This window comes from Bradyrhizobium liaoningense (assembly GCF_018130825.1).
GTDB classification, from domain to species: domain Bacteria; phylum Pseudomonadota; class Alphaproteobacteria; order Rhizobiales; family Xanthobacteraceae; genus Bradyrhizobium; species Bradyrhizobium liaoningense_B.
In genome coordinates this window covers 1,530,216-1,586,748 of sequence record NZ_JAFCJS010000001.1, presented here as the reverse complement: position 1 = coordinate 1,586,748, position 56,533 = coordinate 1,530,216, and the positions used below count along the sequence as shown (strand labels likewise).

Annotated in this window: 56 protein-coding genes (2 of these 56 only partly in view); 24 read left to right on the top strand and 32 right to left on the bottom strand. The window is 64.4% G+C overall.

Annotation, left to right across the window (positions count from 1 at the left end; translation table 11 throughout):
- On the top strand, window positions 1–550 hold the 3' portion of the coding sequence (locus tag JQ603_RS07785) for an ABC transporter substrate-binding protein (RefSeq protein WP_245003410.1). The gene continues 194 nt to the left of window position 1, outside the view; 550 of the gene's 744 nt are visible here — the last part of the coding sequence; its start codon lies off the left edge, out of view; it ends in the stop codon at window positions 548–550.
- Window positions 551–660: 110 nt separating this feature from the next.
- Here JQ603_RS07785 and JQ603_RS07780 read toward each other — a convergent pair whose 3' ends face one another.
- From JQ603_RS07780 to JQ603_RS07740, 9 genes are all read right to left on the bottom strand, one after another.
- Window positions 661–1,296 (bottom strand): response regulator, encoded by a 636-nt coding sequence (locus JQ603_RS07780; protein ID WP_212338259.1) that lies wholly within the window; start codon window positions 1,294–1,296, stop codon window positions 661–663.
- Between the two features lie 167 nt (window positions 1,297–1,463).
- The gene (locus JQ603_RS07775; protein WP_212337854.1) at window positions 1,464–2,093 is read right to left on the bottom strand and encodes a response regulator transcription factor; all 630 of its coding nucleotides are present in this window, start codon (window positions 2,091–2,093) and stop codon (window positions 1,464–1,466) included.
- Window positions 2,094–2,153: 60 nt separating this feature from the next.
- Entirely contained in the window at window positions 2,154–3,359 is a 1,206-nt protein-coding gene (locus tag JQ603_RS07770) for an ATP-binding protein (RefSeq protein WP_349630704.1), read from the bottom strand.
- Window positions 3,360–3,753: 394 nt separating this feature from the next.
- Window positions 3,754–3,984: a hypothetical protein gene (locus JQ603_RS07765; protein ID WP_212337853.1), complete on the bottom strand. Its 231-nt coding sequence runs from the start codon at window positions 3,982–3,984 to the stop codon at window positions 3,754–3,756.
- A 32-nt stretch (window positions 3,985–4,016) separates the two neighbouring features.
- The gene (locus tag JQ603_RS07760; protein WP_212338256.1) at window positions 4,017–4,856 is read right to left on the bottom strand and encodes an outer membrane beta-barrel protein; all 840 of its coding nucleotides are present in this window, start codon (window positions 4,854–4,856) and stop codon (window positions 4,017–4,019) included.
- 137 nt (window positions 4,857–4,993) lie between these two features.
- Window positions 4,994–6,259: an arginine deiminase gene (gene arcA / locus JQ603_RS07755; RefSeq protein WP_212337852.1), complete on the bottom strand. Its 1,266-nt coding sequence runs from the start codon at window positions 6,257–6,259 to the stop codon at window positions 4,994–4,996.
- 14 nt (window positions 6,260–6,273) lie between these two features.
- Window positions 6,274–7,707 carry a basic amino acid/polyamine antiporter gene (locus JQ603_RS07750; RefSeq protein WP_212337851.1) on the bottom strand — a complete coding sequence of 478 codons (1,434 nt, stop codon included), beginning with the start codon at window positions 7,705–7,707 and terminating at the stop codon, window positions 6,274–6,276.
- Window positions 7,708–7,852: 145 nt separating this feature from the next.
- Complete coding sequence (locus JQ603_RS07745) at window positions 7,853–10,918, bottom strand: efflux RND transporter permease subunit (protein ID WP_212337849.1); 3,066 nt, start codon at window positions 10,916–10,918, stop codon at window positions 7,853–7,855.
- Window positions 10,915–12,021, bottom strand: a complete 1,107-nt coding sequence (locus JQ603_RS07740) for an efflux RND transporter periplasmic adaptor subunit (RefSeq protein WP_212338255.1) — start codon at window positions 12,019–12,021, stop codon at window positions 10,915–10,917. Before JQ603_RS07740 ends, JQ603_RS07745 begins: the two co-directional genes overlap by 4 nt.
- Before the next feature lie 413 nt (window positions 12,022–12,434).
- Between JQ603_RS07740 and JQ603_RS07735 the strand changes: the two genes are divergently transcribed.
- The 7 genes from JQ603_RS07735 (at window position 12,435) to JQ603_RS07705 (ending at window position 17,267) form a co-directional block, all read left to right on the top strand.
- Window positions 12,435–12,911: a Na+/H+ antiporter subunit E gene (locus JQ603_RS07735; RefSeq protein WP_212337847.1), complete on the top strand. Its 477-nt coding sequence runs from the start codon at window positions 12,435–12,437 to the stop codon at window positions 12,909–12,911.
- Window positions 12,904–13,194: a monovalent cation/H+ antiporter complex subunit F gene (locus tag JQ603_RS07730; protein WP_212337845.1), complete on the top strand. Its 291-nt coding sequence runs from the start codon at window positions 12,904–12,906 to the stop codon at window positions 13,192–13,194. The genes JQ603_RS07735 and JQ603_RS07730 overlap by 8 nt, the downstream gene beginning before the upstream one ends.
- Window positions 13,191–13,484 (top strand): cation:proton antiporter, encoded by a 294-nt coding sequence (locus JQ603_RS07725; RefSeq protein WP_212337843.1) that lies wholly within the window; start codon window positions 13,191–13,193, stop codon window positions 13,482–13,484. The genes JQ603_RS07730 and JQ603_RS07725 overlap by 4 nt, the downstream gene beginning before the upstream one ends.
- On the top strand, window positions 13,481–14,425 hold the full coding sequence (locus tag JQ603_RS07720; protein ID WP_212337842.1) for an MnhB domain-containing protein: 945 nt from the start codon (window positions 13,481–13,483) through the stop codon (window positions 14,423–14,425). The genes JQ603_RS07725 and JQ603_RS07720 overlap by 4 nt, the downstream gene beginning before the upstream one ends.
- Window positions 14,422–14,763: an NADH-quinone oxidoreductase subunit K gene (locus JQ603_RS07715; protein ID WP_212337841.1), complete on the top strand. Its 342-nt coding sequence runs from the start codon at window positions 14,422–14,424 to the stop codon at window positions 14,761–14,763. Before JQ603_RS07720 ends, JQ603_RS07715 begins: the two co-directional genes overlap by 4 nt.
- On the top strand, window positions 14,763–16,532 hold the full coding sequence (locus JQ603_RS07710; protein WP_212337840.1) for a complex I subunit 5 family protein: 1,770 nt from the start codon (window positions 14,763–14,765) through the stop codon (window positions 16,530–16,532). The genes JQ603_RS07715 and JQ603_RS07710 overlap by 1 nt, the downstream gene beginning before the upstream one ends.
- A 231-nt stretch (window positions 16,533–16,763) precedes the next feature.
- Entirely contained in the window at window positions 16,764–17,267 is a 504-nt protein-coding gene (locus JQ603_RS07705; RefSeq protein WP_018642556.1) for a DUF1269 domain-containing protein, read from the top strand.
- A gap of 19 nt (window positions 17,268–17,286) precedes the next feature.
- On the opposite strand, the gene JQ603_RS07700 is transcribed toward JQ603_RS07705, so the two are convergent.
- Window positions 17,287–17,997: a Bax inhibitor-1/YccA family protein gene (locus JQ603_RS07700; protein ID WP_212337839.1), complete on the bottom strand. Its 711-nt coding sequence runs from the start codon at window positions 17,995–17,997 to the stop codon at window positions 17,287–17,289.
- 263 nt (window positions 17,998–18,260) lie between these two features.
- Here JQ603_RS07700 and JQ603_RS07695 point away from each other — a divergent pair, with 263 nt between their 5' ends.
- The 14 genes from JQ603_RS07695 to JQ603_RS07630 all read left to right on the top strand — a co-directional run bounded on the left by JQ603_RS07695 (window position 18,261) and on the right by JQ603_RS07630 (window position 33,355).
- Window positions 18,261–18,491: a DUF6894 family protein gene (locus tag JQ603_RS07695; RefSeq protein WP_212337838.1), complete on the top strand. Its 231-nt coding sequence runs from the start codon at window positions 18,261–18,263 to the stop codon at window positions 18,489–18,491.
- A 151-nt stretch (window positions 18,492–18,642) separates the two neighbouring features.
- Complete coding sequence (locus JQ603_RS07690) at window positions 18,643–20,076, top strand: basic amino acid/polyamine antiporter (RefSeq protein WP_212337837.1); 1,434 nt, start codon at window positions 18,643–18,645, stop codon at window positions 20,074–20,076.
- Between the two features lie 30 nt (window positions 20,077–20,106).
- A complete protein-coding gene (locus tag JQ603_RS07685; RefSeq protein ID WP_212337836.1) occupies window positions 20,107–20,346 on the top strand; it encodes a hypothetical protein in 240 nt (79 codons plus the stop codon).
- Window positions 20,347–20,375: 29 nt separating this feature from the next.
- Window positions 20,376–21,497 (top strand): AI-2E family transporter, encoded by a 1,122-nt coding sequence (locus JQ603_RS07680; RefSeq protein ID WP_212337834.1) that lies wholly within the window; start codon window positions 20,376–20,378, stop codon window positions 21,495–21,497.
- 6 nt (window positions 21,498–21,503) lie between these two features.
- Window positions 21,504–22,103, top strand: a complete 600-nt coding sequence (locus JQ603_RS07675; protein ID WP_212337832.1) for a hypothetical protein — start codon at window positions 21,504–21,506, stop codon at window positions 22,101–22,103.
- Complete coding sequence (locus JQ603_RS07670) at window positions 22,104–22,589, top strand: DUF992 domain-containing protein (protein WP_212337831.1); 486 nt, start codon at window positions 22,104–22,106, stop codon at window positions 22,587–22,589.
- Between the two features lie 40 nt (window positions 22,590–22,629).
- Window positions 22,630–23,700, top strand: coding sequence for an HlyD family secretion protein (locus tag JQ603_RS07665; protein WP_212337830.1), 1,071 nt, complete (start codon window positions 22,630–22,632; stop codon window positions 23,698–23,700).
- Window positions 23,697–26,474: a ribosome-associated ATPase/putative transporter RbbA gene (rbbA, locus tag JQ603_RS07660; protein ID WP_212337829.1), complete on the top strand. Its 2,778-nt coding sequence runs from the start codon at window positions 23,697–23,699 to the stop codon at window positions 26,472–26,474. The genes JQ603_RS07665 and rbbA overlap by 4 nt, the downstream gene beginning before the upstream one ends.
- Window positions 26,475–27,587 (top strand): ABC transporter permease, encoded by a 1,113-nt coding sequence (locus JQ603_RS07655; protein WP_212337828.1) that lies wholly within the window; start codon window positions 26,475–26,477, stop codon window positions 27,585–27,587.
- Window positions 27,588–27,747: 160 nt separating this feature from the next.
- Window positions 27,748–28,326 carry an HdeD family acid-resistance protein gene (locus tag JQ603_RS07650; RefSeq protein WP_212337827.1) on the top strand — a complete coding sequence of 193 codons (579 nt, stop codon included), beginning with the start codon at window positions 27,748–27,750 and terminating at the stop codon, window positions 28,324–28,326.
- Window positions 28,323–28,643 carry a twin-arginine translocation signal domain-containing protein gene (locus JQ603_RS07645; protein WP_212337826.1) on the top strand — a complete coding sequence of 107 codons (321 nt, stop codon included), beginning with the start codon at window positions 28,323–28,325 and terminating at the stop codon, window positions 28,641–28,643. Before JQ603_RS07650 ends, JQ603_RS07645 begins: the two co-directional genes overlap by 4 nt.
- A gap of 39 nt (window positions 28,644–28,682) precedes the next feature.
- Window positions 28,683–28,925: a hypothetical protein gene (locus JQ603_RS07640; RefSeq protein WP_271585116.1), complete on the top strand. Its 243-nt coding sequence runs from the start codon at window positions 28,683–28,685 to the stop codon at window positions 28,923–28,925.
- Between the two features lie 39 nt (window positions 28,926–28,964).
- A complete protein-coding gene (locus tag JQ603_RS07635) occupies window positions 28,965–30,206 on the top strand; it encodes an efflux RND transporter periplasmic adaptor subunit (RefSeq protein ID WP_212337823.1) in 1,242 nt (413 codons plus the stop codon).
- Window positions 30,203–33,355 carry an efflux RND transporter permease subunit gene (locus JQ603_RS07630; protein WP_212337821.1) on the top strand — a complete coding sequence of 1,051 codons (3,153 nt, stop codon included), beginning with the start codon at window positions 30,203–30,205 and terminating at the stop codon, window positions 33,353–33,355. The genes JQ603_RS07635 and JQ603_RS07630 overlap by 4 nt, the downstream gene beginning before the upstream one ends.
- A gap of 39 nt (window positions 33,356–33,394) precedes the next feature.
- Here the strand turns inward: JQ603_RS07630 and JQ603_RS07625 are convergent, their stop codons facing one another.
- From JQ603_RS07625 to JQ603_RS07585, 9 genes are all read right to left on the bottom strand, one after another.
- Window positions 33,395–34,333 carry an SMP-30/gluconolactonase/LRE family protein gene (locus JQ603_RS07625; RefSeq protein ID WP_212337819.1) on the bottom strand — a complete coding sequence of 313 codons (939 nt, stop codon included), beginning with the start codon at window positions 34,331–34,333 and terminating at the stop codon, window positions 33,395–33,397.
- A 17-nt stretch (window positions 34,334–34,350) separates the two neighbouring features.
- The gene (locus tag JQ603_RS07620) at window positions 34,351–35,088 is read right to left on the bottom strand and encodes an ABC transporter ATP-binding protein (RefSeq protein WP_212337817.1); all 738 of its coding nucleotides are present in this window, start codon (window positions 35,086–35,088) and stop codon (window positions 34,351–34,353) included.
- Window positions 35,081–35,863, bottom strand: coding sequence for an ABC transporter ATP-binding protein (locus tag JQ603_RS07615; protein WP_212337816.1), 783 nt, complete (start codon window positions 35,861–35,863; stop codon window positions 35,081–35,083). The genes JQ603_RS07620 and JQ603_RS07615 overlap by 8 nt, the downstream gene beginning before the upstream one ends.
- Window positions 35,860–36,834 carry a branched-chain amino acid ABC transporter permease gene (locus JQ603_RS07610; protein ID WP_349630703.1) on the bottom strand — a complete coding sequence of 325 codons (975 nt, stop codon included), beginning with the start codon at window positions 36,832–36,834 and terminating at the stop codon, window positions 35,860–35,862. Before JQ603_RS07610 ends, JQ603_RS07615 begins: the two co-directional genes overlap by 4 nt.
- Window positions 36,827–37,717, bottom strand: a complete 891-nt coding sequence (locus tag JQ603_RS07605; protein ID WP_271585121.1) for a branched-chain amino acid ABC transporter permease — start codon at window positions 37,715–37,717, stop codon at window positions 36,827–36,829. Before JQ603_RS07605 ends, JQ603_RS07610 begins: the two co-directional genes overlap by 8 nt.
- Before the next feature lie 2 nt (window positions 37,718–37,719).
- A complete protein-coding gene (locus JQ603_RS07600; protein WP_212337813.1) occupies window positions 37,720–38,619 on the bottom strand; it encodes an NAD(P)-dependent oxidoreductase in 900 nt (299 codons plus the stop codon).
- 4 nt (window positions 38,620–38,623) lie between these two features.
- Window positions 38,624–39,373, bottom strand: a complete 750-nt coding sequence (locus JQ603_RS07595) for an SDR family NAD(P)-dependent oxidoreductase (RefSeq protein ID WP_212337812.1) — start codon at window positions 39,371–39,373, stop codon at window positions 38,624–38,626.
- 97 nt (window positions 39,374–39,470) lie between these two features.
- Complete coding sequence (locus JQ603_RS07590) at window positions 39,471–40,676, bottom strand: ABC transporter substrate-binding protein (protein ID WP_212337811.1); 1,206 nt, start codon at window positions 40,674–40,676, stop codon at window positions 39,471–39,473.
- 80 nt (window positions 40,677–40,756) lie between these two features.
- Window positions 40,757–41,569, bottom strand: a complete 813-nt coding sequence (locus JQ603_RS07585) for an HpcH/HpaI aldolase/citrate lyase family protein (protein ID WP_212337809.1) — start codon at window positions 41,567–41,569, stop codon at window positions 40,757–40,759.
- Between the two features lie 111 nt (window positions 41,570–41,680).
- Between JQ603_RS07585 and JQ603_RS07580 the strand changes: the two genes are divergently transcribed.
- Entirely contained in the window at window positions 41,681–42,364 is a 684-nt protein-coding gene (locus tag JQ603_RS07580) for a GntR family transcriptional regulator (RefSeq protein ID WP_211410102.1), read from the top strand.
- Complete coding sequence (locus JQ603_RS07575) at window positions 42,361–42,936, top strand: cysteine hydrolase family protein (RefSeq protein ID WP_212337807.1); 576 nt, start codon at window positions 42,361–42,363, stop codon at window positions 42,934–42,936. Before JQ603_RS07580 ends, JQ603_RS07575 begins: the two co-directional genes overlap by 4 nt.
- A gap of 39 nt (window positions 42,937–42,975) precedes the next feature.
- Here JQ603_RS07575 and JQ603_RS07570 read toward each other — a convergent pair whose 3' ends face one another.
- The 13 genes from JQ603_RS07570 to JQ603_RS07510 all read right to left on the bottom strand — a co-directional run.
- Window positions 42,976–43,992 (bottom strand): ABC transporter substrate-binding protein, encoded by a 1,017-nt coding sequence (locus tag JQ603_RS07570; RefSeq protein ID WP_212337805.1) that lies wholly within the window; start codon window positions 43,990–43,992, stop codon window positions 42,976–42,978.
- Window positions 43,993–44,031: 39 nt separating this feature from the next.
- A complete protein-coding gene (locus tag JQ603_RS07565; RefSeq protein WP_212337803.1) occupies window positions 44,032–44,823 on the bottom strand; it encodes an ABC transporter permease in 792 nt (263 codons plus the stop codon).
- On the bottom strand, window positions 44,820–45,647 hold the full coding sequence (locus JQ603_RS07560) for an ABC transporter ATP-binding protein (protein ID WP_212337801.1): 828 nt from the start codon (window positions 45,645–45,647) through the stop codon (window positions 44,820–44,822). Before JQ603_RS07560 ends, JQ603_RS07565 begins: the two co-directional genes overlap by 4 nt.
- 53 nt (window positions 45,648–45,700) lie before the next feature.
- Window positions 45,701–46,552, bottom strand: a complete 852-nt coding sequence (locus JQ603_RS07555; protein WP_212337799.1) for an FAS1-like dehydratase domain-containing protein — start codon at window positions 46,550–46,552, stop codon at window positions 45,701–45,703.
- 23 nt (window positions 46,553–46,575) lie between these two features.
- Window positions 46,576–47,766, bottom strand: coding sequence for a CaiB/BaiF CoA transferase family protein (locus JQ603_RS07550; RefSeq protein ID WP_212337797.1), 1,191 nt, complete (start codon window positions 47,764–47,766; stop codon window positions 46,576–46,578).
- A complete protein-coding gene (locus JQ603_RS07545; protein ID WP_212337796.1) occupies window positions 47,763–48,962 on the bottom strand; it encodes a CaiB/BaiF CoA transferase family protein in 1,200 nt (399 codons plus the stop codon). The genes JQ603_RS07550 and JQ603_RS07545 overlap by 4 nt, the downstream gene beginning before the upstream one ends.
- Before the next feature lie 93 nt (window positions 48,963–49,055).
- A complete protein-coding gene (locus JQ603_RS07540; RefSeq protein ID WP_212337794.1) occupies window positions 49,056–50,261 on the bottom strand; it encodes an FAS1-like dehydratase domain-containing protein in 1,206 nt (401 codons plus the stop codon).
- A gap of 36 nt (window positions 50,262–50,297) precedes the next feature.
- Entirely contained in the window at window positions 50,298–51,188 is an 891-nt protein-coding gene (locus JQ603_RS07535; protein ID WP_212337793.1) for a succinate--CoA ligase subunit alpha, read from the bottom strand.
- Complete coding sequence (locus JQ603_RS07530; RefSeq protein WP_212337792.1) at window positions 51,185–52,321, bottom strand: ATP-grasp domain-containing protein; 1,137 nt, start codon at window positions 52,319–52,321, stop codon at window positions 51,185–51,187. The genes JQ603_RS07535 and JQ603_RS07530 overlap by 4 nt, the downstream gene beginning before the upstream one ends.
- A gap of 458 nt (window positions 52,322–52,779) precedes the next feature.
- Window positions 52,780–54,255: an aldehyde dehydrogenase gene (locus JQ603_RS07525; RefSeq protein WP_212338254.1), complete on the bottom strand. Its 1,476-nt coding sequence runs from the start codon at window positions 54,253–54,255 to the stop codon at window positions 52,780–52,782.
- Between the two features lie 94 nt (window positions 54,256–54,349).
- Window positions 54,350–55,150 (bottom strand): N-acyl homoserine lactonase family protein, encoded by an 801-nt coding sequence (locus tag JQ603_RS07520; protein WP_212337791.1) that lies wholly within the window; start codon window positions 55,148–55,150, stop codon window positions 54,350–54,352.
- 8 nt (window positions 55,151–55,158) lie between these two features.
- Window positions 55,159–56,103, bottom strand: a complete 945-nt coding sequence (locus JQ603_RS07515) for a Bug family tripartite tricarboxylate transporter substrate binding protein (protein WP_212337790.1) — start codon at window positions 56,101–56,103, stop codon at window positions 55,159–55,161.
- A gap of 86 nt (window positions 56,104–56,189) precedes the next feature.
- Window positions 56,190–56,533 carry the 3' end of an NAD(P)-dependent oxidoreductase gene (locus JQ603_RS07510; RefSeq protein ID WP_212337789.1) on the bottom strand. Its footprint extends 547 nt past the window's final position, so the window shows 344 of its 891 coding nt (coding positions 548–891); its start codon lies beyond the right edge, outside the window; it ends in the stop codon at window positions 56,190–56,192.

Below are 56,533 nucleotides of genomic sequence, written 5' to 3'. Positions count from 1 at the left end.
GGGATTCTCGTCGCTCATCCCGGCATTGACCTCGGGCAAGATCGAGATCATTTCGGCGGCGATGTCGGCTTCTCCGGAGCGAGCCAAGGTCGTGGACTTCACCGACCAGGTCTACGCCTACGGCGAGGGCGCGATCGTTCCGAGCCAGGACAAGGCCGCGTATCCCTCCATTCAAGCCATGCAGGGCTATCGCGTCGGGGCGCAGGTCGGCACCCGCTATCTCGATCTCTTGCAAAAGAGCGGCGTCTTTTCCGAGGTGCGCTCCTACGAGACGATCGCCGACATCATCACCGATGTTGCTGCCGGCCGCCTGCAAGCGGGCTTTGGCGACGGACCGATCCTGGGTTACCAGTTCAGCCATGCCAGCTATCCCAAGGTGCGGCTCGTGGGCGAGTACAAGCCCTTCGTCGTCGGTCCGGTCAATATCGGCGTTCGCAAGGGACAGGAAGCACTGGTGACCCGGATGAACGCCACCATAGCCAAATTCAAATCGGATGGAACGCTCGCCAAGATCCTGGCGAAGTGGAATCTCCCGGCATCAGCGAGTTAGACACCGGACGGGGCATCTTCGCCATTGCGCCGAACGTGTCATGAGCAAGTTCGGGGATAAGGTCATCATCCGCACCGAAGCGGCATCTGGCGCGGCGCATCAGCATCCGTTCAGGGCGAGACCAGCTTCTTGCGGACGGCATAGCGCACCAGCTCGGCGGTGGACGACATTCTGAGCTTGCGCATGGCCGAGGCGCGATGGGTCTCGACGGTCTTCACGCTCAGATTCAGGATCGCGCTGATCGACCTATTGGTATTCCCTTCCGCGATCAGCTGGACCACGCTCTGCTCGCGAGATGTCAGCAGCATGTCGGCGCGGTGCTGCTTGTTCGCCTGGTAATCATGAAGCAGCTTTTCCAGGAGGACGCTGGTGAAGTAGGGCCTGCCGTCGAGCAAGGCTTCGATAGCGGAAATCAGGTGCTTGCGGGCGTCGGACTTGAAGAGGAAGCCGCGGATGCCGGCCAGGATGGCCTCCGTCAGGAGTTCCTCGCTTTCGTGCATGGTCAGGATCAGCACCTCGGTTCGCACGTGCAGCGTCCTGAGGCGACGGCTGACCTCCAGGCCGTTCATGATCGGCATGGAGTAATCGACAATCACGACGTCCGGTCGGGTTTCGAGCGCCAGCGCGACGGCCTGCTCGCCATTGGTGGCCTCCCCGCTCACGATCCAGTCGGAACGCGTTCCAACGATCGCGCGAAGGCCGGAACGTACGATTTCATGATCATCCGCAATCAAGATGCGTTTCACGACATCGTTCCCGTTTGCCGGCTCCTGTCCGACCGGGCGGACAACGGCAGTGACCGGCCGCAAGGTCAAACGATCATACGGCGCCCTGCGGCAAGCGTTATCCAACAAAACCCTGAGATGTCCCGGCGAAGGTACTGACGCCAGGGTCGGCTCGCGGACGTCACCGTTCAGGCCTCGACCAGCCCGGTCCGGACCGCGTATCGGACGAGGCCCGCCGTCGAATTCACCTCAAGCTTGCGCATCGCGGCGGCCCGATGCGCCTCGGTTGTCTTGACGCTGAGATTGAGGATCGCGCTGATCCCCTTGTTGCTGTAGCCTTCCGCGACAAGCTTGACCACGAGCTGCTCGCGCGCCGTCAGCTCGTAATGCCGCTCGCCGTTGCCGCCCGCCCCGCGGTCGAATTCCGTCACGCAGCTCGTGGTGCAGAACGTCCGGTGCAACAGCAACGCCTCGACCGCCGCAAGCAGCAGCTTGTTGGCGTCCGACTTCACCAGGAACGCACGCGCGCCGGCCTCGAATGCCTGCTGCGCGATCAGGCCAGAATTGTGCACGGTGAAGATCAGGACCTCGGTCTGCAGCGGATAGTCCTTGATCCGCCGCGCCGCCTCCACGCCGGTCATCCGGGGCATCGAGAAATCGAGGATAGCGACGTGGGGCTGGCTCTCGATCGCCGCAGCGACCGCCTTGCCGCCATCAGTAACCTCTGCCACCACTTCCCAATCCGCTCGCTGTTCGAGCACCGCTCGCAAGCCGGACCGCACCGCTTCGTGATCGTCGGCTATCAGAATTCGTTTCATGGCAGCACGCTCCAAATCCTTCACGGCGGTCCGGCCGCCCTTCCGGCCTGCCGCCGCGGGCTAGTGTTCTTTCGCTGATCGTGTGCCTGCGTGGGCCCTCATGATGGTCGAGGCTCTTCGCCGGTTCCGCCTGTTCGCCGCGAAACGGCGCGGAAACATCGCGCACAGGACGGTTCCGGAAAGTGGTGGGGTCCGGCTGGAGCGGATGTCGAGCGTGCCTCCGATCTCATGCAGCCTTACCCGCATCGCGGGAATGCCGACTCCGATCGATGCCGCCTTGTGGCCGCGCCCGACGGCTTCGGGAAGACCACGTCCATTGTCGCTGATCGTCAGCGCGAAACGGCTGTCGGCAAGGTCGATGGAGATGGCCACTTCTGTCGCCTTCGCATGACGGAAGACGTTCGTGAGAGCTTCCTGAACAACGCGCAGCAGCGAGCGCTTCGTTTCATACGGCAGCCGATCGATATCCGGCACGATGTTCACGGTCACACGCAACGACGTGCGCGCCGCAAATCCTTCCGCGTATCGCTCGATCGTGGCCTTCAATCCCTCACCCGCCAGATTCCGCGGATGCAGGAGATAGGCAAAGGCGCGGAGCTCCCGGAGGGCTTCATCGACCGACGCGTCAATGTCGTCGCAGAGCCGCTCCGCCAGGGCCGCATCGCCCAGATTGTTCCGCATCCGCATCACGCCGAGGCTGGCGGCGATCAGATGCTGACAGGTCGAATCGTGCAGATCGGAGGCGATCCGCTGCTGGATGCCTTCCTGGATGGCAAGCAGGCCGACGTCGATATCGAGCCCGTCGTCGCATGCGGCGGCGCGCTCGAAAGCACCATTGCGCAGCTCGCGGTGGCTGCCGATCAACCGGACCACACCGCCATCCACGATCGGCACGACCGTCGTTTCCATCGCCCGCGGCGACCCGCCGAGCGCGAGTCGCTGGCGGATCCTGACCTCCGTTCCCTCCGCGAGGCCCGCCCGAAGCGCCTCGCAGACGGACCTTGCGTCGTCCGCACTCACGCAATCGAAAACGTCCATGTCGCTGACGTCTTCCGATGATACGCCGAGCCGAGACTCGAATGCCGGATTGATTCCCTCATAGGCGAAGTGTCCGCGGAAGGACGGACGCGCGGCGAAGAGAAGATCGGCCGAAGACGCCCAATAGAGCTCGTCGATCGGTTCCTGCGAACCTATGCGCAGCCAGTTCTTCAGACCGGTTCGATCCGACTCGCTGTCGGGGGAGCCATGTGGCTTCACGGTACGCACTCACTATATTCCGGCGACGCCCGATATTGGCGACGATATCGCAGGTCCCCTCCCCACCCCAGGAGCGAGACGTCCGCCACCGGATCCGGAAGACGCACACCATTGGGGCTGACCAATCATACACCCCGTCGCGCGGCCACACCATCAGGTAGTATTATTTCCGGATTAAAATCTCGAATTCGTGAGGCATGCTTTCGACGGCGAGCAATATGCAGTTTGTGCCACGCTCGCGACGTCAAATCCGATGCAACAGAGATTCAAAATCAGGGATGTGGGTGGCCGTGAGATCATTATGGCAACATGGTTGCACCGATATGCAGCAGCACGCCTTCCGCAATTTGCCAGCACCATTTCCGGCGCACGGCGGCCCGTCGGGCACGATGCGCGACTCAGCCTAGCGGCTGCTGCTCGCGCCTGACTTCTTCTTCCTCGCTGCCTTTGCCGCTGGTGCGGGGCGAGGCGGCGCAATATCGAGGGGATGCGACGGCTGTTGCAGACGGTGCGTCGCGGCATCATCCCGAAGCGCGTCGGTATCGAGACGCTGGCCTCGATCCACCGCATCGCGCGGATCGGCGAGCGCCACCGATGCCGCAAGGCTTCCGGCGACGATGCAGGTCAGCGTCAACAGGCGTCTTGCGGGCATCTTTCAGGTCTCACTCAAAAGGCGAAATCCAGGCGAGGGCCGATGCGAACGTCTCTGTATCGCCGCAGCGGAACGTTCGACGTTCGCGCCTCGTATAGCACAGTGGTCGTGAGCGACACATTGCTGGCGAAATTATACTTCAGGCCCACATCAACCGAATAAAGCTGATCCTGACGGCCGCTATTGAGCCCATCGGTGAACCAATAAGCCTCGAACAGCGGAGTGCTCACGATCGACCATCTGGGATCGAGCTTGACCTCGATACCGAGCACGGCGTCAAAGCGCCAGCGGCGCGCTTCCGCGAGATCTGAGAACCGATAGGTCAGCAGCAGCAGCGGCGAGAACGTCGCGTTGTCGATGCGGAAGTCGCGTGCCACCGAGCCCATCACATCATGGGACGCGAATGCGAGGTCGCGGTAGACCCCGTCGAAATCATACCGGTTTTCATAGATGGCAGAGAAGCGCCAGCCGTTCCAATTCTCGGTCAGACGCGCGCCCATGCGCGCGACGGCGAAGTTCCCGTCCTTCTCCCGCGAAAAGGCTTCGTACTGGGCCCGCGCGTAGAGCCGGTAGGACAGATCATTGGTGAGATTTCCGTCGAGCCTGACACTGACGTCCGGCTCGTAGTAGATGTCCGACTTGCGGTTGTCGCGGGTGAAGAGCGCGTTGTCGGTGAAGGTCGGCGAGACGGAACCGACGACGCTCCAGGACGGTGCGGAATAGTAGGGCACGGCGGCAATCGGGCTCGTCTTGAACTCGTTGAGATCAAGGTCCGCCGCCCCAGCCGTGCCCGCACTCAATAAGCCGAGGACGGGCAGGCCGACGATCGGCAGAAGAAATCCAGAGCTTCGCATGGCGCCCACCTCCGATGCTGCTCAGACCGGGTTTCGCGCCACGCTGCGCAATGATTGTGGCGTGTTAATGTCTTGATTTTAAATCACTGGTTGATCGGATCGACCAACGTCGGTCAGGGCCGCCAGACCGCGCACGCCTAGTAGTCAACCGCATCCCTGATGATCGGACACGTCATGCAATGACCGCCGCCGCGCCCCCGTCCGAGCTCGGCGCCGACGATGGTGATCACCTCGATCCCCTCCTTGCGCAGCAGCGTGTTGGTGTAGGTGTTGCGGTCATAGGCGAACACGACGCCGGGGGCCGCGCAGACGAGATTGGCGCCGCTGTCCCACTGGGTCCGCTCACGCAGATAGGCGTTCCCGCCGGTCTCCACGACACGCAGCTTCTTCAGACCGAGCGCTTCTGCGACGACGTCGACGAAGGGCTTCTCGTCCTTGCGCAACTCGAGGCCAGCCGGATTGTCGGCCGGCCGATAGGAGAATGCGGTAATGTTGTTGACGATATCGGGATAGAGCAGCACGCAATCGCGGTCGGCGAAGGTGAAGACGGTATCGAGATGCATCGCCGCGCGGAGCTTGGGCATCGCGGCGACGATCACCCGCTCGGCCGCCTTCTTCCTGAATAGCGCCGCAGCAAGCTGGCTGATCGCCTGCCTCGAGGTTCGCTCGCTGAGCCCGATCAGAACGTTGCCCTTTCCGATCGGCATCACGTCGCCGCCTTCCAGCGTGGCGAGGCCGTGATCCTGCGTCGGATCTCCCCACCAGACATTGACCCTGCCGGCGAAATCCGGATGGAACTTGTAGATGGCGGTGGCGAGGATCGGCTCTTCATGACGCGCCGGCCAGAACAGCGAATTCAGCGTCACGCCGCCATAGATCCAGCAGGTGGTATCGCGCGTGTACAGCGTGTTCGGAAGCGGCGGCAGCAGATATTCGGTCATGCCCGCCGCTTCCCGGATCAGCCTGAGCATCTCGCCACCATGGGCCTCGGGAAAATCGTGGGTCGACAGTCCGCCGATCAGGGTCTCCGCCAGCTCGCGAGGCTTGAGGCTTTCCAGATAGCCGCGCAGCTCGTCGATCAGCCCGAGCCCGACCTGATTGGGGACCACCTGGTTGTCGAGAATCCACTTCCTGGCTTCAGGGATGGCCACGGTGTCGGTGAGCAGGTTGTGCATCTCGACGACATCGATGCCGCGGTCGCGCATCTTCTGCACGAAGTCGAAATGATCGCGCTTGGCATTGTCGACCCACAGCACATCGTCGAACAGCAGAGTATCGCAGTTCGTGGGCGTGAGGCGCTGATGCGCGCGGCCCGGTGAGCAGACCATCACCTTGCGCAGCTGACCGACTTCCGAATGAACACCGAACGGGATCTTTGAATCCGACGTCTGTGCTGTCGCCATGGCAGATGCCTCGCCTAGATGGTGATGTAGCCGGTAGCCAGGCCATGAATCCCGACCACGGCGCCAATCACGGCCGCGATGAAGATGACCCAATCGATCGAAGTGAAGATCTTCGCCTTCTGCTGGAGGCGCGCCCAGAAATACAGCACCGTGCCGGGGGCGTAGAGGATCGCCGACAGGAGAAGATATTTCATTCCGGCGGCATAGATCAGGAATAGCGTGTAGACGACGGCGATACCGGCGAAGATCAGGTCGCGCCTGCGTTCGCCCGGGCTCTTTTCGTATGTCTCGCCCCGCTTGACCAGCAGGAGCCCGTAGGCGGCGACCAGGAAAAACGGAATGAGGTTCATGACGCTCGTCAAATTGAGCATCAACGCAAAGGCATCCCGCGACCAATAGGTGCTGATGACGAACAGCTGCACGACAATATTGGTGAGCCAGAGCGCGGCAGCCGGCACCTTGTTGGCGTTTTCGGTGCCGAACACGCGCGGCATGTCCCTGGTCCGGCCGGCGGCGGAGAGCACCTCGGCGCAGATCAGCGACCAGGCGAGATAGGCTCCGAGCACCGAGACCAGAAGTCCAATGCTGACGAAGACGGCGCCCCAATGCCCTACCACCGCCTCCAGCACCGTCGCCATCGACGGCTGCCGAGCGTCGGCGATCTCGGCGCGCGGCAGCACGGCATAGGGCAGCATCGTCACGAGCACCATGAGGCTCGTGACGACCGCGAAGCCAATGATCGTCGCGGCACCGACATGGGACCGTTCCTTGGCGTAGCGGGAATAGACGCTGGCGCCCTCGATCCCGAGAAAGACGAACACCGTGACCAGCATGGTCGCGCGGATCTGATCGAACAGACCCTTGTCCGGCATCCCCTCGCCTCCCCAGAAATTTGCACGGAACAGGTCGGCCTTGAAGGCGAACGCCAGGATGACGATGAAGATCAGGATCGGCACGATCTTGGCGATGGTGACGATGGTGTTGATCGCGGCGGCCTGTTGCACGCCACGCAGGATCATGAAGTGGAACAGCCAGATTCCGATCGAGGCGACGATGATCGCGGTGACCGTATTGCCGTCACCAAACACGGGAAAGAACGCGCCAAGCGTCGACTTGATCAGCACCCAGTAGGACACGTTGCCGATGCAACTGCCGATCCAGTAGCCGAGCGCCGACAGAAAGCCGGGATAGTCGCCGAAACCCGCCTTCGCATAGGCGTAGACGCCGGCATCGAGATCCGGCTTTCGCTCGGCCAGCGTCTGAAACACGCGCGCCATCGTGTACATGCCGCCGCCAGCGATGCACCAGGCGAAGATGGCGCCAAACGGACCGGTGGCGATGCCGAACGTTCGCGGCAGCGAGAAGATGCCTGAGCCGACCATGGAGCCGACGACCATTGCCGTCAGTGCGAACAACGAAAGCTTTTGGGCCGTTGGCGTCGCAGTCATGAAGGGACCTCGAACCGCGAACGATGACCGATGCCGTGACCGATCGGCCTGCTCATTCCGAGGCCGAACCATGCGCCGACGCATGAAGGCGGCCTATCAGGTGATTACCTAGTCGAGGTCCGGGATTACCCTCGCGGCACGATGCTCAGGCCGGGCCGGATGCATCGGAAGCGCCGGTCGACTCCTTCGCGCCAAACCAGGCCACATACAAGGTCGGAAGGAACACCAGTGTCAGAACGGTCGCGACGAGCAGTCCGCCCATGATCGCAAAGGCCATCGGCCCCCAGAAGACAGTCGGAGCAATCGGAATCATGCCGAGGACGGTGGAGACAGCCGTCAGCATGATCGGACGAAAGCGGGAGCTGCTGGCATCGACCGCGGCCTCCCAGGGTCCCTTCCCTTGCGCGCGCTCCGCCTCGATCTGACCGATCAGGATCACCGCGTTCTTGCAGATCATGCCGAGCAGCGCGAGGATGCCGAGAATGGCGACGAAACCCAGCGGTCTGCCGGAAAGCATCAGCGCCGCAATCACACCGATCAGACCGAGCGGCGCCACGCTCACGACCATGAACAATCGCGGGAAGCTCTGCAGCTGAATCATGAGAACCGTGAACATGACGAATAGCATCATGGGCACCACAGCCAGAACGGACGCCTGCGACTTCCTGCTCTCTTCCACCGTGCCGCCGACAACCACATTGTACGATGTTGGCAGGGTCTTTTTCAGATTCTCGATGGCAGGCGAGAGCGCGCCTACTACAGCTTCCGGAAGAGTGTCGCCGGCGATGGCCGCCTGGACCGTCAGAGTTGGAACGCGGTCACGCCGCCAGATCAGCGGAAACTCCTGCGTATACTCGAAGGATGCAAACTGGTTGAGCGGGACCGTCTGTCCGCTCGGCAGCGGTACCTGCAAGGTACGGAGGGTGGCTAGCGAGACACGCTGTTCGTCGGTTGCGCGCGCCACCACGTTGACCAGATAGATATCGTCGCGAAGCTGGGTGACGGGGGTGCCTGATATGACCGTATTCAGGACGGAGGCTATCGCCTGCGAACTGAGTCCGAGAAGGCGCGCTTCATCCTGATCGACACGAATGCGCACTTGGCGGTCAGGCTCCATCCAGTCGAAATTGACCTGCTTGGCCCCGGGGTAGCGGGAAACGATCTGCGCGACCTTGAGTGCGATTTCACGCACCTGCCCTACGTCGGGACCGCCGACCCGATACTGCACCGGCCAGCCAACCGGCGGCCCGAGTTCAAGCGGAGATACGGACGAAATGGCATTAGGAAATTCCTCTGCCAGGAATTTGTCCAGTTTCGCGTGCAACCGCTCGCTTGCTGCAACGTCCTTCGCAACGACAACCGCCTGCATGAAGAAATCGTTGGGCAGCTGGACATTGAGCGGCAGATAGAAGCGAATTGCGCCGCGACCCACATAGCTGCTCCAGTGCGCGACATCCGGATCGCCGGTCAACTTCGCGTCCAGGCGCTTGGCGGCCGCTTCGCTTGCGTAGATAGATGCGTTCTGCGGCAGACTAAGATCAACCAGCAGTTCCGGTCGATCAGACGACGGAAAGAACTGGCGCGGGATGAGAGGCAGTGCGAGAAGAGACGCAATAAAGAGAGCCAATGAAACAAGTATCGTCAGCCATTTTGCGCGCATCGCGAATGTGAGGAAATTCCGATAAAGGCGGTAGATCCTGCCGGGAGCATCGTCGCTCTTCTGCCTTGGCGGAACCAGAATGACGGCTCCGAGCAACGGCGTGAAGATGACCGCGACGAACCAGGACACGAGCAGCGCGATGGTGACCACGGCAAACAGCGAGAACGTGTATTCGCCCGCCGAGCTGGCCGCAAAGCCGACCGGAATGAACCCGGCGATCGTCACCAGCGTCCCCGCGAGCATGGCGAAGGCGTGAGTCCGGAAAGCGTAGGTCGCGGCCTCGACCTTGCTGGCTCCCTGCGCCAGCCGGGTGAGTGTCGCGTCCGTGGTTGTCATCGCGTCGTCGACGAGCAATGCAAGGGCGATGATCAAGGCACCCAGAGATATTCGCTGCATATCGATGCGGACGATCTCCATGATCGGAAACACGATCGCGAGGGTCAATGGTATGGCGAGCGCGATAATGAGGCCGGGACGAACGCCGAGACTGATGAAACTCACGGCGAGTATGATCGCGATCGCCTGCAGCAGCGACGTCATGAATTCGCCGATCGCCTGGCGCACGACGACGGATTGATCTGCGACGAGGCTCGGCTCGATGCCGATCGGCAGGTCCGCGGTGATCTGCGCCATCACTTTCTTTATGTTTGCGCCGAGCGCGAGAATGTCGCCGCCTTCCCGCATTGCAATCGCAAGCCCGATTGCCGGCTGGCCGTTGACACGGAACATCGGCTGGGGTGGGTCGACATAACCGCGCCGCACCTGGGCGATATCGCTCAGCCGCAGCATTTTCCCGCCGGCTGCAAAGTTGATGTTGGCAATATCTTGCTCGGACGAAAAACCTCCCGACACCCGAAGCGAAATGCTTTCGGAACCAGTCTCAATCGTTCCGGCCGGGCGCACGATATTTTGCGCCTGCAGTGCACCGAGCAGAGCCGACCGATCGATCCCGAGAGTCGCAAGCTGCTGCTTGGAGAATTCGACGAAGATCACCTCGTCTTGCGCTCCCAGCAGCTCGATTTTCGACACGTCGGGCACAAGGAGCAACCTGGAGCGGATAGCCTCGACGCGGTCACGCAGTTCGCGCTGAGTAAAGCCGTCGCTGGTAAAGCCGTAGATGATGCCGAACGTATCGCCGAAGTCATCGTTGAAGCCGGGCCCGATAACCCCAGCTGGCAGCGTGTGCCTCATGTCGCCGACTGTCTTTCGAACCTCATACCAGGTGTCGGAGACCTCTTTGGCGCTGGCACTCCCCTTCAAATTGACAAAGATGGTCGTAACGCCTGCCCGGGTGAAGCTGCGCAGAAAGTCCAGATGAGGCGTTTCCTGAAGCTGGCGTTCGAGCCGCTCCGTTACCTGCTTCATCGTCTCGTCGACGGATGCGCCCGGCCAGGCTGCCTGGACGACCATGGTCTTGATGATGAACGCAGGATCCTCGTTCCGGCCGAGCCGGAAATAGGACAGCGCTCCGGCGACCACCGCAACGATCATCATGTAGACGACAAGCGAGCGGTGCTTGAGGGCCCAATCGGAAAGGTTCAGTCCGATCATGGCGTCGACCCGAGCACGCGGACTTTCTGACCCGGATGAAGTGCCTGGACTCCGGCCGTAACGATGACTTCGCCGCTATCGAGTCCCTGCAAGATGATCGCTTGCGCCTCATCGAACCGCAACACGTCAACGTTGCGGATGGAGACCGTGCTGGTGGACGGATCGACAATCCAAACGGCCGGCCGTTGATTCATCTTGGTTAGGGCCGTTGACGGAATGTCGATCATCGGCCCGGCGTTCGTTTCGACCCGCCCCACGACGGTCGCGCCAAGTCGCATCGCCGCAGGAGGGTTCGTCAACCCCACCCTCACCTCGAAGGTCCGGGTGACGGGACTGGCTTGTGCAGCGACCTCCCGGATGCGGCCCTGAGCTGTTATTTTCAAGTCATCCACCAGATTGACCGTGACCTTCGGATCAACCGACCCGGATCGGATCAGTTGAGCGGGGACATCAAAGACGGCATCGCGACCGTCCTGCCGTGCGATCTTGGCGATCATCTGCCCAGCCTGGACGACCTCGCCGGCGCCTGGCCCCGTCGCAGTGATTACACCCGGCGCGTCGGCCATAAGCTCGGTGAAACTAACGAGATCATGCGCCGAGTTGAGTTGCGCCTCGGCGGCATCCACCTGCGACTGCGCGGTCTGTCGCGCCTGGGTTGCGGCATCGTAGTTGGCGCGCGTGGTCCATCCCTGTGCAAGCAATGTCTCCTGGCGATCGAAATGATTGCGAGCCTGCGTCAACTGGCCCTGAGCAGCGGCAAGCGCCGCCTGTGCCTGTCGCAGCGTGTTGAGTTCGTTCTGAGATTCCAGTCGTGCCAGCACCTGCCCGGCCTTCACCTGGTCTCCGATCTTGCAGGCGTTGTCCAGGAGGCGTCCGGAAATCCGGAACGCGATATTCACTTCATCCTCGGCTTCGATCCGGCCGGTAAACGTCAACGGAGTTGACGTCTCGCGTTTCTCGATAGTTGCGGTCCGAACCGGGCGTGGCGAGGGTGCGGCGTTCGTTTCCGCTTCCCTTTCACAGGCCGCCAGCAGCAGCGAGGAAGCGGCCGCAGCAAGGGCCAAGGTGAAGAGCTGTCGAGACGGCCTTCGCCTGCTGCGCATAATCATCTTCAGCCCCTCCGCGTTCCCGGACACATTGCCGGGCAGGCGAGCCTTTCCGGAGATTGCGATTTCCCGGTATCGTCCTCGGTATTTTTACCGAAGGGAGCTGGCGCAGACATCGGTAAATCTACCCAGTGCGGCCGGATGCAATCGTGGTCAACCCTGGAGCATGCTCAGGGGATTCCTGATGCTTGATCAGGCAAACACCCGATATCCCCGGTCACATCGATAGCGCAGGGTTCGATCTTCAAGTGAAGCGATGCCGCGAGGCAAAGCGAACCGCGCGGAGACTGTGCTTTATGTCATCGGCGGAGCTGACCAAGGAATTTGCGCTGATCTCGCCGGGGCGCGAGATAGTCCCTAGAGACACACGTGCTTGGAAGCGTCGTCCCTAGAAATGGAGCGGAAAATCCATGGGGTCATTGGGGGTGAGCGCGACTTCCCGAGCGGCATGGTTCCTCTGCCTCTGGCTCGTGCTTGCTGGCGCCAATCCCGGAGATATTCCTGCCGCCGCAGCCGCTGTTGGCGCGGCGACCTGGACAAGCTTGTACCTGCTGGAGCCCAGCGCCTCGCGGCGCTCACCGCGTGCCATCGCCCGGCTGGCGCTGCTTTTCCTGTACCACTCCGTCGTTGCCGGAGCGGACGTCGCAAGGCGCGCGCTCGATCCTCGATTGCCCCTGCGCCCGGGATTTGTGGCCTATCCAACCCGTCTTTCACGCGGCCTGCGCCGCAACGTATTCGCAACGCTCACCAGCCTGCTGCCCGGCACTGTGCCAACAGGAGACGAGAATGGGCACCTCCTCTATCACTGCCTCGACGTCGAACAGCCGGTGGCCGCAGAGCTTGCTGCAGAGGAAGCGGCCTTGATCCGAGCGCTCTACAATGACTGAGTTTCTCACTGCCGCAGTCGGCTTCATTCTCGCAATGCTGGCTCTGGGGCTCGTGTCGATCCTGCGTGGTCCGGGAGACGCTGACCGCATGATGGCCGCGCAGCTGATCGGGACCGCAGGTATTTCTGTATTGCTTCTGCTCGGCACCGTAACGGGCGTACCCGCTGCAATCGACGTGGCGTTGACTTTGGCACTTCTCGCCACGTTCGCGTCCATCGCGTTCGTCAAGAAAGGGCTCTCCCGCTTCGACGCCGATGGAGCCGGATCAACGGAAGACAAATGAGCCTCGCTCGCGACATCGTGACGATTGCGGCAGTGTCGACCGGCGCGTTCTTCTTTCTGGCCGGCACTGTCGGCCTTCTTCGCTTCCCCGATACGCTGACTCGTCTGCACGCGCTCACCAAGGCGGACAATCTCGGCCTGGGTCTTGTCGTGCTTGGGCTGCTCCCGCAAGCAGGGAGCCTCCGCGGCGGGCTGAAATTGGTTAGCATCTGGCTGCTCGGGCTCCTCGCGGGCGCGACAGTCTCCCAACTGATCGCGCACACCGCGCGCCGAGGCGGGCCGGCGCCATGAGCATCGTGACGGTCTTCGAGATCGCGCTCGCCGCCGTGGTACTGGGCCTCGCCATCTGGACTATCGCTGTTCCCGAAACCTATTCGGCAACGGTCGGTTTCGTTGCCTACGGATTGCTGGTCGCGCTGATCTGGGTGCGTCTCGACGCTGTCGATGTCGCGCTGACGGAGGCCGCAATTGGTGGAGGCCTGGGTGGTGTGCTGCTGTTGGGCGCAGCCGCGCGGCTGCGGAATGCCGATCTGACAGCCGTGGAAACGCCGTGCAAGTTGGTGCGCCTCTGCGCGGCCGCACTATCCTCGTTGATCGCGGCGGCACTCGTCGCCGCCATACTGCTCCTGCCCGATCCGGCACCAACGCTTGCTCCGGCCGCCGTCGCGAAAGCCTGGGCGACGGGCCTGGCCAACCCCGTGACCAACGTGCTCATGGCATTCCGCGCTATGGATACCATGCTCGAGAAAGTCGTACTCCTGCTGGCCATCGTCGGTGTTTGGTCGCTTGCGTCGGACCCGGCTTGGGGAGGTCGTCCGGGGCCGCGCCACGAGGCCAATCCCCATGGCGTTCTCGCCTTTCTTGCGCGCCTGTTGCCGCCCGTCGGTATCGTCGTCGGCATCTATGTCTTTTGGACGGGAGCCGACCATCCCGGCGGAGCTTTTCAGGGTGGCGCGATTCTCGCGTCCATGTGGCTTCTCGTCATCATGGCCGGATTGACGGACACGCCACCGGTGAGCAGTCGGTGGCTACGGTTCATCCTGGTGGCCGGACCTGGCCTGTTCCTAGTCGTTGGCATCGGAGGGCTTTGTCTTGGCCCGGCGTTCCTTGCCTATCCGCCCCCGCTAGCCAAGCCCCTGATTCTCGGTATCGAGGTCGCCATGATCCTGACGATCGCGGCAACGCTCGGCCTGCTGCTCGCCGGCGCACCGGAACGGAGCGAGCAACGATGAGCAGCGTGACGGTATTCGGATTGTGCGCTGCCGCCGCGGTCGGGCTTGGCCTATATGGCCTGATTACAAATCCGCAGCCGCTTCGCAAGATCATCGCATTCAATCTGCTGGGCAGCGGCGTATTCCTTCTGTTCGGCATCGTGGGACGGCGGGGTGCGGCAGCGGGCTTTGGCAATGATCCGGTGCCACAAGCCCTGGTGATTACCGGCGTCGTCGTCGCGTTTTCTGCGACGGCTTTGGCGATCGCCCTGTTGCTGCGGCTGTTCCAGACCGCTGGTTCCACGACGCTGCGCAGTGGCGCACCTGAGGGCGCTGGCCCCGATCCGTCCGGTGACTGATGCTACTCCATCCCACGGCGTTGGACGCGGCAACGACTACGGGCGGTTTCCTGCTGGTGCTATCGATCATTGTCCCGGTCTCAGGCGTTTTGCTGGCGTACGTTCTCGGCGACCGTCACGTCAGGCTGGTCGCGTTCGCAGTCATTCCCCTTGGATTGGCGATTGCCGCAGCTACCCTCGCGATCCTGCCGCAGAGCGATGGCCCCCTCGTTTACCTGCTCGGCGCCTGGCCGCCGCCGCTGGGTGTGGCACTGCGCGGGGACGGCTTGTCAGCTGTGATGCTCGCGACGACGGCACTCGTAATCTCCGCGATCTCCGTTTTTGCCGCGACTGATTTTTGTCCAGCGGCAGCCGAAACGCGCGCGCCGTTCACATTCTGGGTCCTGCTGCTGGCGATCTGGGGGGCGTTGAACACGATCTTCATCGGCGGCGACCTCTTCACCCTTTATGTCGCCCTCGAACTGTTGACGTTTGCCGCCGTGCCGCTGGTCTCGCTCGACGGCCGCGCCGAGACGCTGCGAGCCGCGCTGCGATATCTGCTCTTCGCGCTGCTCGGTTCCGTTCTCTACTTGCTGGGTACGGCACTGCTCTATGGCCTCTACGGTACACTTGACATCGTGCTGTTGTCGCGGCGCGTCAGTGCGGAGGCGGCCGCACTCGCCGCGGCGGCATTGATGACAACGGGTCTTCTCGCCAAGACCGCGCTCTTTCCGCTGCATCTTTGGTTGCCGCCTGCTCACGCCGGTGCACCGGCGGCGGCGAGCGCAATCCTGTCCGGCCTGGTCGTGAAGGGATCCTTCTTCATCATCATACGGCTCTGGTTCAACGTGATGCCCGCCTTGCCCGGCTTCGCCGCCACGCAATTGCTCGCGACGCTGGGAGCGGCAGCGATCGTATTCGGGAGCGTTGTCGCTCTACGGCAAGAACGCCTCAAGCTCCTCATCGCGTATTCGACATTGGCGCAGATCGGGTATCTCTTCTTGATGTTCCCACTTGCGTTCAATGCCTCGGGGAGGCTCGAGAGCGACGAAGCCTTGGCGGGGGGGCTGCTGCAGGCTGTCTCCCATGCCACCGCAAAAGCGGCGATGTTCATGGCCGTCGGATCGATCTACGTGGCACTGGGTCACGATCGCATCACGGAATTGCGCGGCATCGTGCGAGCTCGGCCCCTGAGCTTTCTGGCCTTTGCGCTGGGTGGCATCGCGCTGATGGGCGTACCTCCGAGTGGTGCATCCCTTGCGAAGGATCTGTTGCTCCAGGCGGCAGAGGAGAGCGGGCAGTGGTGGTGGGCGGTCGTGCTCCAGGCGGGCGGGATGTTTACGGCCGCCTATGTGGTGCTGGTTCTGGCGCACGCGCTGGCGGCTTCAGACGAGTCAATTGCCGTAACAGGCCCGGCATTGCGCAATCAGGACCTGGCGGCGCTTGCCCTGGCGCTCTGCTCGCTATTGCTCGGCCTCGTGCCCTGGGACCCGTATCTACCCGTTCCGTTTGGTACGGCATCGAACGTCTTCGGCATCGACAAATTGCTGTTGCCTGCCCTCGGGGGCGCGGTGCTGGCGATCCTGCTCAGTCCCTGGCCACATCCGCTCGCATCTTCGACGACCTGGAAGGCGCTCGTGAGCGTAGTCCGTCCGTTGCGGCGCGCCGCTGTTGAATTCGGCGGACTTGTCGAGCGAGGTGACGACGTCATTCGACAGTGGCCCACGGCGGGCATCTCCCTGCTCGTCGTGGCATTGCTGCTCGCCGCATTGATGTTGGCGGCGAATTGAGGACACCTCAACCGAGCTGTGGAACCAAGGGATTTCATCGATCGGGTCGGGCGAACGTTCTCGTCCTGCCCAAGCGATGTCCCGGATGCCAGCGTTGCAGCGCGCATGCGCCCATTGGGACATTCATCCGCGACGGCCAAGGGTTTCCTCTGATCGCGGAAGTACCCCTTGCACGGTACCGTCAGCAGGAATGTTCCGGTCCGCATTTTGTCGATCCAACGGGAGGTCTTCATGTCCGATCTGGTCGCGATCGTGTACCCGTCCGAGGCAAAAGCCGAAGAAGTGCGTCAGCGGCTGCTCAAGCTGCAGAAGGAATATCTGATCACGATCAGCGACGCCGTGATCGCCGTGAAGACGGATTCGGGCGGCATCAAGCTCAATCAGCTCGTCAACACCACTGCCATGGGTGCGATGACCGGGAGCTTCTGGGGCCTCCTCATCGGAGTCCTGTTTCTCAATCCGATCCTCGGGGTCGCCGTGGGCGCCGCGTCGGGCGCGCTCGGCGGCGCGCTCTCCGACTTCGGCATCGACGATTCCTTCATGAAGAACCTGTCGGCCAATCTCCAGACCGGCAACGCTGCCCTGTTCGTCCTGATCAAGCACATGACCGCGGACAAGGTGATCAAGGAGATCAAGGACGCCGGCGGCGTCGTGCTCAAGACCTCGCTCGATGAGACCAAGGAAGCGGCGCTGCGCGACGCGCTCGCCAGTGCGGTGGAGCGGCCGGCGGCCTGAGCCGCCGTCGTCCCGCGCCTCAACGGCGACCGCCGGCAAGTCGCAGCAGCATCATGAACAGGTTGAGGAAATTGAGATAGAGCGACAGCGCCGCAACGACCGACTTGCGGCCCGTGGCGGTGTGGTCATCCGAGATGTCGTACATCCCCTTGATCCGCTGGGTATCGTAGGCCGTCAGGCCGGCAAACACGCCGACACCGACGATCGAGATCAGCCAGTCGAGCGCGGTCGACCCCAGGAACAGGTTGATCAGGCTCGCGATGATGATTCCGATCAGGCCCATGAACAGGAAGGTGCCTAATCCCGAGAGATCGCGCCGGGTCGTGTAGCCGAGAAGACTCAGCGCGCCGAACATTGCGGCCGCGATGAAGAAGACGCGGGTGATCGAGGAACTCGTATAGATGTGCAGCAATATCGATAGCGATACGCCGACCAGCGCCGAATAGACGAAGAACAGGATCCGCGCCGTGGGCACCGACAGCGTGTTGATGCGCGAGCCGATGAAGAACACCAGGGCGAGCGGCGCCAGGATGAAGACCCACATCAGGGGGCTCTGGAGCAATTCGGGGCCGATGGCCTGATAGGTCACCCAGGCGACGACGGCGGTCAAGCCGACGCCGGTGGCCATGTAGCCGTAGATCCGCAGCATGTAATCGCGCAATCCGGTATCTATCCCGATCGCGCCGCCGGCAGCGTCGGTGGCCGTCAGGTTGTGATCATAGTTCGACATCGCTTGCCTCCTCTGGCACTCGCCGGATGAGGTTACGCTAGCCTTGGAACCTGCCGACCGACATCGGTCAATCTCCCGAGGGCCAACGGTGAAAACCACCGCCTTCCGATGCAAATTGCACGGCGGCGCCGAAGCGCCCACGGCAGCCGCGTCGTTACCAATCCGCAACTCGGGAACCTCTGCCTTCGGCTCTCAGTCTTTTGGCGGAGGCACCTTACGCCGTTGTCACTAGAGACCCGCCGTAGTCCGGCTTAATCGGGCGCATGCGCTTTTTCTTCCATATCGCTGACAAGTACGGTGTTTCGACCGACGGGATCGGATGCGAATATGCCGGGCAGGACGCAGCTGCCCTGCATGCCGGCCGCCTTGCCGCCGAGCTTGCCAAGGCTGGCGAATTCTTCCGCGGCAGTGTCGTGCTCGTCGCCCGGGCCACAGACTCCCTCCCCCGCCCGGCGAGCGAGAACGACGCCGCCGCATCGCTTCCGAAGAGCTGACGTCCGCACCTGACGCCCTGCGCGGCCGCCGATTTCCTGCCCTGCTGCCTACAGAGAATCCCTGATGGGCGCACGGGGTGCGGCCCTCTAAGGTCCGCGCATGAGGCGGCCGCTCCAACTGCGGCCGCCTTGGATTGGAAGGCCATCCGTCATGGCGGCGAACGAGGCCGATCAGAAACTCTCGCGCAACGCGCTGATTGCGCTTGTGATCGGGTCGATGGTCGGCTCCGGCATCTTCGCATTGCCGGCCCAATTCGGACGCACCACCGGTGCTCTCGGCGCGATCATCGCCTGGGTGATCGCCGGTACCGGCATGCTGACGCTCGCCTTCGTGTTCCAGTCGCTGTCCCGGCGCAAGCCGGCGCTCGATGCCGGCATCTACGCCTACGCCAAGGACGGCTTCGGCGACTATATCGGCTTTGCCTCCGCGGTGGGCTATTGGATCGGCTGTTGCCTCGCCGACGTCGCCTGTCTCATCCTGATCAAGGCCACGCTCGGGCAGTTCTTCCCCGTCTTCGGCGACGGCACGACGCCGATCGCAATCGCTTCGGCGTCCGTGCTGCTGTGGAGCGTGCATATCCTGGTGCTGCGCGGCATCAAGGGCGCTGCCGCGCTCAACACCGCCACGACCTTCGCGAAAATCATTCCGATCCTGCTGTTCATCGTCGTGGCTGGGATCGCCCTGAACGGCGAAGTGTTCTCGGGGAATTTCTGGGGTGCGGAGCGGCCGGACGCGCGGGACGTGCTGACCCAGGTCCGCGGCACGATGCTGCTCACGGTGTTCGTATTCGTCGGCATCGAGGGCGCGAGCGTGTATTCGCGCTACGCCAGGACGCGTTCCGACATCGGCATCGCGACTGTCACCGGATTTCTGACGGTGCTCTGCCTTCTCGTGCTCGTGACGCTCCTGTCCTACGGCATCCTGCCGCGGGCTGAGCTCACGGATCTGCCCACACCGTCGATGGCGGGCGTGATGGAAGCCATGGTCGGCCGCTGGGGCGGCGTGTTCATCAGCATCGCCTTGCTGATCTCGATCCTCGGCAACTACCTGTCCTGGTCGCTGCTTGCGGCCGAGATCCTGCACTCGGCGGCGAACCAGCGCACCATGCCGGCCTTTCTCGCGCGCGAGAACGCGCACAAGGTTCCTGTCGGGGCGCTCTGGCTCACGAATTGCGTGATACAGGCGTTTCTCTTCGTGAGCTGGTTCGCCGAATATGCCTTCACGCTCGCCCTGAAGATGACGAGCGCGATGACGCTGATCCCGTATTTTCTCGTCGCCGCGTACGGCCTTAAGCTCGCATCGACCGGCGAGGCCTATGATGCCGGCGAGCGCGCCCGCATCACCGACGGGATCGTCGCAGCCGTCGCGACGCTCTACGCGGCCGGTATGATCTACGCCGGCGGACCGAAATTTCTCCTGCTGTCCGCAATCCTCTATGCGCCGGGAACGCTGCTGTTCCTGATCGCCAAGCGCGAGCGCAAGGAGAGGCTGTTCAGGCCGGTCGAGTCCGTCCTGTTCGGGGCCATCGCCATCGCCGCGGGCGCCGGAATCTACGGGCTGGCTGTCGGAGCCATCTCGATCTGACCGATTGTCGCTGACCGCATGGAGGCGAGTATGAACATCTGGACCGTGTATCGCTCCTTGATCCTGGGCGCGGTGGTGGCCGTCGCCGCACCGTCGGCCATGTCCATGGCTCAGCCGAAGGATGGCACCGTGGCCGCACCGAAGCAGACCGGCGCGGCCACGCCAGGCGATGCAAGGCCCAACACCAATACGAATCCGGTCAAGCACCGCTACTGGCGTCATCGCGGCGGCAAGCATCCGCATTACGGCAGCCGCCGCGTTCGCACCTGAGACACGGCCACATGACGGCGGACCGATCAATGAGCGATTCCAGGATCGGACCAGAGCGGGTCCGCGGGGTCGTTCTGCACGAAAACCCCGTCGACGAATCCGGGCAAGCCGGACGGCCGAGCCTCCTCGCAATCGGCCTCACCTTGCTCGCCGTAGCCGTTGCCCTGTTCCTGGTGTGGCAGACGGTGTCCAGCCTCCTCATCGTCTTCGCGGGGGTGCTGTTCGCAGCCTTTCTGGATGCCGCAGCGCGGGCTCTGGCGCCGGTCCTTCCGCTCAGCCGCATCTGGCGTCTGACATTCGTTCTCATGCTGCTCTCGGCCTTGTCGGGCTTTGGACTGGTTTGGGGCGCCGGCAAGCTGCCGGAACAGACGCGCCTGCTGCTGAAGGTCATGGATGCGCAGGTCGATATCCTGCAAGAGCACCTGTTGTCCTATGGCGTGGACCTGCTCGGCCCGGAATGGGGGCGCGACTTCGCCCAATGGCTGTTCGCCGATCAGGGCCGGTTTCTCAGCCACGCGCAATTCCTGCTGGGGGGTGCCTCGAGCCTTCTGACCGGCGTGCTCGTCGTCGTGTTCCTGGGGATTCTCTTTGCCTTCGATCCCACCAGCCACCGCGAGAGCCTGGTCGTGCTGGTCAGGCCATCCTACCGCGCCCGCATGCGCGCCGTGATGGACGAGATCGGCAACGTCATGCGGCTGTGGTTCGTCGGCCAGTTGATCCGCATCATCCTGATGACGCTCTGCGTCTGGCCGGCGCTCTATCTCATCGGACTGCCGGGGCCGTTCCTGCTGGGACTGCAGGCGGGCCTGTCGAATTTCATCCCCTATCTCGGGCCGATCGTCGCCGCGATCCCGATCGCGCTCGTGGCGATGCCTCTCGGCGCCTCGCTGCTGATCTGGGCCGTCGTCGTCTACACCATCATCCAGTCGATTGAAGGCTATGTGATCGGCCCGCTGATCCAGCGCCGGGCGGTCGAGACACCGCCGGCCTGGACGCTGGTTGCAATCGTCCTGCTCGGCGCCCTGTTTGGCGTCATGGGCATCGCGCTGGCGATGCCGCTCGTCGCCGTCGGACGGGTCGCGATCATCCGGTTCTACGTCGAGGACTATCTCGGCGACGGTCGCGAGCCGGCAACGGAAAATCGTGGGTGACCCGCCATGAGCGAAATCGATGCACAGCAACACGATGCTCCCGAGCCTACTCTGACGCGCGCAGGGGCCGGCCATTTTCTCTGGCAGCAGCTTCCGTATGCCGTCGCGCTGCTGCTCGCCATCGCAGGCGTCGCCTATACGAACGTCTCGCACCAGCCTCTGGTCGGCTATTGGGAGTTCCTGGCGCTTGCCATCGGCGTGGTCTGCGTCATTACCAAATGGCCGGAGACCGAAGGCAGGGAGAGGCAGATCCGCCTGGTGTGGACCCAGGCACTGCACTGGATCGCAGTTCTGGTCACGATGAACATCATGCTGGTCTCCGGGGTACAGCAGATGCTTCCGACGCCGGCGACCGGTCTCGTGCTGCTGATGCTGCTTGCGCTCGGCACGTTCCTTGCGGGCGTCAGCCTGCTGTCGTTGCAGATCGCCTTTCTCGGCCTTGCGATGGGCGCGGCCGTGCCGGCGATATCCTGGCTGAAGCAGTCCATCTTCTTCTTCCTGCTCGGCGCCGTGCTGCTGATCGGCCTCGCGATCTCGTTCTGGCTGCGCCAGGACGGCCGCCCCGCGGGCGGCACGACCGGAGCCCAACACCAGACGGAGGCTTGAATGCGAACATTGCGATGTCTTGCGGCCATCTGCGCGGTGACCGTTCTTTGCACCACCACCACGTCCGCGCGCGCCGAGAGATTCAGGATTGGCAGGCTGCTGTGCTTCTCCGAACCTCGCGTCGGGCTGGTGCTGGGGTCGACACAGGCAATGCGCTGCGTGTTCAACGGACTGCGCCCGCCCCGGCAGTACGTCTACGAGGGACGGATCAGACGCGTCGGCCTTGACCTCGGCGTGACCAGTGCCGGCACGCTGTCCTGGGCGGTCTTCGCCCGGAATTCGCGGATTGGCCCCGGCACGCTCCGCGGCAGCTATGTCGGCGCGAGCGGCAATTTTGCCTTGGGTCCCGGCCTCGGCGCCAACGTCCTGATCGGCGGCTCGCGGAGGAGCGTGATGCTGCAGCCGATCTCGATCGAACGTTCGATCGGGCTCAATCTCGCGGCTGGCGTGACCCATCTGACATTGGGACCGCGAGGCCCGCAATAGTTCGTATCCGCCTGGTGGTTCGATGAAAACGACCTGGACCATGACACGTAATCGAAAACGCTGGCTGATTGCCTTCCTCGTCGCTGCTGTCTGCGCAGGTGGATACTTCGCCTGGCAGACACTTGGGAGCGACAGCCTTCCGAGCGGGTTTGCCAGTGGCAACGGGCGCATCGAGGCCGTCGAGATCGACATCGCCACCAAGACGCCCGGGCGCATCCGCGACATCCTGGTGCGGGAAGGCGATCTGGTCTCGGCGGGACAGGCGCTCGCACAGATGGACACCGTGCAGCTCGAAGCGCAGTACCGCCAGGCCGAAGCCCAATTGCGGCGCGCCACGATCGGCATCGAGACCGCCAGGAGCCTCGTGACCCAGCGTCAGGCCGAGAAGAAGGCCGCAACGGCCGTCGTCGACCAGCGCGGTGCAGAGCTGGACGCCGCCGATCGAAAGCTGCAGCGCTCCGAGCAATTGATCAGAACCAACGCCGTGCCCCAGCAGGTGCTCGACGACGACCGCGCGGCCGCCAACGGCGCCCGCGCAGCGGTCGCGGCCGCAGAGGCCCAGCTCGCCGCCTCGGGCGCCGCAATCAGTGCGGCCGAGGCGCAGGTCGTCGATGCGGAGGCTGCGGTCGAGGCGGCGAAGGCGGCCATCGAGAGCATCAAGGCCGACCTCAACGATTCGACACTTCGCGCGCCGCGCGACGGGCGCGTCCAGTTTCGCGTCGCCCAGCCGGGCGAGGTTCTCAGCGCCGGCGGACGCGTGCTCAATCTCGTCGATCTCGGCGATGTCTTCATGACCTTCTTCCTGCCGACGGCGCAGGCCGGCCGCGTCGCGATCGGCTCGGAGGTTCGCCTCGTCCTCGATGCCGCGCCGCAATGGGTCATCCCGGCCACGGCGACGTTCGTTGCCAGCGTTGCCCAATTCACGCCCAAGACGGTCGAGACCGAGGAGGAGCGGCAGAAGCTGATGTTCCGCGTCAGGGCGCACATTTCGCCGGAGCTGCTGCGGCGAAACATCGAGCAGGTCAAGACCGGCCTGCCCGGCCGCGCCTTTGTCCGCCTCGATCCCAACGCCGCATGGCCGGCACAGCTGACGGAACGCCTGGTCAAATGAATGACGCGTCGCCCGAATCTCGATCCTTCGTCGCGCCGGTGATACGCCTCGAGGCGGTCAGCCTGCGCTACGGGGCGATCCGCGCGCTCGATCGCATCGCCCTCGAGATTCCCGCGGCACGCATGGTGGGTCTGATCGGACCCGACGGCGTCGGCAAATCCAGCCTGCTGTCGCTTGTTGCCGGCGCTCGCGCCATCCAGGATGGCCGCGTTCAAGTGCTCGGCGGAGACATGGCCGACGCCGCCCACCGGCGGCGGACCTGCCCGCAGATCGCCTACATGCCGCAGGGCCTCGGCAAGAATCTCTACCCGACGCTCTCCGTATTCGAGAATGTCGATTTCTTCGGCCGCCTGTTCGGTCATGACAGGCGCGAGCGCGAGGAGAGAATTCGGCAGCTCCTGGGCAACACCGGCCTTGCGCCCTTCGCTGACCGGCCCGCGGGCAAGCTGTCCGGCGGCATGAAGCAGAAGCTCGGGCTCTGCTGCGCCTTGATCCATGATCCCGACCTGCTGATCCTCGACGAGCCGACCACCGGCGTCGACCCGCTCTCGCGCCGCCAGTTCTGGGAGCTGATCGACGAGATCCGGAAGGATCGCCCCGGCATGAGTGTCGTCGTCGCGACCGCTTACATGGAGGAAGCGGCGCGGTTCGACTGGCTGGTTGCGATGAATGACGGGCATGTGCTCGCCACCGGGACGCCGGCCGAGTTGCTGCGACAGACCGGCACCGACAATCTCGATGCCGCCTTCATCGCCCTGCTGCCCGAAGAGCAGCGCCGGGACCACAGGGAGGTGGTGATCCCGCCTCGCGCGAACGATCGCGACGACGACATCGCGATCGAGGCCGAGCATCTCACCGTCCGATTCGGCGACTTCACCGCGGTCGACAATGTCAGCTTCCGCATCCCCCGCGGCGAGATCTTCGGCTTCCTCGGCTCCAACGGTTGCGGCAAGACCACGACGATGAAGGTCCTGACCGGACTCTTGCCGGCCAGCGAGGGCGATGCCCGGCTGCTCGGGCGCGAGGTCGATCCCAAGGACATGGATGTGCGGCATCGCGTCGGCTACATGTCGCAGGCGTTCTCGCTCTATTCCGAGCTGACGGTCCGCCAAAATCTCGAGCTGCACGCGCGCCTGTTCCGGCTCGCACCTGATACGATCGACGATCGGGTCCGCGACATGGCCGGACGTTTCGATCTCACCAGGGTGATCGACGCCCTGCCCGACGCCCTGCCGCTCGGCGTCCGTCAGCGCCTGTCGCTGGCGGTCGCGATGATACATGCGCCCGATATCCTGATCCTCGACGAGCCGACGTCGGGCGTCGATCCCGTGGCACGCGACGGCTTCTGGCAGATCCTGTCCGACCTGTCGCGGCAGGACAGCGTCACGATCTTTGTTTCTACCCATTTCATGAACGAGGCCGAGCGCTGCGACCGCATCTCGCTGATGCATGCCGGCAAGGTCATGATCAGCGACACACCGGAACAGATCGCGGCACGGCGCGGCAATGGAAGCCTCGAGGAGGCTTTCGTCGCCTACCTCAAGGACGCGATCGCCGCGACGGAGACGACCGCGGCCGCTCCCGCGCCGCACATGGCAACCACCGGTACAGCGGAGACGCACGGCGCGCCACATGGCGCGTTGAGCTTCTTCGATCCGCGCCGCATGTTCGCCTATACGCAACGCGAAGCGCTCGAGCTCAAGCGCGATCCGATCCGCGCCACCCTCGCGATCCTCGGCAGCCTCATCCTGATGTTCGTGATGGGCTATGGCATCAACATGGACGTCGAAGACCTCTCCTTCGCCGCCATGGACCGCGACGACACAACTGTCAGCCGGGACTATATCCTCCAGATCGCCGGCTCGCGCTATTTCACCGAGCTTGCGCCGATCACCGACTATGACGATCTCGACCGCCGCATGCGCAACGGCGAGCTCAGTCTCGCCATCGAAATTCCTCCGGGCTTCGGCCGCGACGTCGCGCGCGGCAGCAATGTTCAGATCGGCGCATGGGTCGACGGCGCAATGCCGTCACGTGCCGAGACGGTGCGCAGCTACGTGCAGGCGATGCACGCGACCTGGCTGGCGCAGCGCGCCCGGCAACTCTATGGCAATGCCGCCACGACCGGCGACTTCCAGCTCGAGGTCCGCTTCCTCTACAACCCCGACATCCGGAGCATCGTCGCGATGGCGCCGGCCGTGATCCCGATTCTGCTGCTGATCATTCCGGCGATCCTGGCGACGCTGAGCGTCGTGCGCGAGAAGGAGCTCGGATCAATCATCAATTTCTACGTCACGCCGGTGACGCGGATCGAGTTCCTGGTCGGCAAGCAGCTTCCCTACGTCGCGCTCGCCATGCTGAACTTCTTCCTGCTGACCGCCTTTGCAGTCTTCGTATTCCGCGTCCCCTTCACGGGCAGCTTCGTCGCGTTCACGTCGGCCGCGCTCCTGTACGTCATCATCACCACCGCGATGGGTCTTGTGATCTCGTCCTTCATGACGAGCCAGATCGCTGCGATCTTCGCGACCGCGCTGCTCACCATGATTCCGGCCACGCAATATTCGGGACTCGTCGATCCCGTATCCTCGCTCCAGGGCGCGGGCGCGATCATCGGGCGGATCTATCCGGCCGCGCACTTCGTCACCATCACGCGCGGCACGTTCTCCAAGGGGCTCGACTTCGGCGATCTCTCCGGGCCGTTCCTGGCGCTTCTCGTCACCATCCCGGTGCTGCTCGCCCTCGGCGTCGCGCTCCTCAAGAAGCAGGCGACCTAGATGCGCAGCGGCAATATCGTTCAGCTCGGCATCAAGGAATTGCGCGGCCTCGTGCGCAATCCCATGATGCTCGCACTGATCATCTATGCCTTTACCGTCTCGATCTACACCGCCTCCAGGGCCCAGCCGGAGACGCTCAACGAGGCGGCACTGGCCATCGTCGACGAGGACAAATCGCCCGCCGCCACGCGCATCATCACGGCGTTCAGCCCGCCCTATTTCGCGGTTCCGCGGCTGATATCGCAGTCGGACATGATGAGCCGCATGGATGCGGGCCTCGACACCTTCGCGCTCAACATCCCGCCCAACTTCCAGCGCGACCTGCTTGCGCGGAGATCGCCGGCCATCCAGCTCAATGTCGATGCGACCCGGATGTCGCAGGCCTTCACCGGAAGCGGCTATATCCAGTCCATCGTCAGCGACGAGGTCAGCGAGTTCCTATCCCGCTATCGTTCGGCTGCACCCTTGCCGATCGATCTGGCGCTGCGCGCACGCTTCAATCCCGAACTCAACAAGAGCTGGTTCGGAGCCATCAACAACATCATCTCCTCCGTCACGATGCTGTCGATCATCCTGACCGGGGCGGCCCTGATCCGGGAACGCGAGCACGGCACGATCGAGCATCTGCTGGTCATGCCGGTGACGCCGTTCGAGGTGATGGCGAGCAAGATCTGGTCGATGGGCCTGGTCGTCCTCGTCGCGGCCAGCATGTCGCTCATCTTCGTCGTGCAGGGACTGCTGGCCGTCCGGATCGGCGGCTCGGTCCCGCTCTTTCTGTGCGGCACAGCGCTCTATCTCTTTGCCACCACCAGCATGGGCATTTTTCTGGCCACCTCCGCCGGCACGATGCCGCAGTTCGGTCTGCTCTTGATGCTGGTGCTGATGCCGCTGCAGATGCTGTCGGGCGCCACGACACCGAGGGAGAGCATGCCCGAGCTGATCCAGAACATCATGCTCGCCGCGCCGAACACCCATTTCGTGATCATGGCCCAGGCCATCCTGTTTCGCGGCGCCGGGCTCACCGTCGTGTGGCCGCAGCTGACGGCATTGCTGGTGATCGGCGGACTGTTGTTCTTCCTGTCTCTGCGTCGCTTCCGGCAATTCCTCAGATGAGGTCCTCGGGGACCAGCTCGCGTTAAAACGGGCACAGAACCCAAGGGGGATGCGAACATTCCCGCCCGGTGGCTCAGGGTTTCGTCTGATGTCGGCGCCGCGGGTTCGCCGCTACGATTCACCGTCTGTCGATGGAACCATCGTTGTCCGGGAGGATCGCATGACAGCCTATGACAGCCGGTCCGGCATCGAAGCGCTGGGCCCTCCGCCACTCTGGGTCTGTGCTCTCCTCGGCGCCGTCCTGATTGCCGCCGGCCTCTTCGCCTTGGGCGATCTCGCGTTCGCGACCATCATCAGCGTCAAGTTCATCGGACTGACCGCGATCGCCGCCGGCGGGTTCGAGATCGCGCATGCGTTCTGGACCAAGGAATGGGGCGGCTTCCTGTGGCGGATCGTTCTCGGCGCGCTCTACCTCGTCTTTGGCCTGCTGCTGCTCACCCAGCCCGACTCGGGCGCGCTGATCCTGACCTATTTCCTCGGCGCGGTGCTGTTCGCGTCCGGCGTCATTCGGTGCGTGCTGAGTTTTGCCTACTGGCATCAGAACGGCTGGATGATGCTGATCTCCGGCATCTTTGCCGTCATCGCCGGCGTGCTCATCCTGTTCGGCTTCCCCGACATCAGCGTCTGGGCGCTTGGCTTCCTGCTCGGTATCGACCTGATCTCGCATGGCCTCGCCTGGCTGCTCTATGCGTTGCAATCGCTGCGGACGGCCGAATCACAAAGGAGAGAAGCACAATGAATGCTCCCAACCGCCGCGCCTTCCTCGGTCTTGCAACGAATGCCATTGCCGCGGCCGCAATCGGCACCGTCGGCGTTCGCCTCATCGGTGTCGCGGAGGCGATGCCGATCGACCCCGATCCCGGACGGGCCGGCGAGTCAGCGCTCCCTGTCATGCCGGCGCAGTGGGGACCGGGACCCAGTCCGGGCTGGGGCGGCCCGGGCTGGGGCGCGCCGCCACCGCGTCCCGGTTGGCGTCCCCCACCGCCGCGTCGTCGCCGCCGCTGGGTGTGCTGGTGGCATCGGGGCCGTCGTCATTGCGGATGGCGCTGGCGCTAGGACGCTTGTCGGGCCCTTGGCAGGGTGATGGAGGAAATCGTGCGCAACAATTACCAATGGATCCTCGCCGCCGTGCTGGCCGCGCTTCTCGTTGCGGCGACCTGGTTTTGCGTGTCGGTCTGGCGCTCGACGCCGGCGATGCCGGTCTACGGCAATATCATCCTTGCCGGGGCCGCGGTCCTCTTCCTGGTGTCGGGCTGCGGCCTGATCGCACTGATGTTCTACAGCCATCGCAAGGGCTACGACGAACCCGCGCGGAGCGACAGGGCCGCGCGGGAGTGACCCAGTCCGCTGTTCTGAACCCGGAGCAAGGAGCGGACGATGAACCATGCGGACGTCCCGATCCGATTGCTGGCGGCAGGTCTCATGATCGGGCTGACCGGCGGGGCCGCCCGGACGCAACCTGCCGCCTCCGCGCCTTCAGTCGGGATCGTCGAAGCAACACGGCGGCCGATCACCGAGAGCAGCGAGTTTCTCGGCCGCATCGAGGCAATCAACCGGGTCAACGTTGCCGCCCGCGTCACCGCCTTTCTGGAACAGCGGCTCTTCAACGAGGGCGCCGAGATCAAGAAAGGTGACCAGCTCTATCGCCTCGAGCGCGGTCCATTCGAAGCCGATCTTGCGGCCAAGAAGGCGCAGGTGGCGCAGCTGGAGGCAACGCTGGAGAATGCAAGGCTGACGACGGAGCGCGCACGCACCCTGCTCGGCGGACCGGCCGGGCAGCAGTCGACCTACGACGCTGCGATTGCAAACCAGCGCAGCCTGGAAGCCCAGGTGCAGGCCGCGCAGGCGCAGGTCCAGGCCTCGCAAATCAACCTCGACTACACCGTGATCAGCGCGCCGATCGACGGCAAGATCGGACGCACGGCGGTGACGGAAGGCAACATCGTGAGCCCCTCTTCCGGCGTGCTGACCACCATCGTCAGCCAGGATCCGATGTACGTCACGTTTCCCGTGCCGCTGCGCCAGGGGCTCGAACTGCGCGAGCGATATGGTCCGCAAGGCGGACTCGAGGCGGTGGTGATCCGGTTGCGGCTGCCCGACGGGCGCATGTACGGCCAGTCCGGCAAGCTGAACTTCGTCGACAACAGCATCGCGCAAAACACCGACACGATCACGGTGCGGGGCGAGATCGCCAATCCGATCCTGCGTGCCCCCTCCGCGGCAGGCGTCATCGCCCACGAGCTGACCGACGGCGAGTTCGTGACCGTCGTGCTCGAAGGCGTCCAGCCGATCGAGGTGCTGGCGATCCCGCGCTCGGCGGTGCTGTCCGACCAGCGGGGCGACTACGTCCTCGTGGTGGGCACGGACAACAAGGCCGAGCAGCGACGCATTCAGCTCGGACAATCGACACCGACGATCGCCGCGGTCATCAATGGGCTTGCGGCCGGCGACAAGGTGATCGCCGAAGGCCTGCAACGGGTTCGTGCCGGCCAGACCGTCACCCCGGATCCGGCAAGCGCACTCATTCTGTCGAGCATGAAGGGCGCAGCGAGCGGGCTGGCGCCACCGGCCGACCGCAGCACCCCTCCCCCGACACGCCCGGCGGACGGCAGCCCATGATATCGGACGTCTTCGTCGACCGCCCGCGGCTATCGATGGTGATCGCTTTCATCATCACCATCGCCGGCGCGCTGGCGCTCACGCAGATTCCGGTGGCGCAGTTTCCGGATATCGTGCCGCCTCAGGTCACCGTGGCCGCGACCTTCCCCGGCGCCTCGGCCGAAGTGGTGGAGAGCAGCGTCGCCCAGCCGCTGGAGGCTCAGGTCATCGGCGTCGACCGCGCGCTGTACATGAAATCGACCAGCGGCAATGACGGCAGCTACACGCTGACGGTGTCGTTCGCGCTCGGCACCAATCCCGACATCAACACCGTCAACGTCAACAATCGCGTGCAGAGCGCGCTGTCGCAATTGCCCACGGAGGTGCAGCAGCAGGGCGTGACGGTGCAGAAGCGATCCTCCTCGATCCTGCAGTTTCTGGTGCTGTACAGTGCCGATGGCCGGCAGGATCCGCTCTTCATCACCAACTACGCCATCATCAACGTGCTCGACGCCATCGCCAGCACACCCGGGGTCGGCCAGGCCAATCTGTTCGCCAAGATGAACTATTCGATGCGGATCTGGTTCGATACGCAGCGGCTCACCAGCCTCGGCCTGACCCCGGCGGACGTGATCGCCGCAATCCGCGCGCAGAGCGTCCAGGCTCCCGTCGGCCGTATCGGGGCGCGGCCGATCAGCAACGATCAGCAGTTCCAGTTCAACGTGCAGACACTGGGCCGGCTCGCCACCGTCGATCAATTCGCCAACATCGTGCTGCGCGCCAATCCGGACGGATCATCGCTGCTCGTGAAGGACGTCGCCCGCGTCGAGATGGGCGCGCAAAATCTCGACAGCGAAGCGCGGATCGACGGGCGCGCCGCCGTCCCGATCGCGATCTATCTCGCGCCGGGCGCCAATGCGGTGACCACCGCGCGCGCGGTGGCGGAGACGATGCAGCGACTGTCCGCCCGGTTTCCTCCAGGCCTCAGCTATCTCGTGCAATACGATTCCACGACGTTCGTCCGCGACACCATTGCGGAGGTGTTGCGGACGCTGGGCGAGGCGTTCGTCCTGGTGGTGGTCGTGGTCTATCTGTTCCTCGGAAACCTCAGAGCCACGGCGATTCCGGCCGTCGCCGTACCGGTCAGCCTGGTGGGCACCTTCGCCGTCCTGCTGACCTTCGGCTATTCGGCCAACACGGTATCCCTGCTCGCCATGGTGCTCGCCATCGGCATCGTCGTCGACGACGCCATCGTCGTGGTGGAGAATGTCGAGCGCGTCATGGCGGAGGAGCCCGACCTGTCGCCGGCGGAGGCCAGCAAGAAGGCCATGAGGCAGATCACCGCGCCGATCATCGCCATTACCCTGGTGCTGCTCTCGGTGTTCGTCCCGATCGCATTCATTCCCGGCATCTCGGGCACGCTGTTCCGTCAGTTCGCGGTGACCATCAGCGCCGCCATGATGATCTCGGCATTGAACGCGCTCACGCTCTCCCCGGCGCTGTGCGCCCTGCTGCTGCGCCACGGCGGCCCGCGCCGGGGTCTCATCGGCCGCGTGCTCGGCGGGATCGACTGGGTGCGCGATCGCTACAGCGGCGGCGTCCGCCACCTGGTGCGCATGGCCTCGTTGTCACTCCTGCTCGTGGCGGTCTTTGCCGGCGGCATCTTCGGCCTGTCGCTGGTCACGCCGACGGGCTTCCTGCCGGAGGAAGACCAGGGAGCCTTCTTCACCTCTGTGCAGTTGCCCGATGGCGCATCGGTGGCACGGACCAGCGTGGTCACCCGGCAAGTCGAGGACATCCTGAAACAGATACCGGCCGTCGACCACGTCCTGGCAGTGATCGGCTTCTCGCTGCTCGACGGCGCCTCCGAGCCGAACAGCGCGCTCGTGGTGGCGCGGCTGAAACCCTTCGCCGACAGAAAGGCGGCCGCGGATTCGGCGCAGGCGCTGATTGCCAGGATGTTTGCAGCCGGCGCTCAGATTCGAGAGGCCAACGTGCTGCCGTTCAACCTGCCGCCGATCATCGGGCTCTCGACCGGAGGCGGATTCGAATATCAGCTGCAGGCGCTGGAGGGGCAGACTCCAGCAGCGATCTCCAGCGTCACGAACGCACTGATCGGCGCCGCCAATGCCGATCCGCGGCTTGCGCGCGTGTTCTCGACATTCACCGCGACCAACCCGTCGCTCTATCTCGATATCGACCGCCGCAAGGCCCAGGCGCTGGGCGTCACCATCAGTGACATCTTCACCGCGCTGCAAGCCACGCTTGGCGGCATCTACGTCAACAATTTCAATCTGTTCGGCCGGACCTGGCAGGTCAATCTTCAAGGCGAGGCGTTCGACCGCGCCGACACCTCGGACATCTGGCGGATCTATGTGCGCAACAGCACCGGCGAGATGGTACCGCTCCGATCACTGGCGGCGCTGAAGATCGTCACCGGGCCGCAGGTCATCACCCGCTACAACAACTACCGCTCGGTGACCGTCAACGGCAGCCCGGCGCCGAACATCTCCTCGGGCACCGCGATGGCTGCCATGACTGAGATCTCCGATGCCGTGCTGCCGTCCGGTTACACTTTTGCATGGACCGGCACCGCCTATCAGGAGCAACAGGCCGCCGGCCAGACCGGCATCGTGCTGATGCTGGCCGTCCTGTTCGCGTATTTGTTCCTGGTCGCGCTCTATGAGAGCACGGTGGTCCCCATCCCCGTGCTGCTCTCCGTCGTCGTCGGCGTGCTCGGATCCTATCTCGGCATCAAGGTCGCGGGGCTCAACCTCGATCTCTATGGCCAGATCGGCCTGGTGGTCCTGATCGCCCTCGCCGCCAAGAACGGCATCCTGATCGTCGAATTCGCGAAGGAGCAGCGCGAGGCGGGAATGGCGCTCGATGAGGCCGCCGTCCAGGGCGCCCATATGCGCTTTCGCGCCGTCATGATGACCTCGGCGGCCTTCATCCTCGGCCTGCTGCCGCTCGTCATCGCAACGGGCGCTGCCGCGCTCAGCCGTCGCGCGGTGGGCACGGCGGTGTTTGCCGGCATGCTGGCCGCAAGCTCGATCGGGATATTTTTGGTGCCGATGCTCTATGTGGTCTTTCAGCGCGTCCGCGAGCGCGCGAAGGCGGCTTTCAAATCAAGCCATCGGCCGAGTTCGTCCGATCGCAATGCAGTCTAGACAGGCTTCGGCGATGCCCATGTCAGCGAGGGGCGGCAATCACCCGCGTGCGGTCAGGGGATCGTTGAGGACGAGACCGGCCCGAGGCCAATCGACGGCAATCAGCCGCCCGGTGCCGGAGAGTGTGATGAAGGCGGTGCGCATATCCGGGCCGCCGAAGCAGATGTTGGTGCAGTAGACCTCATCCGCTTCGTGGAATTCGATCAACCGACCGTCCGGCGAAAACACGCTGACACCGCCACGCACCAGCGTTGCGACGCAGATGTTGCCGCCCTCCTCCACCGCGAGCGAATCGAACCGCTGGTAACCCGGCAGTCCGTGCAGCAGACGGCCGCCGTTGGGCGATGGCCACGGCTCCTTGGCAACCTCGCCTTCGCCGGTGATGGGATAGCTCCAGATCCGGCTAGTCTCGGTCTCCGAAACGTAGAGCGTGCGCCCGTCCGGCGAGAGCCCGACACCGTTCGGCGTCATGATCGGAAAGATCGCCTCCTTGATCATGGAGCCGTCGGTGCGCGCATAATAGACCGCGCCGCGATCCATCAGCCGGCCATAGGTCTTGCCGAGATCGGTGAACCAGAAGCCGCCCTTGTCGTCAAAGACGATGTCGTTCGGCCCCTTCAGATTGACGCCGTTGCAACTGTCGTAAAGAGTCTTGACGACGCCGGTAGCAAGGTCGACCTGCTCGATACGGCCTGTCGTGTAATCTTCGGCGCGGCCGGTCGGGCGAGCAAAATTGCGACTGTCCCTGTGCCAGGAGAAGCCGCCATTGTTGCAGACATAGCATTTGCCGTCCGGGCCGATGGCCGCGCCGTTCGGACCACCGCCGAGATGCGCGATCACCTCTTTCCGGCCCGAAGGAAGCACGCGCGTTAGCCGGCCGCCCTCGATCTCGACAACGATGACGCTGCCATCGGCGAGCGCGACCGGCCCTTCCGGAAAGGCAAGTCCGCTCGCAATCTCTCTGCCTTCGAGACGCATCCCCTCACTCCATATCCTTAGGCCGGCGCCGGCTGGCCCGCGCCGAGATAGGCTTCCACGGCCTCGGCCCGGCTCGCCGGCGTGGCGAGGTCTGCCGCGCTGCGATGACCGACGATGGCACCGTTGCGCACGAAATAGAGCTCGTCGGCCACCTTCATCGTCATGCGGAAATTCTGCTCGACCAGCATGATGGCAAGGCCGGTGTCCTGCTTGATGGTCACGAGGCGTTCGAACACGCGCCGGATCAGCAGTGGCGCCAGTCCCAGCGACGGCTCGTCGAGCAGGAGCAGCCGCGGCGCGCTCATCAGGCCGCGCCCGATCGCGAGCATCTGCTGCTCGCCGCCACTCAGCATCCAGGCCGGCGACTTCAGGCGGTTCGCGATCTCGGGAAACAGCTCCAGCATGAGATCGCGCCGCTGTCGCTGCACCCGCGCATCGAGGAAGAAGCCGCCGAGCAGGAGATTTTCGGCGACCGTGAGCGAGCCGACGATCTGGCGTCCTTCGGGGACATAGACGATGCCGCGCCTGACGCGCTGCCGGGCGGCGAGCGCAGCGATGTCCTCGCCGGCAAAACGCATCTCGCCCTCTGCCGGCACGAGGCCCGCGATGGCCTTGAGCACCGACGACTTTCCGGCGCCGTTGGCACCCAACAGCGCCACCACGCCTCTTTCCGGCACGGCCAGATCGACATTTTCGACGACGCGCGCCCTGCCATAGCTGACCGCGAGACCACGCGCCGAGAACAGCTCAGTCATCGGCGTCGTCTCCGAGGTAGACGCGGATCACATCAGGATGCGCGCGGATTTCCGCCGGCGTGCCGTTCGCGATCATCCTGCCGAAATTGAGCACATAGATGTGCTCGCAAAGCTCCATGATCAGGTCCATGTCGTGCTCGACGACGAGGAGCACCAGGTCGGGCCGCATCAGCCGCTTCAAGGCGCGCATCAGGTCACGCGTCTCGACGGCGTTCAGTCCCGCGGCCGGCTCGTCGAGCAGGATCGCCCTGGGCTCGCTGGCAATGGCGCGCGCGATCTCGGCGAGACGCAGCGTTCCCGGCGGCAGATCAGACGGTTTGTGATGGGCGGCCGAAGCAATGCCGAGCTCATTCAGCGCCGCTATGGCACGGCGCTCGGTGTCCTCTTGCTCGGCCCGTTGAGCCGGCGTCGGCACGAAGGCGCTGAACCAGCCGGACCGACGCTTCAGGGTGAGACCGACCAGGACGTTTTCGAGCAGCGACAGCTCCGGGCACATAGCCAGATTCTGGAAGCTGCGGGTGATGCCGCACGCGGCGCGCTGCGCCGGACCCATGCCGTCCAGCGGCGTACCACCAAAACTGCTGTGCCCGCGCTGGCCGTGATAGAGCCCGGTGAGGCAGTTGAACAGGCTGGTCTTGCCCGCACCATTCGGCCCGATCAACCCGGTGATGACACCGGGCTTCAGCGTCAGCGAGACATCGCTGAGAACCTGAAGCCCGCCGAAACCAAGCGAGATGCCTTCCGCGACGAGCCCGCTGCCGGTAGCGGTCATCATCGTCCCCTCCAGCGCGGCAGGAAGCGGCGCAAGTCACCGGCATTCGCTGCCAGTGTGACGACGACCAGCGCCACGCCGTAAAGGATCGGAACCCAGTCGCCGGCCTTCGCGAGATAGGTCGGCACCAGCGTGATGAAGGCGCCGCCGACCAGCGCCGCCGGCAGTGACAGCCTGTTCAGGCTGACGACCGAGCCGACCAGCAGGAAGACGCCGCTGAAGAAGGTAAAGCTGTTCGGCGAAACGGTCGACGATGCAAAGCCCGTCATGGCACCTGCCAGCGAGGCCAGCGCGGCGCTCAACGTGAAAATCGAGACGCGCGCCCAGCTCCGCGTGATCCCCATCGCCTCGGCCGCGCGCGGCTGGGCCTGCGCCATCAGCAGCGCCAGGCCCTGCGCCGACTTGCGGAAATGCGCCAGCGCCAGACAGACGACGACCAGAACCACGAGCGCCACATAGTAGCGCTGCAACGCCTTCGAGACGCCGGGAATCAGGTCCTGCGCGATGTAGAGACCTTCGAAGCCGCCGGTGAACTTCTCGAAGCCGATCAGGATCTCCGGCAGTGCGAGCGCCAACGCCATGGTGGCCACCGCAAGATAGATCCCGGACAGCCGGCGCGAGGGGAATGCAAAGACGAAGCCGCTACCTGCGCCGAGCAGGACCGCCAGCGGGAGGCTCACGGCGATCGACAGGCCGAGGCGGTGCTCGACGATCGCGACCGCGTAGGCGCCGAGCGCCACGAAGAAACTGTGCCCGATCGACACCTCGCCGCCATAACGCACCAGCATGCTGACGGAGAGAACGGCCAGCGCGTTCGCAAAGCACAGCGACAGGCTGTAGAGCAGAAAGCCGCCGGCAAGGAGCGGCAGCAGCGCCAGCGCCGCGACCAAGGCGAGCACCGACAGCCGCACCGCATCGACATTGCCGTTGCGCGCCGACACGCCGGCCTTGGTCCCGTGAGCAAGTTCAGACACGGCCACCGATCGCCCTTTCCAAAAGTCCGTTAGGGAAGAAGTTGAGCGTCAGCAGGATCACGCCGAGCAGGAACGTGTTCATGAATTCCGGCGAGACGTAGAACGAGAACAGGTTCATCGCGATGCCGACCAGGATGCCGCCGACGGCGGCACCCGGCAGGCTCGAGAAGCCACCGACCACGGCCGCGGTAAAGGCCTGCAGCATGAAGGACGGCACCGTCGTCGAGCTCAGGAAGGTCGTCGGCACGATCAGCAGTGCTGCGACAAGACCGAGGACAGCGCCCGCGAGCCAGGAGAACAAGTGGACCGAGCGGAGGTTCAACCCGCAGACCTCGCAGGCGAACGGGTTGGTCGACACCGCGCGGAACGCGACGCCGAGCTTGGTCCGCTCGATGATCACGAACAAGCCGGCAACGATCGCGATGGTGACCGCGAGAACGGCGAGATCATAGGACGAGATACGGACCGCGCCGAGGCTGAAGCCGAAGCGCGGTACCGGGAGGTCGAGATTGACGATATCGGCGCCGAACACGAGCTGCACGGCGCCCTGCAGGACCAGCCCGACGCCGAGCGTTGCGATAGTCGACGCAAGATCGGACTTGAAGACGATCGGCGCGATCAGGGCATAGCTTGCGACCGCAACCGCGCAGGCAATGCCGAGCGCCAGCGCCACCGCGCTGCCCCAGGACAGGCTCAGCAGGCTACCGCTGGAGAAGCCGTAAACCACGAAGGCGCCGAGACAGGCGAGATTGCCGTGCGAAAAATTCACGACGCGCGAGCTCTTGAACACCATAACGAGACCGAGCGCGCCGACGCCGTAAAGGCAGCCGGAGATGATGCCGGACCAGAGCAGCGGCAGGATGTCTCTGATGAATCCGGCCACGCTCACCCCTGCCCTTCGCCGGGCACGCCGCCCTGCTCGATGAACTCGATCACGCCGGGGAAATAGCGGCCCGACAGTCCGTGCCGGCACGCCGCGTCGTAATAGCGGCGCGCAAGCTCGGCAACGCCGGGACGGGTGCCGGTATCGGCGGCGAGCTGAAGCACATAGTCAAGGTCCTTCAGCACGTATTCCGGCGGAAAGGCTTTTGCCGGAAAGTTGCGCGGCAGCATCGCCTTGGTGCCGTGATTGCGCAGCACGAAGCTGTCGCCCGACCCCTTCGACACCGCGCTGAGCAGCGTCTCGGGCTTCACGCCGGCGCGCTCGCCGACCACCATCATCTCGGCCAATGCCAGCGTGTGCTCGAACACCAGCGCGTTGTTGATCAGCTTGACGACTTGGCCGCAGCCGACCTCACCGCAATGGGTGACGTCGGAGCCGATATAATCGAGCAGCGGCTTGATCTCTGCGAACACGGCCGCCTCAGCACCGACCATGATGCTGAGCTCGCCGCGCTGCGCGGCCTCCCGCGTGCGCGCCACCGGCGCGTCCGCGAAGGCGAAGCCCTTGGCCTTCAGGCGATCGGAGACGCTACGCGCCAGCGCGACCGGCGTGGTGCTGAGATCGACGATCGTCGTCCCCGGCCGCGCGGCCTGCGCGATCGCGGACGAGACCGCCTCCACCTGAGGTCCGCCCGGCAGCGACAGGAAGATGACATCCGCGGCGGCGGCAAGCGCGTCGAGCGAGGCGGCTGCTTCCGCTCTGGTGTCGGAGAGCGCGGCGATCGCCGCCGGATCGCGGTCGAGCATCAGCACACGGCCGGCATGCTTCTTCGCCATGTTCCTGCACATCGGCCCGCCCATGACGCCGAGGCCGATGAAGCCGATGGTCTTCGCTGCGCTCATGGGCCTAATCCATCAACATGCCGCCATTGACGTCGAGCACCGTGCCGGTGATCCAGTTCGACGCCGGCGAGCAGAGGAACAGAATGCTCTGCGCGATATCCTCGGGCTGGCCGAACCGCCCCAGCGGCACGGCGCCGTTCGGCGACGGCGCGGCGCGATCGGTGACAGTCGCCCACATCGGCGTCTCGACCGGACCCGGTGCGATGATGTTGGCGTAGACGCCCTTGGCAGCGCCGTTCTTGGCGACCCATTTCATCAGGCCATGCACGGCGGACTTCGCCGCGACATAGGCCGGGCCCGACGCGACGCCGCCGATCTTGGCGGCGATCGAGCCGAGCGCAACGATCTTGCCGAAGCCACGCTCGGCCATGACGGGATAGAGCTTGCGCACGGGATTGACCGTGCCCATCAGGTTGACGGCGAGGATCCTGTCCCACTCTTCATCAGTCGACTGCGGCAGCGGCGTATTGGCGATCGTGCCGGCGCAGAGCACGAGGATGTCGATCTTGCCGCGCGCCTTCAGCTCCGCGTCGATCAACCTCTCGACGGCCGCACGATCCGTCACGTCGCAGCGGCGATAGCTCGCCTTTTCCGGAAACTTGCCGCCGTCTTCGACGATGTCGGTGGCGATGACATCGGCGCCGGCGGCGCAGAACGCGGCAACCACGGCGCGGCCGATGCCGCCGGCGGCTCCCGTGATAAGGGCAGTTTGTCCGTCGAGACGCGAGGGCCCGCTCAAGGGCGATCCAGCCATGTCGTGCTTTCCTTGTTTTTCTTGCCTTGTTTTTCTTGGTAGTTGAGACGAGCAGCGGGCGACCGCGTCTTGCGGTCACCCGCTGAAAACGATTGGCTCAGGCCGGCTTGGCGTCGAAGGCCACTGCCGGATAGGGCTTGAAGTCGCGCACCATGACGAACGAGCCCTGCGCTTGCAGGATCGCTTCCTGACGCGTGCCGCGGTGATCGGCGCCGGTGAAGGTCACCTTGCGGGCGCCGCCGACCGAGGCGTTGCGCAGCGTGTTGCCCGCCTCGACCAGATTGGCGCGCGTGATCGGCTTGCCGCTGTCGACCAGCGCGCCGAAGATGCTGCCGAACAGCGCGGCATTGCTCCAGCCGTTGAGCCCGAACACGCCGACCGGATCGTTCGGATAGTACTTCGTCACGGCGTCACGATAGGCCTTGATCTCGGGTTCGGCGCTGTCGACCGGCAGCAGCCACGAGGAGAAGTAGACGCCGTTGAGGAGATCGCCGGTCAGCTTGTAGGTCGCGGGATCGGCGGTGAAGAAGGGCGCAAACCAGGTCAGCTTGACGCCCTGGCGGTCGGCCGCCTTCAACGCGGCCGCGAGATTGGCATTGGAGCCGAACAGGATCGCCGCCTGCGCCTCGGAATTGGCGATGCGGCGGATGTGCGGGGTGAAGTCGGTGGTCTTCACCTCGAATGGGACCGACTCCGCCGGCGTGAGCTTGTTGGCCTCCATGAAGAGATCGAAGCCGCGTTTGGCCGAACGGCCGAGCTCGTCATTCTCCCACAGCAGCGCGATCTTCTTCAGCTTGAGATCGTTGACAGCGAACTCGGCATTGGAGGCCGCTGACCAGCCGTAATCGGGCAGAAGCGGAAAGATGTTCGGCTCGGCGAAGAAGGCGCTGGCGCCGCCGATCGGCCCGATCATGGCGAGGCCGTTTTCCTTGGCGTAGGGAATGACGGCGACATTGGTGGCGGTGCCCACCGCGGCGACCAGTGCGAAGATGTGATTGTCCTCGACGAGGCGCCGGACGGCGGCAACGCTGCGCGCGGGATCGTAGCCGTCATCGAGCGTCACGTAGTTGATCTTCCAGCCCTTGATGCCGCCGGCCTCGTTGACGCTCTTGAAATAGGCGTCGGCGGCGTGGGTCAGGATTGCGTAGAAGGGGACCGGCCCCGTGACCGGCGTGAACCCGCCGATGGTGATGGTCTTGGTGGCGGCATCGACGCCGATCTCGTCGGCAAGGAGCGATGAGCCGGGATAGGCCGACGCCAGCGCGGCGGCGCCCGACAGCTTGAGAAAGTCACGCCTCTTCATAGGCCCTCCCCGATATTTGTTTTTCTCCGATGATCTTTAGAGGGAGGAACCGACTCGGTCAAGAAAAAATGCATTATGCATTATGTCGCGCCGGACGCGGTGCCGGCCAGGATCAGCTCGGCGCGGCGGATGACCGGAGCATCGATCATCTTGCCGTCCAGCGCCACCGCGGCGCCGTTGGCACCTTCGGCGACCTCCAGCACCCGGCGGGCCCAGACGACTTCATTGGCCGTGGGCAGGAAGGCCTCGTTGACCAGCTTGACCTGGGCCGGATGGATGCAGAGCTTTGCGGCAAAGCCCAGCGCCTTGGCGCGGCCGACCGCCGCGCCGAAGGCCGCAGAATCCGTCCACGATGTCGTCACGCCGTCGATCGGCGGAGCCAATCCGGCCAGCCGCGATTCCAGCACGATTTGCAGGCGAACCGGATCGAGCTCCTGTGCGGTCTCGGTCACGCCGGCATCGATGCCGAAGTCGAGATTGCCGAAGGCGAATTGCGAGACCAGACCGCTCTTGCCGATACTCCGCAGCTCCGCATAACCCCTGACCGTCTCTATCAGCGCGATGACCTGGCAGGGCCGATCCAGCGATCCCACCAGGCGATTGATCGCGCCGGGCTCAGCCTTCGGCAGCATCAACCTGGTCACGCCAGCGCGGCGGATCATGTCCATGTCGGCCGCGAAGAACGGAGTATCGGCACCGTTCACGCGTACGATCGCGTCGGTCCGCCCGCTCCACTGCGCGATGAAGCCGCGCGCCGCACCCTTGTCGGCTGGCGCCACCGCGTCCTCGAGATCAAGAATGACCTGGTGCGCGCCCGACGCGGCCGCCTTGTCGAACCGCTCGGGTCGGTTGGCCGGGACAAACAGGAAGGAGCGGGACAAAGCTCTGGACATTAGGCCTCAACCTCGATTATGCATCATGCATTATCGTTTGTACTTCTATCCTCCCCGAGGTGCCGCGTCTATGGTGGTCGCGGGCAAATCAGGCGGGGGCAGCGGCATCCAATGGAATATCGGACGAAAGAGGAGCAGGTCGCCGACTATCTCCGCGAGGGCATCATCTCGGGGCGGTTGCCGCGCGGCGCCCGGCTGAAGCAGACGGAGATCGCGCAGGAACTCAAGATCAGCATCACGCCGGTTCGCGAGGCGCTGAAGCTGCTCGAGGCGGAAGGCTATCTCGCGAGCGACTCCTACCGCGGCGCGACCGTGGCGCCGTTCGACGTCGAAGCCTCCACCGAGATCCTGAAGCTGCGGATCACGCTCGAGACCCAGCTGGTCGAAAGCGCCGTGCGCAACATCACTGCCGAGGAGATCGCGGAGCTGCGCGAGCTGGCGCGGCAGTTCGAGGAGGCCGCGCTCGCCAATGACAGCACGTCGGCGCGCGGCATCAACTACCGCTTCCATCGCCGCATGTACGATTTCGCGCGGTTGCCGAAGACGCTGCATTTCGTGCAGGTGCTGTGGGCGCAATATCCGTTCGACGTCATCAATCGCATCGGCGGCCGTGCGGTACGCGCTGCCAAGGAGCACAACGAGCTCCTGAAGAACGTGATCGAGGGCGACGCTGCGAGCGCCATGCTCACGATGCGGCAGCACATCGAAACCGGCTGGACCGAGCTGCGCAACAGCATGCCGGCCAGGTCCGAAAATCCAGTCAAATCGAAGAGCTCTGAGAAGGAGACGCTATGAAGCCGATGCTGCTCGTCATGGATATGCTGAACGACCTCGTCCACGAGAACGGCGCGGGTGCAAAGACATATGTCCCGCTGATGAAGGAGCGTGACGTGCTTGGCCGCACCAAGGCGCTGATCGCGAAGGCGCGCGCCGCCGGTGCGCTGATCGGCTATGTCCGCGTCGGCTTCTCGCCCGACTATCGGGAATGCCCGCCCAATTCGCCGATCTTCTCCCGCGCCAAGGGCGCCGGCCTGTTCAAGCTCGGCACCTGGGGCACCGAGGTGCATCCCGATCTGAAGCCGGAGGCCGGTGATTTCGACATCATCAAGCACCGGGTGAGCCCGTTCTACGGTACCTCGCTGGAGCCGATCCTGCGCGCCCATGGCGTGACCGATCTGATCCTCACCGGCGTCTCCACCAACGGCGTGGTCCACACCGGGGCGCGCGAAGCGCACGACCGCGACTATGCCTGCACGGTGTTGGAAGACTGCTGCGCCGGCGGCACCGCGGACGAGCACGAGAGCGCGTTGCGCTGCCTCGCCCGCTTCGCGGCGATCAAGACCAGCGCCGATGTGAGCTTCGGCTGAGCGACCCTCTCCCACTCCTCCTGGGGTGAGGTAAAGAAGCTAGGTCCCAAGCCAGCGCGGGTTGATCGCCTGCTGATAGGTGACGCCGCGCACGGCGTCGCTGAATTTCAGCTCGAACTCGATATTGTGCGCGAACTGCTGCTCCGACAATGTCGGCGGCACCGAGACCGTCATGCGCTGATCCGACACCGTGTGCTTGATCAGCTCGACATTCGTCTGCTGAAAATATTTGTCATGCAGCAGCTGTCCGGCGGTAGCAGGATCATTCCGGATCAGCTCCGATGCCCTGGCCATGCCGCGGACCAGCGATGCAGCGACCTCCGGGTTCTTGTCGAGAAAATCCGGCCGGCCGCACAGCACGGTGTAGAGAAAATTCTCGATGCCGGGCACCTCTCCGTGCGACGGGCGCGCCGCCCAGACCGCGAGGCCGTCCTCCACCGCCTGGTTGTTGGCAGGCGCCGTCGTGTTGAAGCCATCGATCTGGCCGGAGCGTAGCGCCAGATACATCTTGTCGAGCTTGACCACCGTGAGGCTGACATCCTTTTCGGGATCGAGTCCACCCAGCGAGAGGAGATAGCGCCAGATCTTGTCGGTGCCGCTGCCGCGACCGGAGATCGCGAGCGTCAGGCCCTTCATGCGAGCCATGCGCTCCTTCAGCGGCATCTCCGGTGCAAGGCCGATCTTCTCGGCCGTCTTCCGGCTGATCACGGCGTCGCTCGCATATTGCGACATCAGCGGCGCGAAGGCGTTGATCTTCTGGCCCTTGGCGACGGCGAGGATCACGTCGCTCATCACGAGACCGGCAACGTCGACGCTGCCGCCAAGGATCGCTGCCATGCTGTTGGTGCCGCTGCCGGTGTCGATCAGGCTGACGTCAAGGCCCGCGTCCTTCATGAAGCCCGCCGCCGTTGCCACCAGCAGCGGCAGATAAGCGAACGTGTAGCCGCCGATCGCGATCGTGACCGGCCTGCCTGCGCCTTGCGCCTGGCCTCGCGTGATCGCGCCGGCCAGCGCGCCTCCGGCCATACCACCCAGCATCGTCCGACGCGTGATCATGATGTGCTCCCTTGTCTTGTTGTTGTGACCGTCTCCCTCTCAGCGCCAGCGGAAGATCCAGCTCTCCAGCCGTCCGAGCGCTTCATTCAGCAGCGTGGTGACGAGCATCAGCGCGAACAGCGCGGCGAACACGCCGGCAGTGTCGAGCTGCCCCGCCGAGTTTTGCGTGAGGTAGCCGATGCCGGCATTGGAGGCCATCATCTCGGCCGCGACCGCGCCGACGAAGCCGTAAGGCAGCCCAAGCTTCAATCCGGTGAACAGCCATGGCAGCGCCGACGGAAAGATCACCATGCGTTGGACCGCGAATTTGCCTCCGCCCATGGTGCGGAGCGCATCGACCATCTTCTGGTCGACCTCGCGCACGCCACGCAGGGTCGAGAAGAACACCAGGAAGAAGACGCTGATCGCGGCCAGCACGATCTTCGGCGCGAGCCCGATGCCGAACCACATGATGAAGAGCGGCGCGAGCGCGACCTTGGGCACGCCGTACACCGCCGTGACGAACGGATCGACCGTGCGATGCAGGGTGTCGCTCGCACCGACCAGCAACGCGAACAGCACGCCGGCCGTCGCCCCCAGCACGAACCCCGCGAACGTTTCCTTGAAGGTGATCATCAGGTGATAGCCGAGCTGGCCGCTCACCGTCCATGCCACCAGCGTCCTGAACACGGCTGCCGGGCTGCTGACCCAGAACGGGTCGAGCAGCGGACCCGACGCGACCTGCCAGATCGCCAGCATCGCAATCAGGAAGATCACGCGATAGAGCCACACGCGGCTGGATGGGCTGAGGGCCGGTTCGGCCTGCGTCTCGGACAGTGCCTCTGTGCTCATGACGGCCGCCTCACTGGCGCTTCCAGGGCGGCCCAGAGCCGGCGGTAATGCTCCTCGAATGCGGGATGGAATCGCACCTCGTGCACCTCGCGCGGCCTCGGGATGGCGATCGGCTCGTCGAGCCTGATCTGGCAGGGACGCGGTGAGAACACCAGGACGCGATCGGCGAGCGTGATCGCCTCGACGATGTCGTGGGTCACGAACACCACGGTCTTGCGCCGCGCCGACCACAATTTCAGAAGCTCGGCCTGAAGCACCAACTTGAGCTGGGCGTCGAGCGGCCCGAACGGTTCGTCCATCAGCAGCACCGGCGGATCGTAGATCAACGTGCGGGCCAACATCGCGCGCTTGCGCATGCCGCCGGAAAGCTGGCTCGGATAATGCCGCTCGAAGCCCTCGAGGCCGACCTGCGCGATCAAGTCGCGCACGCGCGCGGCGATCTCGGTGCGGTCGACATTGCGCAGCTCCAGTGGGACGGCAACGTTCTGCTCGACCGTCCGCCACGGCAGCAGGCTGTCATGCTGCGTGAGATAGCCGATCCCGGTGTTGGCCGCAGCAACCGGCGCGCCCTGACACAGCACGGCCCCCGCGGTCGGCCGATCGAGGCCGGCGAGCAAATTCAGCACGGTCGATTTGCCCGATCCGCTCGGACCGACAATGGCGAGAAACTCACCATTGTTGAGAGAGAAGTTCAATCCGCTGAGAACCTCGACCCGGCCGTTGCGCGAGCTGAAGGTCTTGCCGACGCCGCGCAGCTCGACCGCGGGCGTGCACTCCGCCTCGCATCCTTGCGCAGGGACAACAGACAGGTGCGCCGATCTCATCGCCTTGACCTCCCCTGCACTCTTTTTGTTATCGCCCGCTCCGAAAGCAGCTCTCAGACCTGTGCGGCTGCCCGCATCGCGAGCGCACCGTTGGGGCTACTCGCCCAGAGATCCAGCACGCTGGCGTCGCTCTTGCCTTCCAGCCTGAAGGCCGAGCTCACGAACAGCGGCGAGACGCCCCTGAATTCGAACGACTTGAGCGGCCTTCCAGCATGCTTTGCCGCAAAGCCTTGCAGCAGCGTCGCCGTCAGGGGCCCGTGCACGACGAGATCGGGATAGTTTTCTTCAGCCCGCGCATAGGCTTGATCGTAGTGGATGCGATGCCCGTTCGACGTCAGCGACGAGTAGCGGAACAGGAGCACGGTGTCGGGCCGGAATTCCTCCGACCAAGCGGCATCCTGTGGAGCGGGCGTGGCCGCAGGCGCAGGCGCTCCCGGCGCCGCCGCCTCGCGATAGACGATGTCCTGCTCCTCGGTGATGCACACGGCGCCGTCGCAGGAGATGCTGTGGCTGACGGTCACGAACACCAGCTGTCCGGCACGGCCGGACTTAGCCTCGACCTTGAGAATGGTGCTCTCGCGCACGCCTTCCCCGCCGATGGTCAGCGGCTTGTGATAAGTGAGCCGTCCGCCGGCCCACATGCGGCGCGGCAGCGACACCGGCGGCAGGAAGCCGCCGCGCTTGGGATGGCCGTCCGTTCCGAGCTCATGGCGCGGCACGAAGCGATTGAAGAAGATCCAGTGCCATCCCGGCGGCAGCGGCGCGCCGGCCGCATGGTGTCCCTCGATGCCGAGCGTGGCGCCGAGCGCTGCGACACGGTCGGGCGCGATCTGCTCCCGGATCGTCTCCTTGCGACCGACCCAGGCCTGCCAGTCTTCTCCGGTCAGCGCTTGCCTCTCGCTCATCACGGCAACTCCACTTCAAGCGGTCAATAAATCACCTGCTGATCCATCAGGCTCTGGCGTTCCTCGCGGCTTAGGCCGAGCAGCTCGCCGAACACGTAATCCTCGTCTTCGCCGAGACGCGGCGTGCCGCGCGTCATGCCGACGTCGGACCTCGAAAAACGGATCGGCGCCTTCAGCGCCGCGCGACGGTGGCCGGTCCCATCCTCGACATCGATGACGGCTCCGCGCGCACGCAGATGCCGGTCATGCGCAATGTCTTCCATGTTGCAGGACACGTGCGCCGCGATCCCGGCAGCCTGCAACATGCGCTCGGCCTCGCCGGCCGTGCAGGCCATCGTCCAATGCTCGATTTCGCCGTGCAGCGGCCGCCGGTGCTCGTGCCGACTTGCGGCGCTCTGAAACCGTGGATCAGCCAGAAGATGCGGCGCATCCATCAGCTTCGCCAAGGCCTGCCATTCGTCATCGGAACGGACCGCGATGGTCAGCCAGCGATCTTCGTCGCGGGTCCGGAACACGCCGTGCGGCGCCATCCGCGGATGATCGTTGCCGATCCGCACCGGGCTTCCTCCCGCCGCGGCGAACAGCAACGCCTCGCCCACCAGCGAGCAGGCAACTTCGCGCGCGCTCACGTCGACATGTCCGCCACGGCCTGTGCGACGCAGGCGATACACGGCGGCCACCGCCGCCATCGCCGCATTCATGCCGACGCTGTGATCCATCACATGCCGCATCTCGACCGGCGGGCCGTCTTCGTAACCCGTGAGATAGCCAAGCGCACCCCAGGCTCCGAACAGCGGCGCATAGCCGGCGAAATGCGAATCCGGGCCGCTCTGGCCGGACGAGGACACGGACACCATCACCACCGACGGCTTCAGCGCGGCCAGCGCGGCATAACCGAGACCGAGCCGCTCCATCACGCCGGGCCGGAAACTCTCGCAGACGAGGTCGCTTGCGCCGACGAGCTTCCTGGCCAGCGCGACGCCCCTGGCGTCCTTCAGATTGATGCGCACCGAGAGCTTGTTGGACGCGACCTGATCGAAGCTCGCCGGCCCCATCCGGCCATAGACCGGATGCGGCTTTCGGAAGATGTCGGGTCGCGCCGCGCTCTCGACCTTGATGCACTCCGCACCGAGCTGCGACAGGATGTGTGTGCAGAACGGACCCGCCGCGTGCAGCGTAAAGTCGGCGATACGAACTCCGGCGAGCGGTTTCATGAGGCCTCCGCAGCGACGCGCGACCGATCGCGGTGGCGGCTGGTCGTGATCAGATGCTGATGTTCGCCCAGCCGCGGCGGCCCGGCTTTCAAGCGCAGCGCCGCGCCATCGACGTGGAGCGGCGCCGACAGCACCGGCAAGGAGCCGGCACCCGGAATCTTCACCGGCTGAAACAGCTCCCGCGCGCGCTCGTGGTCGCCGGACAGCACTTCGGCAGGGCTCGCATATTTCGCCATGGGGACGCCGAGCGCCTGGGCTCGCGCGACGATATCCGCGGTCTGTTGTTCGCGTGCCCAGGCACGAACGGCGCGGTTGATCTCGGCACCACGACGGCTGCGCTCCAGTTGGTCCGCGAGTGCGGGGTCGAGCATCCAGTCCGGACGGCCCATCAGTTCGACCAGGCCGCGCCACTGCCGCTCCTCGAGCGTCAGCAGCTCGACATAGCCGTCGGCGCATTCGAGCACGCCGCCATACTTGAACGAGCGCGTGCGGCGGTGTTCCAACGAACCGTCGCCGAAACGCTGGAGCGCAAATGCGCCCACCGCAAGCGCGGCGTCCTGCACGGAGACATCGACGCTTTCGGCTCCACCATGCTCACGGCCGATCAACGCCGACAGCGCGCCGAGCGCCGCCACCACACCGCCCTGGTATTCGGCGAAATGCCCGTAGACTTTCAACGGCGGACGATCGGGGAAGAGCTCGGCGGCAAGGCCGTTGGGCAGCAGGAAGCCTTCGCCCGAGGCGTGAATCAGGTTGATCTCCTCGGCCTCCCAGCCGGCCTTCGGCCCGACGGCACCGAACGGCAGCACCGACACGTCGATCAGCTTTGGATACCGCGCCCGAAGAGACTGTTCGTCGAGTTCGAGGCCCGCACGTTCGTCGGTCTGCAGGTCGTGGATGAAGACATCGGCCGTCGCCAGCAGGGCGGACAGCCCTGCCCGCCCGCTTGCCGTTTCGAGATCGCAGATCACGCTCCTCTTTCCTGCAGCCAGGAAGGCGAACAGCGCGCTGGCTTCCCCCGCCGGCGGAAGAAACGGCGGCTCAAGACGAAGCGGATTGCCGTCCGGCGGCTCGATCAGAACCGTCTCGGCGCCGAGGGTCGAGAGCAGCCGGCCGGCGTAGCCAGCCGCAACTCCGCGCGAGAGCTCGACGACGGTCACCCCGGCGAGCAGCGGCGCAACGGCCTCGTCCATCATGGCAACGCTTCCCCTTTTTGTTATTGGCCGGCGTTTTCGGGAGCACGATGCGAGACTGCGTATCGTGCTCCCGGGACATTCTTGGCGTCCGCTCTAGCGGATCGTCGGCAGCTCCAGCTCGAGTGCCGAACCGTCGAAGAACACGCGGTTCTTCACCTCGCGCGACGGCAGCATCACGGTGGCAAGGCCGGGCGTGGTCAGTTCACCGCGCTGGTTCTCGCCCCAGATCTCGAGATCGACCAGCGCAAAACCGTCCTTGACGTACTTCTTGCTGACCTTGCCCTTGCACCAGGTCGAGTCGCCCATGGTGTTGAAGCGCCGCATCTCGGTGCGCACGCGCTTCAAGAACGCCGCATCGCCCATCCAGTTGGTAACGAGGCTCGCGAGCCAGGAGGAACGCTGCGGGCCGTAATCATAGGTGCCGGGAACGCCGACCTCCTTGGCAACGGACTCGCGGTGATGACCGATGCCGGTATATTCGATGCCGCCGCCGGCCTCGGGATTGCGGAAGAAATGACCGGGATGCTTGACGGCAGATTTCAGCACGATGCCGTGGGTGTGGCCGCGGCCGCAGCCGACGAGGAATCCCATCGTGTCCATCAGCGACAGCGGCCCGCGCACGATCGGCGGCAGTTCGTCACCGACGTTGACGTCCTCGAAGTAGCGGACCGCGGTGCCGCGCATCCGCTCGTCTTCCTTCAGGATCGCCTCGTCGAGCGCCGCGAACTCGTCCGCGGTGTATTCGTATGGCTTGACGTCCTTGTACTTGCCGGCATCGCGCGCGGCCTTGCGCTCGTGGCGGGTGCAGGTGCCGAGCGCGCGGGCCACGATGTCGCCGCGCTGATTGGAATAGGTCGCTTCGACATATTGCAGCACGAGGCGGCCGGAGAACTTGCTCTCCTTCTCCTCGATGCCGACGACGCGCTCGATCGCCGTGATGCGATCGCCGGGACGGATGTGGCGAAACAGCTCCCAGTCGTTGCCGGCGTAGAAGCCGTGCACACCGGGCAGGCCCCAGCGGGTCCGGCCGATCCAGCCGAACGCCATCGGAAACATGGGATGGGCGACATTGGTGCCGTAGCGACTCTGGCGTCCGTGCTCGGCATCGCGGTAGAGCGGATTGAGATCGCCGATGCCGTTGCAGAAATTGCGGATGGTGTCTTCGGTCGCATCCTGAAGGTACGGGCCTTCGGGGCGAAGCTGGAGACCGATCATGCTGCGCGCCTGCGCGATCGCCTCGTCGGTGATCTTTCCCTCCGCCGGTGCGTGACCGACCTCTTTTTCCATGACGTCTGCCATTGTGGTCTCCATTCCCTGTTATGAGTTTGAGGTTTGCTAGGCTGCGGGTTTCATCGCGCGGGCCAATGCGGAAGCCGCCGCAGCCGAAAGGCCGTCGAGGTCACGCGCGATCACCACGCCGGCGCGGTCGAGTGCCTCGACCTTGGCCGCCCAGCTATCGGCATAGGAGCCGATCATCGCGGCGGCATGTCCCATCTTCTTGCCGGCGGGCGCGGTGCGGCCGACCAGAAGCGCCGCCGACGGCTTTGCATCCGGTCGCTTTGCATAGTCGGCGAGCGCGTATTCTTCCGAGCCGCCGATCTCGCCGAGATAGATGATGGCGCGCGTCTCCGGATCGTCGTGGAACAGCGCGATGGCTTCAGCGGCATTGACGCCGCGCACCGGATCGCCGCCGATGCCGATGACGCTGGTCTGGCCGAAGCCGGCCTGCGACAGGCGGAAACAGGCCTCATAAGAGAGCGAGCCGCTTCGGGAGATCACGCCGATCGGCCCGGGCGCGTAGCAGAATGAGGGCATGAAGCCGAGCTTGGCCTTGCCGGGCGAAATCAGGCCGGGCGAATTCGGCCCGACCAGATGCGCGCCGTGCTCCAGCGCTGCCGCACGCATCTCCATGGCATCGAGCACCGGAAGCCCGTCGCCGGGATAGGCAATCAGCGGACAGCCTGCCTCGATCGTCTCCAGCACCGCGTCGAGCGCAACCATGGCCGGCACATAGATCAGCGCCGCATTGGCGTGCGTTTCCTGCATCGCAGCCGCGACGCTCGAAAACACCGGAATGCCTTCGATGGCCTGACCGCCGCGCCCCGGCGCCACGCCGGCAACGACCCTTGTGTGGCTCTGCGCGAGATCCTTCACCGAGAACGTCCCGAACTTGCCGGTGATGCCGACGATCAGCACGCGCGCATCGGAGTCGAGGAGAATGCTCATGACCGCGCTCCCGCAACTTTCTTCACGATGTCGGCGACGGCCATCTCCAGCGTCGCATGGTTGCGGTGGCCGGCTTCGCCGAGGATCGTCGTCGCCAGATCGCTGCGCGTACCGTTGAGGCGCAGCGTCACCGGCTTCGAGGACGCTCGCCTGGCCAGAAGCTCGACGAGGGTTCTCGCCACACGATCGGTGTGCAGCCCGCCACCGAACATGCTGACCAGAATGCCTTTCACGTTCGGTGCGCGGTCGAGCAGATCGAAGGCAAGCCCGAAGCCCGCCGGGGTCGGATTTCCGCTGACGTCGAGGAAGCAGGCCGGCTGCGCGCCGGCGCCGTCGATCGCGTCCATCGCGGCCATCGTCATGCCGGCGCCACCCGAGATCAGGCCGATCTCGCCGTCGAGCCAGACCAGCATCAGGTTGGCCTCTTCGCACAGCCGGATCTCGCGCTCGGCCTTGTCGCGCGCGGTCGCAATGGTCGCCGCGGTTGCGGCTCTGCGGAAGGCGGCGGCCTCGTCGAGGACGACCTTGGCGTCCGCCGCGATCAACGCGCCGCCGCGGGAGACGACCAGCGGATTGATTTCGACCGTCGTGCATTCGTTGGCCTGGGCGATCTCGAGCAGGCGCCGCGCCGTGGAGATCACGCGCTCGCGCACCTTGGCATCGCTCTCCACGGGCTCGAGGAGCGCACGAAAGGCGTGGGCGCGGAAATTGCGGGCGAGCCCGACCGGATAGCTCAGCGGCGGCGGTCCATCCTCGATGTTAATCCCGCCGCGCGGCGAATAGAGCACGCTAAACCCGCCGACGCGGCTGTCGATCGCCACTGCGAGATAGAGCTCGCGCTCGATGTCCAGCCAGGATTCAACCAGCACGGACGCTGGCGCCTCGCCGCCGAACCGCATTCCCATGATGGCAGCGAACGCGCTTTCCAGTTCAGCCGGAGAATTCGCCTTTTGAATCCCGCCGGCCTTGCCGCGCCCTCCGGCGGCGACTTGCGCCTTCACGGCAACCGGGAAATCGACCCGGCAATCGCGGACCTCGTCCAGCGATCGGAGCTCGTGGCTTGAAGGTGTGGTGACGGCAGCGGCGCGCAGCAGCGCCTTGCCCTGGGCTTCGGTGACCAACATGAAATGCATAATGCATTCTATTTGGCGGCGGTCAACGCCTGATTCCTGAGATTTTCAGCGATATTTGGAGATGAGGGCCGAAAATTCGCAAAAACGGGCACGTGCAGACCGTGAAAGCCGCCTTGAGTCCTGCAGATAATGCATTTTATTGGCTCGGTCGCCGACGACGGGCCGCTAGCCCCCTCCCTGCTGGCCGACGTTGCTTGGACGAGGAAATTGCCTCTCCGTCCTCATCCGCGAGGCGTCGATCGTGCGATGTGCCAGGGAAAGGAGCTCCGCAGCCATGTTGACCGCGGAGCACAAGTCCAGGGAGGAGACGCCCAGAAGGGCGACGGCGATCTCATCGACCGCCGCTTGTCTCCAGAAAGACCAACGACGTCTCTGGAGATTGCAGGGAGCGGCATTCGCGCCGCTCTATTCACGAAATATTCTTGCCCTTGTCTCTCAGACGATTTGCGATGTTCGCCTCACATCTTGAGAGCGAACGGATCACGCTCTTCGTTTGAAAAATCGATCATGACGTTCTTGGTCTGCAGGAATTCGTCCAGTGCCGCGACGCCGCGCTCCTTGCCAAATCCGGAATCCTTGAACCCGCCGAAAGGAGCCATGGCGCTGGAGGCACGGTAAGTGTTCACCCAAACAGTTCCTGCGTGGACCGCCCGCGAGACGCGCAACGCGCGCGACAGGTTCGTCGTCCAGACTCCGGACGCCAAGCCATACTTGCTGTCGTTCGCAATACTGATCGCCTGTTCCTCGGTGTCGAAGGGAATGATCGAGAGCACGGGCCCGAACACCTCTTCCTGGGCAATCGTCATCCTGTTCTCGACAGCGGTGAAGATGGTCGGCTCGATGAAGAGACCCTTCCCCAGATCACCGCCTGTCGCAGGCTTTCCGCCGCAAGCGAGAACCGCTCCCTCCTTCTGGGCATCGCCGATGCATTTGAGGATCCGGTCGAACTGCGGCTCGTTCGCCACCGTTCCCATATCGGTCGTCTTGTCCAAGGGGTTGCCCAGCCTGATCTTCCGAGCGCGGGCGACGAGCCGCTTCACGATCTCATCATGGATCGAACGCTGAACAAGCAACCGCGAGCCAGCGATGCAGGTTTGCCCCGTTGCACCGAAAATGCCGGCGAGAGCACCAACCGTCGCCTTATCGAGATCCGCATCCTCGAATATCACGTTGGGAGACTTTCCACCCAGCTCGAGCGTCACCGGGACAAGCGAGCGCCCGGCCTCCGCTGCAATCTGTCGACCGACATTCGGGCTCCCCGTGAAACTGACCCGATCGATTCGGTCGCCCGTGAGCAGCGCCTGCCCCGTCCTGTAGTCGCCGGTCACGACGTTGACGACACCGGCCGGAAAGCCGGCCTCCCGGACCAGTTCGGCGAATTCCAGCGTCGTCACGGACGCATGCTCGGATGGCTTGATGACGACGCAATTGCCAGCCGCGAGCGCCGGAGCGAGCTTGTTGGCGAGCAGGCCCATCGGCGAATTCCAGGCGGTGATGAGAACCGCAACGCCGATCGGCTCCCGACGCGTGAAGTCGAACACATCGCGCTGGTCCAGCGGAATGGTGTCGCCAAAGATCTTGTCGGCGCAGCCCGCGAAAAACCGGTAGGCGCGCGCGGCAAAATGCATCTGCCCGTGCGTCTCGCGGATGATCTTGCCGTTGTCGGTGCTCTCCATGATGGCCATGCGCTCGGCTTGCGCGTCGAGCAAATCGGCCAGCCTGTTCAGCAAATTCGCCCGGGCGAGCCCGGTCGTCTTGCTCCAGACGGCGTCATAGGCTCTCCTGGCTGCCGCGATCGCATCGGCGACCTGCGCGGAGGTCGCCTGCGGCACCAACGCCCATTCCTCGCGGCTATAGGGATTGATGGCGGAAAACCATTCCTGGTTCGCCGCGGTCACCGTTTCGTTGGCGATGGCAATCCCGTACTTCTTCATTGGCATGATCCGTCATCTCCGCAATTGGCGAATTGTTGTGTGTCCGGTCCGGACAGCACGTCCCGCGCTGGCCTTCTTCTCGATTGATTGGGTTTCAGGCGGGATGTCCGATCGGATCGGCGTCCAATCGCGCGATCCCGTCGAGCCCTTCGCGCGCGGCAGGGAATAGCGACAGCACCTGCCGGTCGTGGCCTGGAATGATGTGGGACGGGCTGTCGGCCAGTTTCTGGATGACCGCGAATCCGTTCAGCATCTGCTTCATGTCGAACAGCACCGGGAATGGCCGACGCTGCAGGATGTTGGCGTAATAGTGCGAAGCGTCGGAGGCGAGCACGACGTGCCCGCGGCGCGTCTTCACCCTCACGACCTGGAGTCCTGCGGTGTGGCCGCCCAGCCAATGCAGCGATATTCCGTCGTCGAAATCGGAATTTGGATCGTGAAGGGTCACGCGGCCTTCGAAGTTTCGCCTGACGATGTAACTGACATCCTCCGCGTTATACGCCCTGCTTTGCTGGGCATCGCACATGCAGCGGCCGGTGCAGAAATGCATCTCGCGCTCCTGCACGTGATAGCGGGCCTGCGGAAACAGATCGTGATTGCCGGCATGGTCCCAGTGCATGTGGGTCAGGATGACGTCTTTGACGCTCTCGGGGGTGATCCCGATCTGCTTCAGCCCCTCGGCGACCGGTCGCGTGACGGCATAGTTGCGCGCCTTGCCGGCCCTCTCGTCGAAGCCGGTATCGACGACCACCGTACGGTCCCGGCCAACCAGCGCCCAGACGAAGAAGTCCAATGGCATCGGGGTGCCCGGCGCGTCGTTCTCGATGAAGTTCTCCGACGAGCGACGCTCGTCCTTCCTGGCGTACCGGATCGCGTAGATTTCATACTCGGACATGTCATCACTCACTGGCGCTCGATGCCGGCTTCCCTCGTTGTCGTCGCCCATAGCTCCATGTCATCCTTGACATGCTTGGCGAAATCCGCCGGCCCGATCCACTGCGCCTCGAAGCCGATATCGGCGAGGCGTTTGCGGATCTCGGGTTCTGCGAGCACCTCGCGCACGCCTTCGGCGAGTTTTGCAACGATCTCGGGCGGCGTATCCTTGGGAGCAAAGAGCCCGCTCCATGCGGAAATATTGATGAACGTGACACCTCCCTCCTTCATGGTCGGGATATCGGGGAAACGCGACGCGCGGTCCGGACTTATGGTCGCGAGCGCGCGGGCCTGACCGGCCTCGACCTGGGAGACCGCGGGCGCCATATCCATGAATGTCATGGACACGCGTTGTGCGATGATGTCGGTGACGACTTGCGGGCTGTTTCGATAGGGGACGGCGGCAATGTCGATCCCCGCCCGCCGCTTGAACGCTTCGCCGGATAGTTGGCCAAGCGCATTGGCATATCCGAACGTCAGAGTGCCGGGCTTGCTCTTCGCGAGGGCCACGAGGTCGGCCACGTTCTTGACCGGCAATCCGGGGTCGATGATCAGAAAATACGGAAACAGGCCAAACTGCGAAATCGGGGCAAAGTCGGCGACGGGATCGTATTGGATCGATTTCAGCATGCTGGGATTGGCCGCGTGCGTGGACGTGCCGCCGACCAGCAATGTGTAGCCGTCAGGCGCGGAGCGCGCGGCAGCCGTCGCACCCAGCGCCCCGTTCGCGCCGACCCGGTTGTCGATGACGATCGTCGTCTTCAGCAGCTCAGACAGCCGCTGAAACACGATGCGCGCAACGCCGTCGGTGCCGCTGCCGGGGGCGAACGGGGCGATGACGGTGATGCGCTGCGAGGGATAGCTTTCCGCCGCGGCTGCCTGGTTCCAATGTGAAACGAACAGCGCGATCGCCAACACCAATACCCGCACAGAACCCTCCCATTGATCGTCTTCTATTGCTTGAACCTGCGAGGCGGCGCCCGGCCGCCGTCGCATATCGATCACGACTTCTTCGCGCGCTCGATGATCTTGACGATGACCGGCCAGTAATTGGCGCCAAAGCCGGCTCGAGAGGCTTCAGTCAGAAGACTGGCGCCGAGCGCCGCTTCCCTCGCCTCGATCCCTGCGTCCTTTGCCATATCGAGCGCGTAGGAAACGTCCTTGTGCATATAATCGGTCGAGAACACCCGCTCCGGAAACTCCTGAGCCAACACCGCCTTGTAACCGTGATTGCGCAGCGCAAAGCTGTCGGCCGAGCCCTTGGAGAAGGCGTCGAACAAGGTTTCGGTGGATACGCCCGCCGACTTTGCGATCGCGGCGGCTTCACACAGCGCGGTCACGGTCC

Excerpts from the sequence above, each read along its gene's own strand:
- JQ603_RS07775 (WP_212337854.1), bottom strand. The coding sequence starts at position 2,093 with ATGAAACGAATTCTGATAGCCGACGATCACGAAGCGGTGCGGTCCGGC.
- JQ603_RS07760 (WP_212338256.1), bottom strand. The coding sequence starts at position 4,856 with ATGCGAAGCTCTGGATTTCTTCTGCCGATCGTCGGCCTGCCCGTCCTC.
- arcA (WP_212337852.1), bottom strand. The coding sequence starts at position 6,259 with ATGGCGACAGCACAGACGTCGGATTCAAAGATCCCGTTCGGTGTTCAT.
- JQ603_RS07750 (WP_212337851.1), bottom strand. The coding sequence starts at position 7,707 with ATGACTGCGACGCCAACGGCCCAAAAGCTTTCGTTGTTCGCACTGACG.
- JQ603_RS07745 (WP_212337849.1), bottom strand. The coding sequence starts at position 10,918 with ATGATCGGACTGAACCTTTCCGATTGGGCCCTCAAGCACCGCTCGCTT.
- JQ603_RS07740 (WP_212338255.1), bottom strand. The coding sequence starts at position 12,021 with ATGCGCAGCAGGCGAAGGCCGTCTCGACAGCTCTTCACCTTGGCCCTT.
- JQ603_RS07735 (WP_212337847.1), top strand. The coding sequence starts at position 12,435 with ATGGGGTCATTGGGGGTGAGCGCGACTTCCCGAGCGGCATGGTTCCTC.
- JQ603_RS07730 (WP_212337845.1), top strand. The coding sequence starts at position 12,904 with ATGACTGAGTTTCTCACTGCCGCAGTCGGCTTCATTCTCGCAATGCTG.
- JQ603_RS07725 (WP_212337843.1), top strand. The coding sequence starts at position 13,191 with ATGAGCCTCGCTCGCGACATCGTGACGATTGCGGCAGTGTCGACCGGC.
- JQ603_RS07720 (WP_212337842.1), top strand. The coding sequence starts at position 13,481 with ATGAGCATCGTGACGGTCTTCGAGATCGCGCTCGCCGCCGTGGTACTG.
- JQ603_RS07715 (WP_212337841.1), top strand. The coding sequence starts at position 14,422 with ATGAGCAGCGTGACGGTATTCGGATTGTGCGCTGCCGCCGCGGTCGGG.
- JQ603_RS07710 (WP_212337840.1), top strand. The coding sequence starts at position 14,763 with ATGCTACTCCATCCCACGGCGTTGGACGCGGCAACGACTACGGGCGGT.
- JQ603_RS07705 (WP_018642556.1), top strand. The coding sequence starts at position 16,764 with ATGTCCGATCTGGTCGCGATCGTGTACCCGTCCGAGGCAAAAGCCGAA.
- JQ603_RS07700 (WP_212337839.1), bottom strand. The coding sequence starts at position 17,997 with ATGTCGAACTATGATCACAACCTGACGGCCACCGACGCTGCCGGCGGC.
- JQ603_RS07695 (WP_212337838.1), top strand. The coding sequence starts at position 18,261 with ATGCGCTTTTTCTTCCATATCGCTGACAAGTACGGTGTTTCGACCGAC.
- JQ603_RS07690 (WP_212337837.1), top strand. The coding sequence starts at position 18,643 with ATGGCGGCGAACGAGGCCGATCAGAAACTCTCGCGCAACGCGCTGATT.
- JQ603_RS07685 (WP_212337836.1), top strand. The coding sequence starts at position 20,107 with ATGAACATCTGGACCGTGTATCGCTCCTTGATCCTGGGCGCGGTGGTG.
- JQ603_RS07680 (WP_212337834.1), top strand. The coding sequence starts at position 20,376 with ATGAGCGATTCCAGGATCGGACCAGAGCGGGTCCGCGGGGTCGTTCTG.
- JQ603_RS07675 (WP_212337832.1), top strand. The coding sequence starts at position 21,504 with ATGAGCGAAATCGATGCACAGCAACACGATGCTCCCGAGCCTACTCTG.
- JQ603_RS07670 (WP_212337831.1), top strand. The coding sequence starts at position 22,104 with ATGCGAACATTGCGATGTCTTGCGGCCATCTGCGCGGTGACCGTTCTT.
- JQ603_RS07665 (WP_212337830.1), top strand. The coding sequence starts at position 22,630 with ATGACACGTAATCGAAAACGCTGGCTGATTGCCTTCCTCGTCGCTGCT.
- rbbA (WP_212337829.1), top strand. The coding sequence starts at position 23,697 with ATGAATGACGCGTCGCCCGAATCTCGATCCTTCGTCGCGCCGGTGATA.
- JQ603_RS07655 (WP_212337828.1), top strand. The coding sequence starts at position 26,475 with ATGCGCAGCGGCAATATCGTTCAGCTCGGCATCAAGGAATTGCGCGGC.
- JQ603_RS07650 (WP_212337827.1), top strand. The coding sequence starts at position 27,748 with ATGACAGCCTATGACAGCCGGTCCGGCATCGAAGCGCTGGGCCCTCCG.
- JQ603_RS07645 (WP_212337826.1), top strand. The coding sequence starts at position 28,323 with ATGAATGCTCCCAACCGCCGCGCCTTCCTCGGTCTTGCAACGAATGCC.
- JQ603_RS07635 (WP_212337823.1), top strand. The coding sequence starts at position 28,965 with ATGAACCATGCGGACGTCCCGATCCGATTGCTGGCGGCAGGTCTCATG.
- JQ603_RS07630 (WP_212337821.1), top strand. The coding sequence starts at position 30,203 with ATGATATCGGACGTCTTCGTCGACCGCCCGCGGCTATCGATGGTGATC.
- JQ603_RS07625 (WP_212337819.1), bottom strand. The coding sequence starts at position 34,333 with ATGCGTCTCGAAGGCAGAGAGATTGCGAGCGGACTTGCCTTTCCGGAA.
- JQ603_RS07620 (WP_212337817.1), bottom strand. The coding sequence starts at position 35,088 with ATGACTGAGCTGTTCTCGGCGCGTGGTCTCGCGGTCAGCTATGGCAGG.
- JQ603_RS07615 (WP_212337816.1), bottom strand. The coding sequence starts at position 35,863 with ATGATGACCGCTACCGGCAGCGGGCTCGTCGCGGAAGGCATCTCGCTT.
- JQ603_RS07600 (WP_212337813.1), bottom strand. The coding sequence starts at position 38,619 with ATGAGCGCAGCGAAGACCATCGGCTTCATCGGCCTCGGCGTCATGGGC.
- JQ603_RS07595 (WP_212337812.1), bottom strand. The coding sequence starts at position 39,373 with ATGGCTGGATCGCCCTTGAGCGGGCCCTCGCGTCTCGACGGACAAACT.
- JQ603_RS07590 (WP_212337811.1), bottom strand. The coding sequence starts at position 40,676 with ATGAAGAGGCGTGACTTTCTCAAGCTGTCGGGCGCCGCCGCGCTGGCG.
- JQ603_RS07585 (WP_212337809.1), bottom strand. The coding sequence starts at position 41,569 with ATGTCCAGAGCTTTGTCCCGCTCCTTCCTGTTTGTCCCGGCCAACCGA.
- JQ603_RS07580 (WP_211410102.1), top strand. The coding sequence starts at position 41,681 with ATGGAATATCGGACGAAAGAGGAGCAGGTCGCCGACTATCTCCGCGAG.
- JQ603_RS07575 (WP_212337807.1), top strand. The coding sequence starts at position 42,361 with ATGAAGCCGATGCTGCTCGTCATGGATATGCTGAACGACCTCGTCCAC.
- JQ603_RS07570 (WP_212337805.1), bottom strand. The coding sequence starts at position 43,992 with ATGATCACGCGTCGGACGATGCTGGGTGGTATGGCCGGAGGCGCGCTG.
- JQ603_RS07565 (WP_212337803.1), bottom strand. The coding sequence starts at position 44,823 with ATGAGCACAGAGGCACTGTCCGAGACGCAGGCCGAACCGGCCCTCAGC.
- JQ603_RS07560 (WP_212337801.1), bottom strand. The coding sequence starts at position 45,647 with ATGAGATCGGCGCACCTGTCTGTTGTCCCTGCGCAAGGATGCGAGGCG.
- JQ603_RS07555 (WP_212337799.1), bottom strand. The coding sequence starts at position 46,552 with ATGAGCGAGAGGCAAGCGCTGACCGGAGAAGACTGGCAGGCCTGGGTC.
- JQ603_RS07550 (WP_212337797.1), bottom strand. The coding sequence starts at position 47,766 with ATGAAACCGCTCGCCGGAGTTCGTATCGCCGACTTTACGCTGCACGCG.
- JQ603_RS07545 (WP_212337796.1), bottom strand. The coding sequence starts at position 48,962 with ATGATGGACGAGGCCGTTGCGCCGCTGCTCGCCGGGGTGACCGTCGTC.
- JQ603_RS07540 (WP_212337794.1), bottom strand. The coding sequence starts at position 50,261 with ATGGCAGACGTCATGGAAAAAGAGGTCGGTCACGCACCGGCGGAGGGA.
- JQ603_RS07535 (WP_212337793.1), bottom strand. The coding sequence starts at position 51,188 with ATGAGCATTCTCCTCGACTCCGATGCGCGCGTGCTGATCGTCGGCATC.
- JQ603_RS07530 (WP_212337792.1), bottom strand. The coding sequence starts at position 52,321 with ATGCATTTCATGTTGGTCACCGAAGCCCAGGGCAAGGCGCTGCTGCGC.
- JQ603_RS07525 (WP_212338254.1), bottom strand. The coding sequence starts at position 54,255 with ATGAAGAAGTACGGGATTGCCATCGCCAACGAAACGGTGACCGCGGCG.
- JQ603_RS07520 (WP_212337791.1), bottom strand. The coding sequence starts at position 55,150 with ATGTCCGAGTATGAAATCTACGCGATCCGGTACGCCAGGAAGGACGAG.